The sequence below is a fragment of the Microbacterium saperdae genome, assembly GCF_006716345.1.
Classification (GTDB): domain Bacteria; phylum Actinomycetota; class Actinomycetes; order Actinomycetales; family Microbacteriaceae; genus Microbacterium; species Microbacterium saperdae.
The window spans coordinates 783,842-840,641 of sequence record NZ_VFOX01000002.1; the positions used below are offsets into that span (position 1 = coordinate 783,842).

The window sequence follows — 56,800 nt, forward strand, 5'->3', positions numbered from 1 at the left end:
CGGGACCCCTGGCCGACGACGCGCAGACGCAGCTCGGCGACTGGGCGGGCGGCTCCGGCCAGGCCGGATGGCTCGACGGTCAGCCGCGCGAGATGATCACGACCGTGCTCGACGGGCTGCAGGGGGTCGACGGCTGGACCGTCGCGCACACGCGCGGCGCCGACATCCTCACGCTCGAGGACGACCCGCAGGGGGCGCTCTTCCCCGACGGTCAGCCCCGCCCGTCGGTCGTGAAGCCCTGCGCCCCGGACGAGGCGCTGATCGCGGAGGCCGTGGCTGCCGCATCCGAGGCCGACGTCGTGGTCGCGGTCGTGGGCGACCGGATCGAGCTCGTCGGCGAAGGGCGATCCACCGCGACGCTCGAACTCATCGGCGGACAGAACGCCCTGCTCGACGCGCTCATCGCGACCGGGAAGCCCGTGGTCATCGTGCTGCTCGCCTCGAAGCCGCTCGTGCTGCCGGCACCCGCCGCGCAGGCCGCCGCCGTGATCTGGGCCGCGAGCCCGGGCATGCAGGGTGGGCGCGCGCTCGCCGAGATCATCTCGGGTGCCGTGGAGCCCTCGGGCCGGCTGCCGATCTCGTTCGCCCGCCACGTCGGTCAGCAGCCGACGTACTACAACCAGATCCGCGGACAGCATGGCGACCGCTACGCCGACCTCACCCAGGCCCCGGCCTGGGGCTTCGGCGAAGGGCGTTCGTACACGACGGTGGAGTACTCCGACCTGTCGCTGCAGCAGACGTCGCTCACCGCGGCGGACACGATCGTCGGTCAGGTGACGGTGACGAACACCGGGACCAGGCCCGTGCGCGAGACCGTGCAGGTGTACGTGCGCGACTCGGTGACGAGCGTCAGCTGGACCGACCGCGAGCTCAAGACCTACCGTCAGGTCGACCTCGCTCCCGGCGAATCGGTCGTGGTGCGTCTCGAGCTGCCGGTCGCGGACTGCACGATCGTGGACGCCGCCGGCTTCCGGATCGTCGAGCCCGGCGCCTTCGAGCTGCTCGTCGGCCCGTCATCCCGCGAGGACGTGCTGCTCTCCGCCGGGTTCGAGGTGGTGTAGCCTCGGCTCCCGCGCCGAACGTCGTTTCGTCCTCGTTGCCTAGCGGTGGGACTGCGCATCCTGGAGTGGGTGCGCAGCCCCAGCGGGGTTGTTCATGTTGGCGTCTACTCGACGACGAAGCGGTGCTCGTCGACGTGTTCGGTCGAGAGTCCGAGCCAGATCACCAACAGGGGGAGGGTTGTGAAGATCGTCACGATACCGGCGATCACCCAGATCGAGATCTGCTTCCCGCGGTCGCGCCGCAGTCTGGTGAACAGAGACGCCAGAGCGACGACCAACGGCGCTCCGAGGAAGACCCAGGTCGATGTGATCACGAGCACCACCCAGAGCGCGTAGAACCAGTCCACCACGAACGACGACTGATCCCGCTTCTTGTCCGAGCGGGCAACACGTGGTGCTTGAGCCATAAATCCAACCCCCCGAAAATGGGTGCGTAGAGGTACTTTAGCCGCCGACCTGCCACGTCGAACGGACTCCCTTGTTCGTGTACGCGTTGTGCAGGCCAACGTTGAACACGATAGGGAAGCCCTTTGCGACCATGTGCAGGTCGAATCGTTCCACGGAATCAGCCTTCGCCGACGGGCCCGGCTTGCTGCACGAGATATTGGATACGGTGGCGGCAAGCTGCCAGCCACCTTCGGCATGACAGACGTGCTTACCGGTCAGCCCGCGGTAGGTGCCGACCCACGCCTTGTCGCCATCCCAGTACGTCGTGCCGGTGTGCACCTCCTTTACAGCGACAGCCATGTAGGCGTGCGACCACTTTGCGCCCTGGACGGCACCCGCAGCAGCTTTCGCGACGAAGGATGACGTCTCAGTGGCTGTCATCCTGAGATCCGCAGCGATTTCGACAGCCTCGCCCTTGTTCACTGTGAAGCGTTCCTCCTTGATCGTTACTGTTCCGTCGCAGATCTGCTCTTGAGCGGTGGCGATCGCATCCGGTGTGGCGGACAGAGACTTCGCGATCTGAGCATCGCATCCCCCCACCGTGACATCGCCGGTAGTCACTGTTCTCGACTGAATCTGAGACGCCGGCACGGGGCCGAGCAGGTCCGGCTGATCGGCAGCATTCGCTGCGGGGGCAACCAACCCGATGGACAGGAACACACTCGCAAGCGCTGCATAGGAGTACAGCTTCTTCTTCATTGAATACCTCGTCCGTTGGTTCCGCGCGGCTCCATGCCGTCCCTGAACGCTAGTGACACTCTCCTCGCCGTGTCTGTCCCCATTGAGGGGGTGCAAGACAAGGCCCATCGATCGGCTGAACGGACCTCGAAGCAGCGATCGAGGGCGGCTGAAGCGCGCCAACCGGAGGTCTGCACGTCGTCACGCACACGCTGGATGTCGCTTTGTCTCTGCCCTGACCTCCGGACGGGGCGCCGGTGTTGTACGCACCCCCGTCGAGACCCACCCTTCCCGTCGAGACCCACTGCTGCCGACGCGCACGGCGATGGGTCTCGGCGGGGACGGTGGGTCTCGGCGTCACTCCTCGTCGCGGAGGCGGAGCGGACCGACGCCCTGGGCGCCCAGGGCGTCGTCCGGGTTCAGCAGACCGCAGGCTTTCATTGACAGGCATCCGCAGCCGATGCATCCGGTGAGCTCGCGTTCCAGACGTTCGATGCCCTCGCGGCGCTTCTCGAGCTCGCGTTTCCAGCGCCGCGAGGCGCGCTGCCAGTCGGCGTGCGTCGGCGTCTCGGTCAGGGGGACGTCGGCGAAGGCGCTCTGCACATCGGCCAGTGGGATGCCGAGGCGTTTGGCGACCGTGATGAGCGACACTCGGCGCAGCATGTGACGCGGGTAGCGGCGCTGGTTGCCCGGCGTGCGCGTGGACGCGATCAGACCCAGGTTCTCGTAGAAGTGCAGAGCGGATGCGGCGACGCCGGTGCGGCGCGTCATCTCGCCGATCGTGAGCGGCTCGTCGGCGGTGTGCGGGTGCGCCTCATCGTCTGTCGCGGACGTCATGTGCGACTCCTCACTGCTCGTCGATTTGACCTCAAGCATACTTGAGGTTTTACGGTAGAGGTATCCCGAGGAAAGCCGCCTGATGACCTATGTGATCGCTCTGCCGTGTGTCGATGTGAAGGACCGCGCCTGCATCGACGAATGTCCCGTCGACTGCATCTACGAGGGCGAACGGTCGTTGTACATCCATCCGGACGAGTGCGTCGACTGCGGCGCGTGCGAACCCGTCTGCCCGGTGGAGGCCATCTTCTACGAGGATGATCTGCCCGACGAGTGGCAGGACTACTACAAGGCGAACGTCGAGTTCTTCGAGGACATCGGCTCGCCCGGTGGCGCAGCCAAGACCGGGATGATCGCCCACGACCATCCGTTCATCGCGGCGCTCCCGCCGCAGGAAGGAGCGGAATGAGCATCCTCGACCCGCGCATCGCCATCGTCGGCGCAGGACCGGCAGGGATCTACGCCGCCGACATCCTGCTCGGCCTCGCACCGACCGCGTCCATCGACCTGTTCGAGAAGCTGCCGGCTCCCTACGGACTGGTCCGCTACGGCGTCGCGCCCGACCACCCGCGCATCCGGAAGATCACGGACGCGCTGCACGACGTCATCCGTGACCCCCGGATCCGGCTGCGCTGCAACGTCGACATCGGCACCGACATCACGATCGACGAGCTCCGCGCCGCCTACGACGGCGTGATCGTCGCGACCGGCGCCGACCTCGACGTGCGCCTCGACATCCCCGGCATCGACCTGCCCGGCTCCTTCGGCGCCGCCGACTTCGTGGCCTGGTACGACGGGCACCCCGACGTGCCGCGGGACTGGCCCCTGACGGCGGAGTCGGTCGCAGTGCTCGGTGCGGGGAACGTCGCGCTCGATGTGACGCGCATCCTCGCCGTCCACGCGCCCGCGCTCGACCACACCGACACCCCGGATCACGTGCTGGCACAGCTCGCCGCGAGCCCCTTGCGCGACGTGCACCTGTTCGCCCGCCGCGGGCCCGCCGATGTGCGCTTCTCGGCACTCGAACTGCGCGAGCTCGCCGCGCAGCACGACGTCGACGTGATCGTGGATCCGGAGGATGTCGTGCTCGACGCCCACGCAGAGCGCATGATCGCGCAGTTCTCGCAGCGCCGGATCATCGTGCGCACGCTCACCGAATGGGCCGGACGAGACCACGTCGGCACAGCCTCACGCCGCATCCACCTGCATCTCCGCCAGCGCCCGGTGCGGCTGCTCGGCTCCGACGGGGTCACCGGGATCGAGATGGAGCGCACCGCGTCCGACGAACTCGGACGCATGGTCGGTACCGGCGAACTGCTCCGCTACGACGTGGGCGCCGTGTACCGCGCTGTCGGCTACCGCTCGACGCCGGTGCCCGGCATGCCGTTCGACGACGAGGCCGGAGTCGTCCCACATGTCGAGGGTCGCGTGGTCGACGATGCCGGGATGCCGATCCCTCGGCTGTACGCGACCGGCTGGATCAAGCGGGGTCCGGTCGGGCTGATCGGCTCGACCAAGTCGGATGCCGCGCAGACGGTCGCGCACCTGGTCGAGGATCTGGAAACGGGGGAGAGCATCGCGCGCGATGACGATCCGATCGCGCACCTCACCGGTGCCGTCGACTTCGAAGGATGGCTGCGCATCGACGTCGCGGAACGTCATGCAGGTGCCGCACGCGGGCGCGAACGGACCAAACTTGTGGAGCGAGCCGAAATGCTCGCCCATGCCGCACACGAAGAGATGACGGAGATCGCTCGATGAGCACGAACCCGGTGCCGACCCCTGTCGGCGAGGCACTCAAGACCGCGTTCCGCACGCACCCCGCGGGCGTCGCCATCATCACCGCATCCACCCCTGACGGGCCCGTCGGGCTCACCGCGTCGAGCGTCGCGTCGGTGGCCGTCGACCCGGCCGCGATCGTGTTCTCGGTCACCAGAGCGACCGGCTCGGCCGGGGCCATCCTCAGCGCCGACACGTTCGTCGTGCACCTCATCGACGACGAGCACTCCACGCTCGCCCAGAGCTTCGCCACGAGCGGCGCCGACCGTTTCACCCCCGAGCAGGGATGGACCGCGCTGGGCACCGGCGAGCCGCACCTCGACACCGCCCGCGCCGCCCTGCGCTGCCGCGCGCTGCACACGATCGCGGTCGGCACCTCGACGGTCGTGATCGCCGAGGTGCTCGAGGTGATCACCGGCCCGCAGGGCCGCCCGCTCGTCTACGTCGACCGCCGCTTCCACGCACTGCCCTCTGCCGACAACATCTGAAGATCCGCACACCGAAAGGAACACGCATGTCCACTCTGTACACGCTCCCCGAGCTCCCCTACGACTTCGCAGCCCTCGAGCCGCACATCTCCGGCAAGATCATGGAGCTGCACCACTCCAAGCACCACCAGGCCTACGTCACCGGTGCCAACGCGGCGCTCGAGCAGCTCGCGGCCGCCCGCGAGTCCGGCTCCCTGGCGAACGTGAACAAGCTCGAGAAGGACCTCGCGTTCAACCTCGGCGGACACATCAACCACTCGGTGTTCTGGCAGAACCTCTCGCCCGAGGGCGGTGGGGCGCCCGAAGGCGAGCTCGCCGCAGCGCTCGCGGACGCGTTCGGATCGATCGACGCGTTCCGCGACCACTTCACCGCCACCGCTCTGGGCGTGCAGGGCTCCGGCTGGGCGGTGCTGGCCTGGGACAGCGTCGGCGCCCGCCCGGTGATCTTCCAGCTGTTCGACCAGCAGGGCAATGCACCCCTCGGTGTCATCCCGCTGCTGCAGCTCGACGTGTGGGAGCACGCCTACTACCTCGACTACCTCAATGTGCGTGCCGACTACGTCAAGGCGTTCTGGAACCTCGTGAACTGGCCCGACGTGCAGCGTCGGTTCGAGGCCGCACGCACCGCGACGCAGGGACTCATCACGGCGCTCTGATCGCGCATCGCCGATCATGCGTCGGAGGGGCCCGGGGATTCGTTCCTCGGGCCTCTTTCTGCGACCGGATGTGTCAGCGCGTTACGCCGGATCACGCGGACGGGCCCCGGTACCTCCGGGGTGACTTAGCGTGTCGGTATGACTGCTGAGCCCCGCGTGTACGTGATCCACGAGAACGCCGAATGGTTCCCGCCCTTCGCCGCGGCCTTCGAGGCCGAAGGCGTGCCGGCGCAGGAGTGGCTGCTCACGGACGGGTCGATCGACCTGTCCGCCGAGCCGCCGGCCGGGGTGTTCTGGTCGCGGCTCAGCGCCTCGGCGCACACGCGCGACCACGGCGACTCCAAGGAGTACGGCCGCGCCGTGCTGCGCTGGCTCGAGACCTCTGGTCGCACGGTCGTCAACGGCAGCGGCGTGCTCGAGCTCGAGGTGAGCAAGGCCGCGCAGCATGCGGCGCTGCAGCGTGCGGGCATCGTCGTGCCGCAGACGGTCGCCGTGTTCGGCACCACGGCCCTGAAGCAGCGTGCCAGGGACTTCTCGGCACCGTTCATCAGCAAGCACAACCAGGGCGGCAAGGGCCTCGGCGTGCGCCGTCACGACAGCCACGAGGAGTTCGACGCGTGGGTCGACGGACCGGACTTCGAGCCCTCGCCGGACGGCATCACGCTGCTGCAGGAGAACCTCTTCGCCGCCGCTCCCTTCGTCACCCGCGTCGAGTTCGCCGGCGGGGAGTTCGTGTACGCGGTGCGCGTCGACACCAGTGCCGGCAGCTTCGAGCTGTGCCCGGCCGAGGCGTGCGCGCTGCCCGGAGCCGACGGTGTCGAGCCGGAGCCGCTGTTCCGCATCCGCGAGGAGATCACGGCGGAGCACCCGCTCGTGCAGCAGTACCTCGCATTCCTGCGGGGCGCCGGGATCACGGTCGCCGGCATCGAGTTCATCGAGACCGTCGACGGACGCCTCGTGACCTACGACGTGAACACCAACACGAACTACAACCCCGATGTCGAAGCGACGGCTGCGGTCTCCGGGCCCCGCACGATCGCGCAGTACCTGGGCGGACTGCTCGTGCGCGAGCCCGTCGCGGTCTGAGGCTCGGCCGGCCCGGTGCCATAACTCCGGAAAAGTCGACAGCCAAGGTGGGAAAGGCCCCCGAATCCGAGGATTCGGGGGCCTTTCTCCGGAGTTGTGGACGCGCCGTCCTGAGTTGTGAACGCGCGGGCTGAGTTGTGAGCCCCGGCGCGGCCGAACAGACGCCCCGCCTACCGGCCGCTGCCGGTGATGACGCCTTCCTTCACGTACCGCTGCGCCGCGAGCACCAGCACGAGCGCCGGGAGGCTGGCGATCAGCGAGGCACCCATGGTGGCCGCCCAGGTGTTCAGGTTCGAGTTCGCGAGTGCGTAGATGAACACCGTGACGGGGTACATGTCGGTCTTCGTGACGAGCGTGAGCCCGAACAGCAGGTCGCCCCAGGAGAACAGGAACGTGAACACTCCCGCGGTGATGATGGCGTTGCGTGAGAGGGGCACGACGATGCGCCGCAGCGTGCCGAGCGGCCCCAGCCCGTCGAGCGTGGCGGCCTCGATCACCTCGGTGTCCAGGCGCAGCATGAACGAGCGCAGCAGGATGATCGCGAACGGGATGCCGGCCGTCGAGTTCGCGAGGATCAGCCCGAGGTAGCTGTTGAGCACGCCCCAGGTGTTGAACATCGCGTAGAACGAGTTGGCCAGCACGATGCTGGGGATCATCTGCGCCAGCAGGAGCAGCACGAGTCCGAGACTCACGGACCGCGACCGCAGCCGACTCAGCGCATAGGCACCGGGCACGGCGACGAGCAGGGTCAGCAGCACCGATCCGAGCGCGGTGATCAGGCTGACTCTGAGGCCCTCGAGCCCGCCGTCCTCGAACGCGGTGACGTAGCCCTCCAGCCCGGGGCTGCTCGGGAACCACTCGGTGTCTGTCGAGTTCGCGCCCGGCTGGAGCGATGCCGACACCATCCAGTACACGGGGAACAGGTAGACGACGAGGATGGCGACCGTGAGGACGGTCCAGAACCATCCGCGCCCTCGTCGGGAGATCTGCCTCATCGTTCCGCACGCTCCCGCCGCGCCGACAGCCAGGTGTACACGATCGCGAAGCCGAGGCTGATGACGAGCAGCAGCATGCCGTAGGCGCCGGCGTGACCGAACTCGAACAGCTGGAAGGCCGAGCGGTACGACAGCACCCCGAGCGTCATGGTGCTGTTCGCCGGACCGCCCTGCGTGAGCGCGAGCACGAGGTCGACGATGAGCAGGTTGAACACGACGCTCATGACGACCAGCACCGAGATCACCGGCCAGATGCTCGGGATGATGATGTGCAGCAGCCGCTTGCCTGCTCCGGCGCCATCGAGCGATGCAGCTTCCAGATGCTCGACCGGCACCTGCTTGAGCGCGGCGGCGAGGATGGTCGACCAATACGGCAGGCTCGCCCAGACTGCGACGATGATGACGCAGGCGAGCGCCGTCGTGGGGTCGGCCAGCCACGCGTTGGTGGGCAGCCCGAGGGTGCGGAGCACGTCGTTGATGGCGCCGTCGCCGGCGAGCAGCGACTTCCAGATGGTCGCGACGACCACGGCCGGCAGCAGCCACGGGATGAGGATCAGGGCCGGGAGCCAGCGGCTGCCGGGAAACCGCCGCGTGAAGAGCAGCGCCAGGGCGAGACCGATCACGAGCTCGGCGCTGACGGCGACGACCGTGATGGTGAGGGTGTTCACGATCGCGATGCCGGTCGCATCGGCGCGGAAGATGTCGAGGAAGTTCTGGAAGCCCACGAACGGGGCCTCGCCGGTGATGAAGGTGCCGGTCGTGAAGTCGGTCGTGCTCATGAACACGCCGTAGCCGAGCGGGAAGAGGAAGAAGATGGCGAAGAACACGATCGCGGGCACGAGGAATGCCCACAGCTCCAGGTTCCTGCGCCGCACCAGGGTCAGGCCGAAGCGGCCGGAGACAGAAGTCCCCGGCCGCTTCGGCGCCGTCGCGACGGAGGTCATCAGCCCTGGTCGGCCTTGGTCAACGCTTCCTCGGCGCTCACGCCGTTGACGGTCGCGTTCTGCAGCGCGTCGACGTACTTCTGCTGCAGAGCGTTCCACTCGGTGCCGAGCGACGCCGGGTTGAAGGCGTTCTCGACCGGGGTGACGAAGGCCTCGGCGGCCGGGACCTGCTCGACGAAGGCGTCCTGTGCCGAGGTCAGGGCGGGCACGTAGCCACCCTTGACGGCGGTGTCGATCTGGTTCTCCTCGGCGGCACGGCACTCGACGAGGGCGGCTGCGGCCTTCTCGCGCTTCTCATCGGCCTGCACGGCGACGCCGTACGCGTAGCCGAGGAGTCCGACGCTGCTCTTGTCGGCGCTGGTGCCCGCGGGGATCGGGAAGGTGCCGTACTCGAAGCCGAGGCTCGTGTCGACGAGGTTCCAGGGGCCCGAGACCGTGATCGCGGCCTTGCCGGACTTCCACTGGTCGATGCCGTCCCAGCCCCAGTTCACGAACTCCTTCGACAGGCTGCCGTCGGCGACGAGGGTCTTGTACAGGTCGATCGCGGCCACGGCGCCATCGCTGGTCACCTCGGCCGGGTCGCCGCCGGCGCTCAGCAGGAACGGCAGGAAGTACGACGACGTGGAGCCGTCGCCCGCGATGCCCGGCAGCGCGATGCCGTAGTGGTCGGCGCTCGTGGTGGCCTTGGCCGCGGCGATCAGCTCGTCGAACGTCGTGGGCAGATCGGTGATGCCCGCCTCTTCGAAGAGGGCCTTGTTGTAGAAGATCGAGTAGTCCTCGACCTGCACCGGCAGGCCGTAGAGGGCGTCGTCGTAGGTGCCGAGGTCGGCGACGGAGTCGGCCAGTCCATCGGTCTTGATGCCCAGCTTTCCCAGGTCGGCCAGCACGCCCTGTGCGGCGAGCTGCGGCAGCTGTGTGTCGGTGTTCAGCAGGGCGACGTCGGGCAGCGACTTCGAGCTCGCGGCCTGCAGCAGGCTGGTCGTGTAGTCGCCGGAGAGCGTCTGCACGTCGACAGTGATGCCGAGGTCATCCGCGCACTGCTCGAAGTACTCCTTCTGCAGCGTCTGGTACGGGTCGAAGTCGATGTTGTTCCACACGGTCAGCTCGACCCCGGAGAAGTCGGTGTCGTCGTCGGAGGAGCTCGTGGGCGTCGTCGTTCCGGCGCAGCCGGTGAAGAGGAGGGCGGTCGCGAGTCCGGCGGTGGCGGAGAGCGCCACGCGGGAGGAACGCGTGCGGAAGATGCTCATGGGTGCGTGGATCCTTAGCTCGACCGGGCTGTGACCGATCGTCGGGAGAAGGGGCGGCAGGGTGCCGTGGCATGAGTCTCCTGGACGGAGAGCCGCGCGGCCACGGTGTCGGAAACATGACGAAATGATCCGACGCACTGTGTCGTAATGAGGCGTCAGCGCCGCCGGGCACCTGCCGGGTGGTCGGCGTGCAGCAGGTCCGACCCGTCGGTGCGCAGTCGGGAGCGGAGCGTCCCGGAGTTCGGGAATCCACCGAACAGTCCGCGCTCCCGCAGCCGGGGCGCGAGCAGTGCGCTGAAATCGTCGAGGGTTCCCGGCGACAGGAACTGGTGCAGCAGGAAGCCGTCCACCCCCGACTCGTCGACGAACTCCTCGATGTTCGCGGCGACCTCGTCGGGCGTGCCGATGAAGCGGTCGTCGGAGAACGCGGTGACCGAGGCGAACCGTCGGCGCACATCGCCCGCGAGCAGCGGCGGGGCATCCTTGCGCGTCGCATCCGTCTGGGTGTGCGTGGTCGACTGCTTCGCGATCGGCTCGTCATCGGCGTACTTGCTGAAGTCCACGCCGCTCCAGCCGGCGTAGGCGGCGAGCTGCGCGTCGGCGTTGTAGTGCGACTGGTAGCCGTCGAGCTTCTCCTGTACCTCGACGCGGGTGCGCGCGAGCACGGGATTCATGCCGACGACGGCGCGGATCTGCTCGGGATCGCGACCGAGCTCGGCGGCGCGGGAGCGGATGCCGGCCAGGCCCGCCTTGATCGCCTGCGGGTCGGAATCGCCCACGAAGATCAGTTCGGCGTGCCGTGCGGCGAACTCGCGACCGCGCGGCGACCAGCCGGCCTGGATCAGGTACGGCGTGCGTTGCGGCGAGGGGATGCTGACGTGCGGGCCGGCCACGCGGAAGTGCGTGCCGACGTGGTCGATCCGGTGCACCTTGGCGGGGTCGGCGAACAGTCCGCGTTCCTTGCTGCCGACGAAGGCATCCTGCTCCCAGCTGCGCTCCCACAGGTCGTAGACGACCTCGAGGAACTCGTCGGCGCGGTCGTAGCGGCTGTCGTGCGCCATGACGTCGAGGCCGAAGTTCGCCGCGGCGCCCGGAAGGTACGAGGTGACGATGTTCCAGGCGATGCGGCCGGCGGTCAGGTGGTCGAGCGTGCTGAAGCGCCGCGCGTGCGCGAAGGGGTGCTCGTAGGTGGTCGACACCGTCGCCCCGAAGGCGATGCGCTCTGTCACGGCGGCGAGGGCCGGGATGTGCATGAGCGGATCATGTGCCGGCAGCTCGACGCCCCACTCCAGCGCGGTTGCCGCGCCACCGCGGTAGGTGTCGTACATGCCCAGCACGTCGCCGAAGAAGAACAGGTCGAACCCGGCCTCCTCCGCCCGACGGCCCAGGTCGAGCCAGTAGCGCAGATCGGTCGCGCCGAGGCGGCGGTCGTCGGGATGCGTCCACAGGCTCACCGCGCCGGAGCCGTTGCCCACGCAGGCCTGCTCGTACAGGCCGTAGAACAGGGGGCGTCGTTCGGTCATGCGAGTGCTCCGTCCACGGATGCGGTTCTCAGGGGGGCGGCGGTCCAGAGGGGGCGGCCGCCGACGATGGTGGTGAGAGCCGACGGGGCGTTCTCGACGAGCTCGGCCAGCGCGTCGCGCGGAGCGGATGCCGACACCGCGAACACCGCGAGGTCGGCACGGTGTCCGGTGGCGAGTGTGCCGCTGGGGGTGGATCCGATGTCGAGCCCGAGCGCCCTGGCACCGCCCGCAGTCGCGGCGTGCAGCAGCCGCGCGTGCAGATCGTCGCCGGTGTAGCCCTGCGCCCGCGCGAGTCGGTGCAGTTCGGCGACATCGTCGAGCACGTTCAGCGAGGGCGAGGAGGACAGCGAGTCCGTGCCGACGCCGATCGGGTTGCCCTCGCGCAGGTAATCGGCGATGGGTGGGGCGTCGAGTCCGATCACGGCGTTCGAGCGCGGACAGAGCGCGACCGACACACCACGTTCGCGCAGCAGGGCGCGGTCGTCCGCATCGACGTAGATGCCGTGCGCCAGGTGCGAGTGCGGAGTGAGCACACCGACCGTGTCGAGGTAGTGCACGACGCCTCGGCCCGAGCCGTTCCCCGAGAGCAGCTGCATGTCGGAGTGACCCAGGCCCCGCCAGCGGTCGGCCAACGGTCCGGTGCCGAAACGGGCGAACTCGTCTTCCGACGCCGACTCGGCGGCGTGGATGTGCAGGCGCACGCCGTGCTGCTCGGCGAGGTGCTGGAGGGAGCGGAACACGTCGGTGTCGAGCGAGTAGATCGCGTGCGGGGAGAGCCCGGTCGCGGGCGGTGACGGCAGCGCGGCGAGTTCGGCGAGCACGCGTTCGGGGCCGTCCTGCGCCCACGCGGAGCGCTTCCAGCCGAAGACCTCCCAGAACACGACGCCGTGCAGGCCGGCGTCGTGCACCGCGCTCCCCGCGGCGGGGTCGGTGACGATCTCGGCCACCGCGGTGGTGCCGGACTCGATCGACTGCCGCACACCGTCGGCGGCGGAGGCCGCCCAGTCGTGCTCGGTGCGGTATCCCTTCTCGAACGCGAGCGCCCAGGTCTCGAAACTGGGGTACGAGCCACGGCCGACCTCGGCCATGTCGGTGTACTGGAGGTGCGTGTGGGCGTTCACGAGCCCGGGGGCGAGCGCGCCCTCCCACTCGTGGCGCGCGGCCACCTCGTCGCCCAGCTCCGCGGTGACGTCGTCGTGCGTGCCCACGGCGATGATGCGGCCGTCGCGCACGGCGACGGCCCCGTCGGCGATCGGTTCCGCGGCGACGGGGAACACCGTACGGGCGCGGTGGAGGATGATGCTGCTCATGGCTTTCCGGTCTTCTCTGGGGTCACGCGGCGCGGGGCGTGCGGCTCGGGTCAGGGGGTGACATCGCGGGGTCGCCACGAGGTCAGGTAGTCGCGCTGCTCGGGTGAGACGTGGTCGATACCGCCCCCGAACGCCGCCAGCGCGAGCGCCGCGACGTGGTCGTCGGCGGACGCGGGCAGGATGTGCACGGCGTTCGCGAGGGTGCCGCGTCCGGCGAGCAGGTGGTCGACCGCGGCGAGCTGCACCCCGAACGACAGATCCATGACCTGGATCGGGTTGCCCTCGGCGGCGCTGACGTTGATGCAGTGCCCGTCGTCGAGGATGCGGATGCTGCGTCCGTTCGGCAGCCGCAGCACCGAGACCGCGCCGCTGCGCTCGACCTCCACGGCGCCGGACTGGTGGGCGTGGAGCAGGGAGATCTCCTGGTGTGCTCCGCCGCCGACCGCGACCGCCGCGCCTTCGGGGAGCCGGTCGAGGTGCGCGGGGGTGACGGTGTGCGCGACGCCGGTGGTCGAGATGAGCACATCGGCGTGGGTCGCGGCTTGCTCCAGCGGCTCCACAGCGAATCCGGCGAATGCGGCCTGGAGGGCCGCGACGGGGTCGACTTCGGAGACGGTCACGCGTGCACCGAGTGCAGCGGCATGCCGGGCCACTCCGCTGCCGACGCGGCCGAAGCCGACGACCACGACGTCGAGGCCGGCCCAGGAGTCGTCGAGCAGGTCGGCGACGGCCAGCACCACGGACTGCCCGGTGCCGTGCGCGTTGTCGAACAGCGACTTGGTGCGGGCGTCGTTGGCGGCGACGATCGGGATGTGCAGCTCGCCGAGCCGCTCCATCGTGCGCAGAGGGCGTACCCCGCTGGTCGTCTGCTCGGTCGCGCCCGCCATCGCGGGCAGGATGCCGGGGCGTTCGATGTGCGCGAGGCGGATGGTGGCGGCCCCGTCGTCGACGATGACCTCGGGGTGATGGTCGAGCAACGCCAGCACGTTGTCGCGGTCCTCGGCCTCGCTCGCGTTGCGGCGCGCGTAGGTGGGGATGCCGGCATGGACGAGGGCCGCGGCCACCGCATCATCCGTGTCGCGGCCCACGCACGAGACGGCGACATCGGCGCCCGCCTCGGCGAGCAGCAGCGCGACCGTCGCCGTCTTCGGCTCGAGCACGTCGGAGACGGCGATGCGGATGCCGCGCACGCGGTTGCTCGCCGCGAGCTCGGCCGCGAGCGCGGTCGTCGCGGGCATGAAGGTGCGTGCCCAGGCGATGCGCTCTGCCCCGTCACGCCACAGGGAGGAGTCGGCGATGTGTCCGGTCATGCGAGCACCAGTCCGGCGAGGAGGGCATCGGCGTCGGCGGTGTTCTCGGACTCCGCCCGCAGGAGCGACAGCGTGACGAGCAGATCGGCGATGCGCGTCGGGTGAGCGGATGCCGCGTTGCCGCTCTCGAACGGGCCGGGCGACTCCACGACCCAGGTCTGCGCGGCGATGTGCCGCACACCGGGGCGGACGCTCTCGCCCGTGGCCACCTGCAGGCCGGAGCCGTCGGGAGAGGCGTCGATCGCGACGCCCGACAGCGTGGTCGGGTCGAGGCGGGGGTGGCCTTCGCCGCTCGCGATCACCAGGTCGGCCGGGGGCCACGGGGGGAGGGCCGGGACGTGGCGGATCCCGGCGAGCTCGGCGCGCAGCCGCACGACCGCGTCGCCCACGGCGCGGACCACACGGGTTCCCCCGCGGCCGAGGGTCGTGGCGATCGTCTCGGCGACCGGGCCGTCGCCGATCACCAGAGCGGGGGCGGCGGGGAGTACCAGGTTCGTGCGTCGAGCCAGTGCGCGCACGACCTGTTCGGAGCGGGCATGGGCGTGCAGCGCGGCGAAGGCGGGAAGCGTCCGGGGGTCGATCGCCTCGGCATCCTCGACGATCCTCAGGCCCCATTCCGCGGCGACGGCCTCGGCCAGGGCGGGAGGCAGCGCCGGGAAACGCCATCCGAGCGTGCGCGGCGTGGAAGCCGGATGCGCGGCAGCCGCGACCGATGCGAGCCGCAGGCCGAGGGGCGGTGCGGCGGGCGCGCCGAGGGCGCGCGAGGGGACAGCTGTCACGGGGGTGACGCTACGCGCTCGACGCCCCGCTGGCGCGTCTGTGACGTCTCATGACGAAGGGGCGCGCGCCGCGCGCGCGCAGTGTCTAGCGTCAGGACAATGAGCAACGGCATCCCGCCCGAATCCGTCGCGCACGAGATCCGCGAGCCGGTCTACGACTGGACCGATTTCGGCTTCGACACCCGCCAGGTGCACGCCGGGGAGTTCGACGAGCCCGAGTACGGGTCGCGCATCGCGCCCATCTACCTGAGTGCGGCATTCCGCTTCGACTCGTTCGAGGAGAGCACGCGTCGGTTCAGCGGTGCGGATGACGGACAGATCTACTCCCGCAACCTCAACCCGACGAACGGCGTGGCCGAGCGGCGCATCGCCGCCCTCGAAGGAGGCACCGGCGCGGTCGTGGTGTCGTCGGGGCAGGCGGCGATCAGCGCGGCGATCCTCTCGATCACCGGCCAGGGCGAGCGCTTCGTCTCGACCGCGAGCATCTACAGCGGCACGCGCATCCTGTTCGCGCGCTCCTTCGCCCGCTTCGGCGTCGGCGTCGACTACGTGGCGGATCCGACGGACGACGCCGAGTGGGAGGCGGCGATCGGGCCGGACACCAAGGCGATCTTCACCGAGACCATCCCGAACCCCAAGAACGACGTGGTCGACATCGCGGCCGTCGCCCGCATCGCCGCGCGACACGGCCTGCCGCTCATCGTCGACAACACGATCGGCACGCCCTACCTGGTGCGACCGCTCGAGCAGGGTGCGCACATCGTGGTGCACTCCGGCACCAAGTTCCTGTCGGGTCACGGTGCCGCGATCTCGGGCATCATCGTCGACGGCGGCACCTTCGACTGGGCAGGCAGCCCCCGGTCGTATGCGGGTATCACCGAGCCGCCGGCGCCGGGCGCACCCAGCCCGCTCGAGGCCTACGGCGACCGCGCCTACGAGCAGTTCGTGCGCGGGGGCATCGTGAACGACCTCGGCCCCGCTCTCTCGCCGCTGCACGGCTTCCTGCTGCAGCAGGGCATCGAGACCCTGTCGCTGCGCATGGAACGACACGTCGAGAACTCCCGGGCGATCGCCGAGTTCCTCTCTCGGCATCCCGCGGTCGAGTACGTCGACTACGCCGGGCTGCCGGGGCATCCGCAGCACGAGATCGCGCAGCGCACCCTCGGCGGACGATCCGGATCCGTGTTCGCGGTCACCGTCCGTGGCGGACGAGCGGGAGCCGAGATCTTCATCGACAGCCTGCGGGTCTTCAGCCGCATGACGAACATCGGCGATGTGCGATCCATGGTGCTGCACCCCGCCACGACCACGCACCTGTCGTTCACGCCCGAACTGCGGGCGCAGCTCGGCATCGACGACGGCCTCGTGCGCCTCTCGGTCGGCATCGAGACCGCCGCCGATCTGATCGCGGACCTCGACAGCGCGCTCGCCGTCGTCGCCGCGCACCTCGCTCTGCCCACCGACGCCGACATCCAGGAGAACCGATGACCGCCGCACGCAGCCAGTGGACCGGGGTCGCCACCCGCGAGGAGAACGCGCACTGGCGCGAGGTCGCCCAGCGCGTGGCCGATGAGCTCGCCGTCGACGTGCGCGAGCGCGAGAAACGCGGCGACGTGCCCCGTGCCGAGTCGGCGCTGCTGCAGCGTTCGGGACTCACGACCCTCCTCGATCCGATCGAGCTCGGGGGCGGAGGCGGGCACTGGTCCTCGGCCTTCCTCGCGGTGCGCGTGATCGCCCGGGTGGATGCCGGCATCGCCCAGCTGCTCGGCTACCATTACGCCAACTCCGCCACGATCGCGCTGGTCGCAGGCTCCGCAGACCGCGATGCCTGGTACCGGCGCAGCATCGAGAACACCTGGCTCTGGGGTGACTCGGTCAACCCGGTCGACCCGACCCTCAGCCTCACGCCGGACGGCGACGGCTTCCGTCTCGACGGGGTCAAGCGCTTCTCGACCGGGTCCTCGGTCGGCGACGTCATCCTGGTGAACGCGGTCGTCGACTCCGGGCCCGACGAGGGGCGTTTCGCGTTCCTCGTGCTCCCGGCAGGACACCCGGGCGTCGAGGTGCAGGACGACTGGGACTTCCTCGGGCAGCGCCTGTCGGCCAGCAACTCCGTGCGCTTCTCGCAGGCGCCGATCGGGCCGGAGCACCTGCTCGGCTACGGGACCGACGAGTGGTTCCAAGCCCTGCTGACCCCGGCCGTGCAGCTCATGTTCGGCAATCTGTACCTGGGTATCGCCGAAGGCGCGCTGGCCCAGGCCCGCGACCTCACCAACGCCCGCCCGAACGCCTGGTTCCTGAGCGCCGCGGACCGCTACCGCGACGATCCGTTCGTGCAGCGGCTCTACGGGGAGTTCGTGGCGCAGGTGGCGGCCGTCGAGGCGCTGGCCGACCGGGTGAACGAGGAGTACGACGCGGTCGTGGCGCGCGGCGCCGAGGTCGACGAGCAGGCCCGCGGCGACATCGCGATCAGGGTCGCGCAGCTCAAGGTCGTCTCGAGCGACACCGCGGTCGACGTCGCCAACCGGGTGTTCGAGGCGACGGGGTCGAGTTCGACCGCCGCGAAGCACGCGCTCGACGCGCACTGGCGGAACGTGCGCACGCACTCGCTGCACGACCCGGTCGACTACAAGAAGCTCGAGGTCGGAGCCGACTTCCTGCTCGGTGTGCGGCAGCCGCTGTCGCTGTACACCTGAGCCGCGGGTCTCTCTGCTCCGCCGTTCCGTTCCGGCCGCTGTTCACAACTCCTCCACACTCTGGCGCGAGAGCCCGAAAAGCCCCCGACACCGAGGTTCCGGGGGCGTTTCAGAGGAGTAGTGAACGCTTACAGGTCGGAAGACTGGGCCCACAGGTTCACGGCGTCGCCGTCTTCGGCCGTGATGCGGTCGATCTCGGCCAGCTCCTCCGCCGTGAACGAGGTGTTCTGCAGCGCGGCGAGGTTCTCGTCGAGCTGCGCGGTCGACGAGGCGCCGATCAGCACCGACGTCACGTGCCGGTCGCGCAGCAGCCAGGCGATCGCGAACTGGGCGAGCGACTGTCCACGGCGCTCGGCGATCGCGTTGAGGGCGCGCACCCGCTCCAGGTTCGCCTCCGAGAGATGCTTCTCGTCGAAGGAGTAGCGGTTCGAGGCGTGCCCGGCGTTCGGGTCGTTCAGGAACTTGCTGGTCAGCAGTCCCTGCGCGAGCGGGGTGAACGCGATGAGCCCGAGGCCCAGGTCGTCGAGGGTGTCGAACAGCTCGGTCTCGACCCAGCGGTTGAGCAGGTTGTAGGCCGGCTGGTGGATGATCAGCGGGGTTCCCAGGTCGAGCGCGATCTCCTGCGCGCGCCGCGTGCGCTCAGCCGAGTACGACGAGAGGCCCACATACAGCGCCTTGCCGGAGCGGACGATCGCGTCGAGCGCTCCGATCGTCTCCTCCAGCGGGGTGTGCGGGTCGACGCGGTGCGAGTAGAAGATGTCGACGTAGTCGGTGCGCAACCGCTCGAGCGACTCGTCGAGACTGTTGAACAGGTACTTGCGCGAGCCGAAGTCGCCGTAGGGCCCGGGCCAGTGCGACCAGCCGGCCTTGGTCGACACCACGAGCTCGCTGCGATACGGCTTCAGGTCGCGGTGCAGCAGGCGTCCGAAGTTCTCCTCGGCGGAGCCGTTGGGCGGACCGTAGTTGTTCGCGAGGTCGAAGTGCGTGATGCCGTTGTCGAAGGCGTGCCGGATGATCTCGCGCTGCGTCTGGAACGGCCGGTCGTCGCCGAAGTTCCACCACAGTCCCAGCGAGATCGGTGGCAGCAGCAGGCCGGTGGTGCCGACGCGGCGATACGCCAGGTTCCGGTAGCGGTTCTCATCCGCCGCGTAGGGGCGGTGGATGTCGGGGACGGGCTTGTCGAATCGGACCTCGAACTCGGACAACGGGGGACCTCCTGAGTCAGCGGGCCGCGTGGCCCGGACTCACGTTAACGGCCCGCCTCGATCCGACGTCGGGATGTTGAGTTCTATGACGTCGGGCGACGGTGTCCTACCCGCGGTCGAGATGCACGAACAGCGTCGACAGGCCCGCCAGGGCGATGGATACGACCAGCAGTACGGCGCTGAGGCCGAGAGCGCGTCCGCGCCAGGCGCGATCCTCCTCGGTCCAGCTCGCCAGTCGGTTCGAGAGGATGCCGCAGCTGACGATCGGAGCGATGGCCACCAGGCCGATCGGGATGACGGATCCAGAGTGCCACGGCCGTGATTCGCCGGGCTCGAAGCCGATCCCGGCGAGGAGGATCAGGAACATGATCACCAGGCCGAAGCAGATGGCGACCACGCCGGTCAGGATCTGCGCGGTGAGCCAGACGCCCCAGCTGCGGAGTCCTGTCAGAGCGGCGACGACCGGCACGGCGCACCCGGCGGCGACCAGCAGCAGATAGGTCCCGAACAATGACCGCCACGTGGCGCCGCCCGTGTCGAGCTCGGGGCGGAGCAGGGGGAGGAGGTTGCCGGCAAAGAAGAACCAGTGGACCGTGAGCGCACACAGCACGAGGACGGCGAGGAGCAGGACGGTCGCGCGCGTGGCCCGCACGGACCTCGGCGTCGGCGCCACCACGAAATCCCCGCCGCGCGAGATCACCGGGCGTCGAGCTCGTGCAGCCGTGTCCAGAACAGGTGCAGGCCGTGCTCGGTCAGGGTGCTGGAGGCGCCCAGGGTCTCGAACAGCGCGCGTATCGCCTCGCGCGACAGCGGTGCCAGGCCTGCGGCGATCAGCTCGGCGTCCTCGACGGATGCCGTGCCGGCTTCAGCGCGCTGCAGCAGCGAGTCCGCGGCCGCGGCGGCGACGGCCGAGCGCGCGGCGGAGTCGGCGAGCACGCGCAGGAACTGGGGGTCATCGGCCGCACGCTCGGTGTTGCCGTGCTGCTGGCGACGCGTGCGTGCGGCGGTCTGCGTGGCACCGGTCTCGGTGACCTCGGCGATCAGCGCGGCGTGATCGAGCACCAACCCGAGCGCCCGAGCCCCGGCACCCTCGTTCCACGGTGCGCCGAGGGCTGCGGCGCGAGTGTGGGCGGGCGTGACGGAAGCGGTGTCGGCGGGCATGCGATCTCCTCGGGGCGGAGCTCCGACTGTATCGAACCGCATCCGTCATCGCCGTCATGCGCGTTAACGTGACCGCCCCGCCGCGACGACGCTGGCTACGCTGAAGGCATGACCTCCCGTCCGTTCGGCTCCCTCGATTGGGCGCGGAGAACCCCCGGCGTCCCTGACCTTCTCGACCAGATCCGCCAGGCGAGCATCGCCGATGCGCCGGAGCTGCCGAAGAGCTTCTTCACCCGCCTCGCCGCTGCCGGCTTCGGCCGCATCCGTGTGCCGGTCGCCGAGGGCGGTCTGGGCGGAGACGTGCTCGATCTGCTCGACGCGTTCGTCGCGATCGCAGCCGCGGACTCGAACCTCGCGCAGAGCTGGCGCACGCACGTGCTCGCGACCGAACGCCACGTGAAGTCGCCGGCCGGTCCCCTGCGCGACCGCTGGATCTCGCGCGTCGCCGCGGGCGCGATCATCGGCGGCGGATGGACCGAGGCCGACGGCTCCGGCCCGGACGTCTTCACCACGCGCCTGTCCACCGCGAGCGGGTCGCCCACGCTCACGGGCCGCAAGTTCTACTCGACCGGCAGCCGCTACGCCGACTGGCTGGAGTACAGCGCGGTCGACGATGACGGCGACCTCGTGATCGCCGCCCTGCGCACGGACGCCCCCGGTGTGACCCTGCTCGACGACTGGACCGGGTTCGGCCAGCGCGCCACCGCCAGCGGCGCCACGGTGCTCGACGGCGCTCCGGTCGACCCCGACGACATCGCCCCGTTCGACACGCAGCACCTCGGCACCCCGGGATGGCAGCAGCTGATGCTGCTCGGCGTGCTGGTCGGCATCGGCGAGGCCACCCGCGCCGCCGCAGAAGAGCTCGTCTCGCTGATCGACCGCGCGCACGGCGGCTCGCCGATCCTGGTGCTCGAGGGCTACGGCCGTATCAGCGCACTCGTCGCTTCTGCCCGCGCCTCGCTCGGCGAGATCGGACGCCTCACCGAGATCGCGCACCAGGCGATCATCGCGGGAGCGGACGACGCGGAGGAACTCGCGGATGACGCCGTGAACGCGGTCTTCCAGGCCCAGGCCGTGATGGTGGAGCAGATCATCGAGGCGGCGGATCGCCTGATGGCGCTGCCCGCGCAGCTGGAGGACGTCGCCGAGACGCAGGAGCTCCGCAGCGCCCTGCGCCTCGACCGCTTCTGGCGCAACGCCCAGACACTCTCCACGCACAACCCGGTGCTGCACCGGCTGCGCGCGATCGCCGACCGCGAGATCTACGCGATCGACCGCATCGCCGAGCCCGCCGACCGCGAGGTCGCCGTCGCGCAGGCCATCGCCGACGGCATCCGTCCGCTGACCGTCGTGCGTCTCGACGCCGCGCTCGTGGCCCGGCTGACCGCCGACCGTGCCGACCTCGACCGGGTGAGCGCGGCGTTCCGCGACCGCGAGCCCGTGCTGCTCCAGCTCGACGAGCGCCCCGGCGCCCGCTTCGACGCGGCCGTGGCGATCGCGACCCTGCTGCATCGCCTGCCGACCGCGTGGTTCGCGATCGGCACCTCCGACCTCGGCGACACCGGACACCCGTACAACCTCGCCCGGCGTATCGCCTCGCTGGAGCAGCTGTCGGCCGGACGGACCGCCTGGGTGCTCGACGACGGCACCACGGAAGACGACGACGAGCGCGACCGCATCCGCGTGGTCCAGCAGCTCCTGCGCAGCTGGCCGCAGGAGAGCATCGCCGCGGATGCCGGCGCCCCGCACTTCGCGCAGACCGAGTCGATCCGTCGCATCGGTGCCGACGGCGCCTACCCCACCGCGGGCCCGCTGAACGTGCCGAGCAGCCCGCAGCACCTGCCGGTGTTCGTGTCGTCGCGCCGCTTCGGGGACGTGCACCGCTATGTGGATCTGCTCGTGCGCCAGGACGGCGCGTGGGTGCTCCCGCACGCGGATGCCGCCGGCCATGCCCTCGCGCACGCGCAGCAGGTCTCCGACATCGACGCCCTGCTCCGGATCGCCGCGAGCCTCCCGGCTGCGGAGGCGGTCGCACCGCAGACCCTGCGCGAACGACTGCGGCTGCCCGCACCGGCCCTGTACGAATTGCCGGGAGCGTCGGCGAGGTTCGAGCGCGGCGGAGAGACGGAAGCATCATGACCACCGACGATCGACTGCTCACGGTCAACATCAACGTGCTCGGGGTCGGGCAGCGTCCGGCCGCCTGGCGTGCCCCCGACATCCGTCCCGACGCGATCGTCGACCTCGCGCACTGGCAGGAGGTCGCCCGCATCGCCGAGCGCGGCCTGGTCGACGCGATCTTCCTCGCCGACCGACCCGCGATCACCGACCCCCGCAGCCGCCCGGTGCAGTACCTCGACCCGGGCGTGCTGGTGCCGGCGATGGCCGCGGTCACAGATCACCTCGGTTTCGTCGCGACCGCCTCGACCACGCTCAACGAGCCCGTCGAACTGGCCCGCCGGCTCTGGGCGCTGCACACCGCGACCGGCGGACGCTTCGCCTGGAACGCCGTGACGAGCTGGGACCCGGAGGCCGTCCGCAACTTCGGCATCTCGGAGCTCCCGGCGCGCGAGGTGCGCTACGCCCGCGCCGAGGAGTTCGTCACGGTCGTCAAGCGCCTGTGGGAGACCGCCGGGACGGAGGCGATCGTCGCGCACGACGGCTCGTTCTCGGTGCGCGCCGGGCTCGAGATGGAACGTCTGGTCGCCGACCGCCCGGCGATCGTGCAGGCCGGAGGATCGGAACCGGGCTGGCGCCTCGCCGGACTCGTCGCCGACGGGGTCTACTCGGTCGACCACGACCCGGCCTCTGCCGCCGAACACCGCCAGAAGATCCGCGGCTATGCGGTCGACGCAGGTCGCTCGGCCGAGGATGTGCGGGTGTTCCCCGGACTGGCGGTCGTGATCGGCAGCACCGAGCAGGAGGCCTGGGACCGCTTCGACCACTGGGAGCACCTGGCGCCCGCGACCTACAGCCTCAACGAGCTGTCCAAGGCGCTCGGTGCCGACTTCTCGGGCCTCGACCTCGACGCCCCCGTGCCCGAGCAGCTGCTGATCGATGCCGAGCAGCAGGACGCCGGATGGTCGACCGCGTACCGCCGGGTGCTGGTCGAACGCATCCGCGCCGATCGTCCGACCGTGCGCCGCCTGCTGCGCGACTTCGGCGGCTACGGCCAGCGCTTCCTCGCCGGCACGCCGGAGCAGATCGCCGACACCATGGAGGACTGGTTCCGCAGCGGCTCCGCGGACGGCTTCAACATCATGCTCGACCTGTTCCCCTCCGGCCTCACGGACTTCGTGGATCAGGTCGTGCCCGAGCTGCAGCGCCGCGGCATCTTCCGCCGCGAGTACCGCGACGGCGGCATCCTGGAGCGCTTCCGGCGGCCATAGGCCATCCGTCGCGAAGGAGATCTCGCGATACGAAGGAGTGTTTGGCTGCAGCGGGCCTGCGTATCGTGCGTTCTCCTTCGGAACGGGCGCTCAGACCTGGTCGAGCCGGCCGGAGCCGGAGAACGCGGGGGCGCCGACCGCGAACGGCACCGACGGTCCGAGCCCGAACACCGCGCGGGCGCCCCCGGTACTCGCTTCCGCCGCACCGCCATCCGAACCCCACATCGGCACGGCTGCCGCGTCGAGGACGATATCCACGCGTGCACCCGCCACTCCCGACGACGCCAGCAGCACGGTCACGGGCTTGTCGTGCACGTCCACCGGCAGCGTCAACGGCCCCCCGATCATCGGATGCTCGGAGTCGCTGATGCGCACGATGCGGCTGTCGTCGACGTACACGCCGGCCTCGGCGTCGCCGATGATCGTGTCGAGCGGCCAACTCTCCCAGAGCTGCGAGATCAGCGACAGCTCTTCGGCCGCACGCCCGGCGAGTCCGACGCGGCGACCGTGCAGGTTCGAGAGTGTGGCGGCGACGCGGGCCAGGTTCACCGGATGCTGCCGCGCCGCAATGATCGGCACCACCACGACACGGCGGGTGATCGCGAGCAACGCCGCCGCGGCCGCGGTGCGGTCGGGCGACACACCGTCGAGGTCGCCGAGCAGCAGCACGTCGGCGGCGGCATCCAGCTCGGCGCCCAGGGCGGAGCGCGACGCGCGCCCGGCACCGGAGCGCAGGGCGAAGGCGGCGAGGGTCGCGTCGTCGACACGCAGCAGACGGGTCATCGGCGGGCATCCCTCATCCAGGCCGTGAACGGTTGATCCGGGTGATCGACCAGCAGCCCGCGGGCGCGCAGCACGGGGGTCACGTGCTCGGCGAACTCCCGCAGCCCCCACGGGTTCGTGTCGAACAGCAGGTTGAAGCCGTCTGCAGCTCCGGCATCCACCCAGTCGGTCATGATGTCGACCAGCTTCTCGGGCGTGCCCACGAAGAGCTGGTGTCCGAACCCGGCGAAGTACCGCAGCAGTTCGCGCACCGTGAGGTTGCCGGCGGCGCCGTAGGAGGCGATCGCCTGGCGGAACCCGACGGGCGCAGCCGAGGGGTCTCCCGACAGCCGGGCGATCTCCTCTTCCGCGGGCGCGTCGAGGTCGAGGCGGGCGTCGTCGATGCCGAACATCGCCGTGAAGCGCTTGAGCACGTAGCCTTCGGGGCTGCGGTCGTGGATCACCTGGAAGCGGCGCTCCGCCTCCTCCTCGGTCGAGCCGACGACCAGATGGATGCCCGGCAGCACGAGCGGTGCGGGGCGTCCGAGTTCGGCGGATCGGCGTCGCAGGTCGGCGGCGTTCGCGGCGGCCGTCTCGCGGACGGTCTCGGCGGCGAACACGGCCTCGGCGCTCGCGGCCGCGAGCTGGCGTCCGCGCGGCGATCCTCCGGCCTGCACGACCAGGGGAGCGACGTCCGGCAGCAGCGCGCGGATCGCGGGGTCGACCCCGAGCTCGGCGCGGGCGATCGATTCGCCGAAGAGCGGGCCGTCGTGCACATAGTCGGTGTCGTCGCGGACCGCCGCGAGGAACGCGCTGTACGCGTCGACGAACTCCTCGGCGCGGGCGTAGCGCTCTTCGCGCCCGGGGTCGGCGGTGTAGCCGAAGTCGGTGAGCGCGGTGCCGGTGACACCCGTGACGACGTTCCATCCGAAGCGCGCGCCGCTGAACGCGCCGACCGACAGCAGGCGCCGTGCGAGCTCGACGGGGTCGTTGGTACTGGTCGACACGGTCGAGATGATGCCGAGGTGCTCGGTCTCGGCGGCGACCGTGGCCAGCGCCGAGAGCGGTTCGACGAGACGGTTCGGACGGATGGCCGGGTTCGACGCGAGACCGGGGGAGTCGGCGAGGAAGATCGCGTGCATCCCGGCGTCTTCGGCCGTGCGGGCCGCGTCGCGCCAGAAGTCCGCGTCGAGCACCCGGAGCGGATCCTCGCCCGGTGCCCGCCATGCGCCGGCATCCGTGCCGTAGTCGTAGACGTTCGCACCGAGCACGAGCGGACGGCTCATCGGGTCACTTTCCCGGCGTCGATGCGTCCGGTGCCGACGTACCAGATCTCCGGCAGATCGTTCCCGAGCAGTGCGCGCTCACCGAGAGACCGCGCCTTGAGATGCACCGGATTGTGGTTGCTGAGCGTGCGCGCGTTGCGCCAGTGCCGGTCGAGCGCGAGACGCCCGTCGACCAGTGAGCCGCCGCCCAGGTCGAACACGCTCTGCGCGGCCTGCAGCACCAGCGAGGGCACGATCACCTGCGCACGCGTCACCGCCAGATGCCCGTCGCCGGTCTGCGCCTCGAGCGGACGCTCCAGATCCGCGCCGAGCAGCACGGCCGCGGCTCGCACCGAGGCGACGACGGCCTGCACCAGCCCGTCGAGTGTGCCGATGCGCTCCTGCAGCTGCGGGTCCTCGGCGGGCACCGCGGTCGAGGCGTGGCTGAAGGTGCGGGTGCGTGAGCGCAGCCAGGCGATCGCGTCGTCGCGGGTGCGCAATGCGATGCCGGCCAGGGTCGCCAGGTGAGTGAGCTGGAGCACGGCGTCGAGGTTGCCCAGACGATCCGCACGCGAGCCCTCACCCACGCGCACGCGGGCAGGGTCGACCGCGACATCCGTGAACTCGACGGTGCCGGAGGTCGTCAGTCGTTGCCCGATGCCGTCCCAGTCGTCGTGGAGTACGACGCCATCGGCATCCGCAGCCACCAGCGCGACCAGATGCCGGCCTTCCTCGTCGGAGACCAGCACCGAGATCCAGTCCGCGTAGCCGGTGCCGGTGGCGTAGGCCTTGCGGCCGTTCACGCGCAGCACGCCGTCGGCATCCGTCCGCAGCGTCGTGCCGACCGTCCCGATCGCCCCTTCGCCCTCGGTGGTCGCTCCGGCGTAGATCCGGCCGGCGGCGATCTCGGTGGCGGCGGCATCCGTCTCACCGCGTGCGATCGCGCGGGCGGCGCGGTCGCTGGTCGTGAAATGCGTGCGCAGGCTCTGGGTGACGTTCGAGTCGGCGCGTGCCAGGAGGATCTGCAGGTCGACGAGCTGCGCATAGCTGAGACCCGCGCCGCCGACCGACACGGGCAGCCGTGCAGCCGTGAGCCCGAGGGCGGCGAGCTCGCGCACCTCGGCGCGGAGGCCCTGCTCGGGGTCGCCATCGTGATCCCGCGTCGCAGCCGCCGCCGCGATGCGGGCGATGACCTCGTCGATCTCACCGACGGTGGGCAGCGTGACGCCCACGTCGGCGACCGAGGTGAACGCGAGCAGATCCTCCGGCATCCGTCAGCCCTTCTCGCCCGACGGACCCGAGTTCGGCCACGCGGCTGGCGCCGTGCGCCCTGCCGGGTCGAGCGCGGGACGCGTGCGGCCGTAGGCCAGTGCGTGCACGAAGCGGCGGCGGAACTCGGCCAGGTCGAACGACGTGATCGCGCGCGTCGACGGGCCCTCCGGCGTGCCCCAGACCAACGGCAGTCCGTCGCTCGTGAGCGCGACGCGGGTGGCCAGCGAACCGGCGGCCGGCGTGAAGTCCACGGGCCCCTCGATCCAGCCCGTGACGATCTCGGGACGGTGCAGGATCACCGACGACAGCCCGTCGTGGGCGGCCGAGATCCGGCGTCCCCACTTGTACTGGTAGAAGTCGTTGTACGCGTCGAGGATCGTGCCGGCGAACTGCGCCGCGGGCAGATCAGAGCCCAGGAGCGTCGCGGTGACGTGCTCCTCGAGCAGCGCCTGCGATGTCACGTTCACGCCGACCATGATCACGTTGCCGCGGTTCACGGCCCCGAACACGCGCTCGGCCGCCGCACGGTCGTTGTGGGTGTTCGCATCGGTGACGGTCGGAGTGCCCGGCGCCGGGTACGGACCGGCGCCGCCCATGATGACGACGGACCGGAACTTGAGGAACAGCTCCGGATCCTTCTCGAGCGCGAGAGCGATGTTCGTCAGCGGGCCCAACGGGTGCAGGTCGATCTGGCCGGGGTGCTCGTTCGCGATGCGCACCAGGTAGTCGGCGGCCGACTCGGCCTCGAGCGTCGGCTCCGGACGCACCAGGCCGCGGTCGCCGAGACCGTCGTGTCCGTGCACGAACCAGGCGATCGAGGCGTCGCCGTCGAGCGGGGCATCGGCCCCGCCGTAGATCGGGATGCCGGTGGCATCGGCCACATCGAGCACGTAGGCCACGTTGCGGGCGGAGTCCTCGACGGAGCAGTTGCCGTAGATGGTGGTGATGCCGACGATCTCGACGTCGGGCTGGGCCAGGAGGTAGAGCAGGGAGTGCGCGTCATCGATGCCGGTGTCGGTGTCGACGACGATCCACTGCTTCTCGGGGGCGAAAGCGGGAGCTGACATGCGCAGGTCTCGCGGCTCAGTGCTGGTGCTCGTGCGCGGGCTCGGCCAGCTTGAACGCCAGGCGTCCATGCGCGAAGCCACCACCGGCGCGGATCGCGGTCGCGACCCAGGCGGCTTCGGCGAGCTCGGCCTCATCGGCGCCCGCGGCGACGGCCTTCTGGGAGTGCGCGTCGATGCAGTACACGCACTGGGTGGTGATGCCCACGGCCAGAGCGATCAGTTCCCGGTACTTCAGCGGGATCGCACGCTTCTCATCCGAGGCGAAGACCGCGCTGTCGAACGCGGCGAACGCGGCGAGGATGTCGGGGGTGTGCTCCTTGTAGACCTTCGTGTAGGTCTTGTCGGCTTCGCTGTCGAAGTACGCGCTCATGCTCTGCTCTCTGCTCTCTGCTCTCGGGCGGGTGCTCCTCCCGAGGTGTCGCGTGCGCGCGGGCGCGCGGGCTCACCGAGGGAAGAGGGTCTACCGCGACGCTAGAACCCCGGGCATCCGGGCGCATCTCAGAGCGCAACATGGGGTCATGCGGGGAAACCCCGCCCGCGCGGAGGCCTCCACAACTCCGGAGATTCGACAGGTCAACGGAGATCGAGAGCTGCATACGGCCACCGGCCGCGCGTTTCTCCGGAGTTGTGGAGGACCAGCGCGTACGAACGTGCTCTGAAGCGGCGTCTCAGACGCGGGTCGACGGCAGGCGCGAGGTGGTGCCGCGCACGTTGAGCTCGTACGGCAGGGCCGAGGGGATGCGCACGGCATCCGGCGCGGTGAGCTTGGCGAGCACGGCATCGGCTGCCCGTTCGCCCTGGCCGAGCGGGAACTGGTCGACAGTGGTGAGGCGGAAGAACTCGCCCAGCTCGTGGCCGTCGATGCCGACGATCGACAGGTCCTCCGGCACGCGGAAGCCCAGGTCGCGGGCGGCGAGCAGCGCGCCGATCGCCATCTCGTCCGATGCGGCGAACACGGCGGTCGGTCGCGGTCCGGGGCGTCCGAGCAGCTGCTTGGCCGCGCGGTATCCGCCTTCGACCGTGAAGTCGGCCGGCTCCAGGAACGCCGAGTTCAGGGGGATGCCGGCCGTCGCCAGCGCCCGCTCGAAGCCCAGGCGGCGGTTGGTGGGGATGTGGAAGTCGAGGTCGAACTCGGGGTTCGCCCCGATGTGCGCGATGTCGGTGTGCCCGAGGCTGATCAGGTGCTCGGTCGCGAGCTGGGCCACCGCGACGTCGTCGACCGTCAGGGTGTCGAGCTTCGGGTTCGGCCCGCCGATCGCGATGACCGGGAGCCCGAGGTCGAGCAGGTACTGCGTCTCGTCCTCGTCGAGCTCGATCGACACCGCGATCACGGCATCCACCCGCTGGCGACGCAGGAAGGTGTCGAACACGTGTCGACGCACGTCCTTGTCGGCCGTGATGTTGTACAGCGTGATGTCGTAGCCCTCGCGCATCAGCGCGGCGGAGACGCCGGAGAGCACGGTGCTGAAGAACCAGCGGTCGAGGAACGGCACGACCACGCCGATGTTCCGCGTGCGCCCCGAGGCGAGGCTCGACGCGCGCGAAGACACGACATAGCCGAGCGCGTCGGCGGCTGCCTGCACGCGCTGGCGCGCGGCCTCCGACACGTGACCGCGACCGCTGAGGGCGCGTGAGACGGTGGCGGTGGAGACCCCTGCCATGCGGGCGACTTCATCGATGCTCGCCATGTGTTCCTCTGTCGATTCCCTTCCGGTCGCGGATTCCGTCGGCTGCCGAGCGAGCAGCGACAGGATCCGCGACCGGAGCGGGAAGCGGTGTCAGGCCTGGGTGTACCAGACGGCGGTGTCGACCGGGAGGGAGGAGCCCTCGAACGGCTGGCTCTTCAGCACGATCGATGCTCCGGCGGGGAGCTCGAGCGGGGCGCTGCCGAGGTTCGCGACGACGTGCACGTCACCGCGGCGGAAGGCCACGGCGTCATCCCCGGCCTCTTCCCAGACCAGCGAGCCGGAGCCGAAGCCGTGTGCTCGGCGAGCGGCCAGCAGCTCCTTGTAGAGCGACAGGGTCGACGTGGGGTCGGCCTCTTCGACATCGCGGGCGTAGGTCGCCCACTCCGCCGGCTGCGGCAGCCACGACAGATTCGTGGTGTTGAAGCCGAACGCCGGAGCATCCGCCTCCCAGGGCAGCGGGACGCGGCATCCGTCGCGACCGTAGCGCTCGTGCTGGGTGCGGAACCAGGTCGGGTCCTGACGGAACTCGTCGGGGATCTCCATCGCCTCGGGCAGGCCGAGCTCCTCGCCCTGGTACAGGTACGCGGATCCGGGCAGCGCCAGCATCAGCGTGGTCGCCGCGCGGGCGCGGGCCAGACCGATCGCGGTGTCGGGCTTGTGCGGGGTCTTCGGGCCGATGCCCTCGCCCTGCGGGTTGTCGGCGGTGAGCGCGAGGCGCGAGGCGTGCCGCACGACGTCGTGGTTCGAGAGCACCCAGGTGCTGGGCGCTCCGACGCCGCCGAACTCCTCGAGCGATTCGCGGATGACGTCGCCGAGGTCCTTCGCGTGCCACGACGTCATCAGGTACGGGAAGTTGAAGGTCTGGTGCATCTCGTCCGGACGCACCCAGAGGGCGGTCTGCTTCAGCGTCGGCATCCAGGCCTCGCCGCACAGGGCGCGGTCACCGTCGTACTCGGCGAGCACCTTGTGCCAGTCGCGGTAGATGTCGTGCACGCCATCCTGGCCCCAGTACGGGACGTTCGCCTCGCCGCCGCCCATGGAGTCGGCGTCGCTCGGGGGCGTGTAGTCGGGCAGGCCCTCGGCCTTGATCATGCCGTGGGCGACGTCGACGCGGAAGCCGTCGACACCGCGGTCGAGCCAGAAGCGCAGGATGGAGCGGAACTCCTCGCGCACCTCTTCGTTGTTCCAGTCGAAGTCGGGCTGCGTGGGGTCGAAGATGTGCAGGTACCACTGGCCGGGCGTGCCGTCGGCCTCGGTGATGCGCTGCCACATGCCGCCGCCGAACACGGACTCCCAGTTGTTCGGGGGGAGTTCGCCGTTCTCGCCCTTGCCGTCGCGGAAGATGTAGCGCGCGCGCTCCGGGCTGCCGGGGGCGGCCTTGAGTGCCTGCTGGAACCAGACGTGCTGGTCGGACGAGTGGTTCGGGACCAGGTCCACCACGACGCGGATGCCGCGGGCGTGCGCCTGCGCCAGCATCTCGTCGAAGTCGGCCAGCGTGCCGAACAGCGGGTCGACGTCGCGGTAGTCGGCCACGTCGTAGCCCGCGTCGCGCTGCGGGCTCGTCATGAACGGGCTCAGCCAGATGGCGTCGACGCCGAGCTCCTGCAGGGAGTCCAGACGGCTGGTGATGCCCGGCAGATCGCCGATGCCGTCGCCGGACGCGTCCGCGAAGGAACGGGGGTAGATCTGGTAGATGACGGCGCTGCGCCACCACTCGGAACCGGGGGCTGCGATCTGCTCAAGCTGTGCCATGGGAACAGATTAGTGCAAACGCTTACATGGTTGCCAGGGCGGGGATCGAATCGGTTCGATTTTCTTGTGGCGATGGCGAGCGTTGCGGCATTCTCAGGCGGTCAGGATCCCCCGAGAGGGGGGTGGGAAACGGGTCTCCTGCTGCACGGAGGCGAGCAGCTGCGACTCGATCGCATCGAGCGCGATCCTGACCGCTCCCATCGCGACCGACTCGTCGCCCAGAGTCGACAGCACGACGCGCGGTGCCTGCGGCTGCAGGCGGTCGATGTGGGCGCGGACCGCGTCGAGGATGACGTCTCCCCCGCGGGAGATGCCGCCGCCGAGCACGATCAGCTCCGGATCGACCGCGAGCGACATCGCCACGACGCCGGTGGCGATGCTGCCCGCGAATCCGTCGAGGGCGGCGAGCGCCTGCGGGTGCCCTTCGCGGGCCGCGAGGAACATGGCTTCGCGCGTCGGTTCGACGCCGCTGCCGGCGAGCGCCGCGACGTGGCTCGGGGCATCGGCCCAGCCCAGCTGGGGGAGTGCGCCGACCAGACCGGACCCGCCGCTGTGGCCGCGGTACAGGGAGCCGGCGAGCAGCATTCCCGCACTGGTCCGGTTGCCGGACAGGATGTAGACGACATCCTGCGCATCCTGTGCGCTGCCGCGCCAGTGCTCGGCGATGGTGCCGAGATTGTTGTCGCTCTCCACGCGCACCGGAATGCCCCACCGCGACGACAGCGTCGTCGCGAGGTCGAGGCCGAGCCACCCGGGGAGGCCGTTCCCGCCGTACCGGGTGACGGTGCCGGCGGCGTCGATCACGCCGGGGGAGCCGACGCCGGCGCACCAGACCGCATCGGCATCCACGCCGGCCAGGGCGAGGCACTCCTCCACGACAGCGGTCGCGAGGTCGAGGCGGTCGGTGGCGCTCGCGTCCTCGTCGACGGACACCTTGTGGGACGCGCGGAGTTCTCCGTCGAGGTCGGCGACCGTGCCGAGGATCTTGTGCACGCCGATGTCGACACCCACGACGTACCCGGACTCGGCGGCGAAGCGGTAGCTCCGCGCCGGGCGTCCGGGGCGGGCGCTGGCCGGCGCATCGGCCGGGGTGATCCAGCCGAGTTCGCCGAGATCGCGGATGACGTCCTCGACGGCGGTGCGGGAGATCCCCAGGTGGTCGGCCAAGGTCGACGTCGTCTGATGACCGTCGCGGATGCCGAGGAGCGCAGCGTGCGTGTTCATGCGTCTCAGCAGCGACCGGTCGCCGGAGCGTGATGTCGTCGTCATGGTCTCCCGAACGTAGAGGAGCGGATTTTCACGTCAAGTTTGGTTAGTCATCGTAGCGCGCGTCCGCGCCGATTCCCTCTCGATGGATCCGCGCGGAATCTCGTGCTTGACAGCGATCTGCGCTGTCGTTTAATTTTAATGCCAACTTGGATTATTATATCGCCAGATGTCATCCAGGCGTGCCGAGGTCGTCACTGCTCGCGCACGATCGCCGTACCCCCTCGCACCCGAGCAAAAGGAATCAGCAGACAATGAACCGTCAGCGAATGACTGTGAGCGCCGTCGCCGCCGTCTCCGTCCTCTCCCTCAGCCTGGCAGGCTGCGCCTCCGGCGCCGGCCCCGCCGCAGAAGGCGGAGAGAGCACCATCAACTACGTGATCTGGGACGCGAACGCCCTGGAGCCCTACAAGGACGTGATCGCCGCGTTCAACGAGGAACACCCCGAGATCACGGTCAACATCCAGGCACTGCCCTGGGACCAGTACTGGACCAAGCTGCAGACCCAGGCGTCGAGCAAGACGCTTCCTGATGTGTTCTGGATCAACGAGCCGAACGCGGGTCTGTACGCGACCAACGGCGCGCTCGCCGCGATCGACACCGCCCAGGGATTCGACCCGGCGAACTTCCCTGACGCGTCCATCCAGAGCTACACCTTCGACGACGAGCTCTACGCGGCCCCCACCGGCTACTCGACGATGGGTGTCTGGTACAACACCGACCTCTTCGACCGCGCGGGCGTCGACTACCCGGCCGAGGGGTGGACGCAGCAGGACTTCGTCGCCGCGGCCACGGCCATCAGCGATGCGCTGGGCTCCGAGGGCGTCTTCGGCGCCGCCGCCGCCCCGTGGACCGGTCAGGAGACCTCCTACAACACCATCTACCAGTCGGGTGGCGAGGTCATCTCCGCAGACGGCACCACCTCCGGATACGACGACCCCGGCACGATCGCCGGCGTCAAGCTCTGGGTCGACCTGGCCCAGGCAGGCGTCTCCCCGTCGGTCGCGCAGATCACCGACACCCCGATCCCGCAGTACTTCACCTCGGGCAAGCTCGCCATGATGTGGTCGGGCCCGTGGAACGCGAACTCGCTGAAGGACAGCGAGATCGCCGACACCGTCGCGGTGGCCCCGCTGCCGACCGGTGAGTCCGACCTCGTCACCACGATCCAGGGCGGCGCGGATGCGGTCTCCGCCTACTCGGAGAACAAGGAGGCCGCGCAGACGTTCCAGGCCTTCCTCGGCTCGAAGAAGGCGCAGGAGCTCTACGGGGCTGCCGGGCTCGGCATCCCCGCCTACAACGGCGTCGCCTCGAGCTTCACGGATGCCTTCCCCCAGTGGGACCTGTCGCTGTTCAGTGACCAGGCGGAGCACGCGGCTCCGTACCCGGTGTCGCTCAACACGGCGGCCTGGAACACGCTCGAGAACGAGTACCTCTCCAAGGCGTGGAGTGGGGAGCTCACCGTCGAGGAGGCCTGCACGCAGCTGGCCGCCGCGATGAACGAGGTGCTCGCCGCCGAGAAGAAGTGATGACCACCACCACAGCGAGTCGCGGGCGGGTGGTGGCTCCGGTCACCGCCCGCCCCGTGCGGCGCACGCGCAAGTACGACGGCGTCTGGCCGTGGATCTTCCTGGTGCCGATCCTGGTGCCCTTGGCGATCTTCTTCATCTGGCCGCTCCTGCGCACGTTCTACTACAGCTTCACCACCTGGGGCTTCTTCGGCGACGTGAGCTGGACCGGGGTCGACAACTACGTCCGCCTGTTCAGCGATCCCGACTTCGCCCTCGCCCTCGGCAACACCGCCATCTACACCGCCATCGTGATGCTCAACGTGCCGATCGCCGTGTATCTCGCGGCGCTCATCAACCGGCCGGGGCTCCGGTTCAAGGGCCTCTACCGCACGCTCTACTTCCTGCCGGTCGTCACCATGCCGGTCGCGGTGGCGATCGTGTGGCGGATGCTCTACAGCGGCGACTTCGGCCTCATCAACGCCTTCCTCGGTCTCTTCGGCATCCCCGGACCGTACTGGCTGTCGACGCCGGGGCTCTCCCTCGTGGCCGTCGCCATCGTCGGCATCTGGCTGTCTCTCGGCTTCAACATCATCGTGTTCAGTGCGGGGCTCTCCAGCATCCCGCCCGACCTGTACGAGGCCGCCTCGATCGACGGGGCGAGCCCCGGGCGTCAGTTCCGCAACATCACGCTTCCCCTGCTCACTCCGACGATCTTCTTCATCAGCGTGCTGACGCTGATCGGAGGATTCCAGGTGTTCGACCTGATCTTCGTGATGCTCGGCACCGGCCCCAACGCCGCCCGGTCGCAGACCCTCGTCTACTTCTTCTACAACGAGGGCTTCCTGCAGAACGACAAGGGCTACGCGACGGCGATCGGAGTCGTGATCATCGTCATGATCGCCGTCCTCACCGCCATCCAGTTCCGCCTCCAGAAGAAGTGGGTGCACTATGAGTGACCGCACCGCGCAGAAGCGCCGGGGACAGCGCACCGGTCGGCACCTCGGAGCGCACGCCGTGCTGCTGGTCGGCGGCGTCGTGATGGTGTCGCCGTTCATCTACCAGCTGCTGGCCACGTTCATGACGAACGGTCAGATCACGTCGGTGCCGCCGACGCTCTGGCCGACGCAGTGGAACCTCGACAACTACATCGGCGTCTTCACCCAGGTGCCGTTCCTGCGCCAGATGCTGAACACCGTCATCATCACCGTGCTGACGACCGTGGCGACGCTCATCCTGTGCGCGCTCGGGGGATACGCGTTCGCCCGCATGCGCTTCTTCGCGAAGGGGCCGTTGTTCGCGGTCGTGCTGTCGATGCTGATGGTGCCGGGCACGCTGCTGCTCATCCCCCAGTACCAGACCGTGCAGAGCCTCGGCTGGCTCAACTCCTTCGCCGGCATCGTCGTGCCGGGACTCGTGAACGCGTTCGGGATCTTCATGATGCGCCAGTTCTTCCTCGGACTGCCCAAGGAGCTCGAGGAGGCGGCGCGGCTCGACGGGGCGAACCCCGGCCAGGTGTTCTGGCAGGTCATGCTCCCGCTGGCCCGTCCTGGGCTGAGCGCCCTCGCGATCCTCACCGCCCTCGCGTCCTGGTCGTCGCTGCTGTGGCCGCTCGTGATCGTCAACAGTCAGGACATGATGCCGCTCGCCGTCGGGCTGGCCTCCTTCACGGGAGAGCACGGCTCGGAGTACCCCTCCATGCTCGCCGCGGCGCTCATGGCGATGCTGCCGATCATGATCCTGTTCCTCGTGATGCAGCGCCAGGTCATCGAGGGCATCGCCTTCTCGGGTCTCAAAGGCTGAGACCCTCCCCTTCGAAAGGACAGCTCGATGAAGAGACGTACGTTCCTCGGTGTCATGACGGCACCCCTGCTGATCGCGCTCGTCGACGGCAATGCCCGACCAGCATCCGCCTTCGCGGGCACCGGCAGCTCGGTGCATCCGCTCACGACGACGTCGGGGCGACCGGCGTTCCGCGTGGGGACCCATCGCGGGGCACCGTGCCTCTTCGTCGACGACGCCCCGCGCTTCCCGATGTACCTGTTCGAGCAGGAGGTCTCCGTCGCCGACGGCCAGACCTTCAGCGACGCCGGTGTCGAGTTCTACTCGTTCATCGAGAAGGACACCTTCCTCGACCTCGGATGGACCGGCGCAGGTGTGCAGGAGTTCACGATCATCGACCGTGTGATGCAGACGTTCGAGGACCGTGTGCCGAATGGCTACGCGATGCCGCGCGTACACCTGTGGGCCCCCAAATGGTGGCTCGACACCCACCCCGACGACCTGGTCGACTACGCGATCGACCCCGGAACGGCCGAGGTCCCCCGCGACGCCTCCTTCGCCTCTGCGACCTGGCGCACGGAGGCGGGTGCCAAGCTCCGCACGATGGTGCGGCACATCCTGGACGGACCGCAGGGCGACCGGACCATGGGCATCACGATCGCCGGCGGACTCTACGGCGAGTGGCTCTGCTACAACGCGGAGTACCTGCCCGACACGAGCGAGGCCATGCGCGCCGCCTGGATCGGGCATCTCAAATCGAAATACGCGAACAGCGTCGCGCAGCTCCGCGCCGCGTGGGGCGATCCCACCGTCACCTTCGACACCGTGGTGATCCCCGGCACGGGGGAGCGACGGGAGACGGCGAACGGGCTGTTCCGCGATCCGGCCGCGTCCCGCCGCGTGCTGGACTACTACGAGAGTCATCACCGTGTCGTGGTGGAGGCCATCGATCACTTCGCCTCGATCGTCAAGGACGAGAGCGACGGCACGCTGCTCACCTCGGTCCTCTACGGCTACACCCCCGATCAGGGGTACATGCCGCAGGAGCAGCACCACCGCGCCGTGGCCGCACTGCACCGGCTCGACTCCGTCGATCTGGTCACCTCGCCGCACTCCTACTATCGCCGTGCTCCCGGTGATGACGGCGCCTACCGCACCTACACCGAGAGCCTCGCGCTGCACGGCAAGCTCTTCATCGACGAGGCCGACGACCGCACGCACCTCGCGCAGAGCCCCATCCTGTTCATCTACGCGACCACCATGGCCGAATCCCTCGGCATCATCCGTCGCGCTTTCGGACAGGCCGTGACTCACGGAACCGGCATGTGGTACATGGATCACTCCTCGGGACTCTGGTACGCCGATCCTGCATTCGGTGCGGAGTTCGCGAAGCTCAAGCACTGGGGCGACTACTCGATGAACGTCTCGCGCGCCCGGTCCTCGGAGGTCGCCGTGATCAGCGTGCCGACCGCCGAGCTCGTGCTCGGCGGTGAGACCGACACGACGGCCAAGCTCTACGAAGGCCCTTCGCTCGGCAGCCGCCAGGGCATCGGCGAGCTGAGCCGCGCGGGAGCACCCTTCGACCGCTTCACCATCGACGACCTCGTCGACGGGCTGGTCCCCACGCACTACAAGGTCTACGTGTTCCCCGACGCCTTCCGGCTGAACGCCGCCCAGCGGGCAGCGATCACCGCGCTCAAGTCCGGTGGCCGCACGCTCGTCTGGGGCTGGGCGCCCGGATACGCGGGAGACACCGGGCTCTCGAAGGCCGACGTCGAGACGCTGACCGGGTTCAGTCTCACGCAGGTCAACGCTCCCACGGCGTCACCGCCCGACCCGAGCACGCCCCTGAACAGCGAGGACTTCGAATCCGGCACCTTCGCGAGCACCGGATACTCCGCCGGCGCGGGCGGAGCCTCCGGGTCGATCATCACCACGGCAGGCCAGGTGATCGGCGGGACGCGATCGGTCAAGGGCAGCGCCCCCACCACGACCGACTGGCACGAGTACCTCTACACGAAGCCCGCGTCGATCGTGCTCGAGGCCAACGCTACGTATCGGGTGAAGTTCCGCGGGCGCACGATCACCGCGCCTGGCGCCGGTGCCTACTTCTACTTCGTCGCCCGCACCGGCAGCGGGGGAGTCCCGCAGGACGTCGGCTCGAACCAGTGGAGCGACGCACCGGGGGCGATCTACACGAAGGAGTTCGAGTTCACGCTCAAGAACTACAGCGACTACTACCTGATCTGGGGCATCCACGACGGGGGAGAGGTCGTGGTCGACGACATCACCATCACGAAGGTCAAGAACGCCGGGCTCGCGCCGATGAGCTACCAACTCGACACGACGGCGTTCCCCGGTGTCACCGAGACCTTCGGTGGCGAGATCGCCCTCGAACCGCTCTTCCTGCCCACCGGGAGCGGATACACGACGCTGGCCCGCTCCACCGAGAGCACGCCGCGCCCCGTGATCGCGAAGAAGGCGCTGAGCGGGTGGACCTCGGTGCTCGCCAGTACGCCCCCCATCCCGTCGCCCGTGCTGCGGAAGCTGTACGGCGAGGCCGGGGTGCACGTCTACACGAGCGGGGACGACAACCTCGAGGCCAACGCCTCCTGGATCAGCCTGCACGCGAAGACCGCGGGGACGAAGACCGTGACCGTGCCGGCAGCGGGGCCTCTCTACGACACGGGAGCGGGAGCCCTGCTCGGGCTTTCGGTGACGACCGCGACCTTCACGATGGCGAAGGGGGACACCGTGCTGCTCACGCGCAGCAACCCGCTCGTGCACGGCGGCGTGCTCTTCGGGTTCGAGACGGGGTCGTTCGCGACGAGCCACTTCACCGGCGGATTCGGGGGTACATACGGAACCATCACGAGCGTGCCTGCCCAGATCATCTCCGGGACGCGTTCCGCCTACGGCGCGGCGCCGACGACGACGGACTGGTACGAGTTCCTGTACTCCGACCCCGCGACGATCGCGCTCGCCGCCAACGCGTCGTACACCGTCGAGTTCGCCACCAAGACCGGCGCCGTCCCCGGGAGCGGCGGCAACTTCTACTTCCTCGCCCGCTCCCAGGCGACGGGAGCCCCGAGCGATCGGGGCGTGACCGAATGGACGGACCCGGTCGGCACCGTGCGGAAGAGATCCGTCACGTTCACGACCGGCAACCACACCGACTACCGCCTCATCTGGGGCCTGCACAATGGAGGGGCGCTCTCTGTCGATGACATCCTCATCTCGCGCAATGACTGACCACCGGCACCACCCCGTGCCGATCCTGATCGAGACCGACCTCTGCGACGACGTCGACGACGCCGGGGCGCTCGCGGTGGCGCACGCCCTGGCCGACGAGGACCGCGTGCGGATCCTCGGCATCGGGATCAACACCTCGGGGCATTGGAGCCACAGCGCGGCCCGGGTGCTGAACGGCTACTACGGGCGCCCCGAGCTGCCCGTCGGCATCCTGCATCCGACCACGGATGCGATCGGGCCGGAGGACTATGCGCGGGCGATCAGCAGGATGCATCCGTCCGCCGCCACTCCCGATCGCATGCCGCCCGCCGTCGACGTGCTGCGCGCGGCACTGGCTGATGCGGATGACGGTTCGGTCACCCTCGTCTCGATCGGGTATTTCGGGAATCTGGTCGCACTGCTGGACTCCCCCGCGGATGCCTCGGCCCCGCTCGCCGGTCGGGAGCTGGTGCGCGCCAAGGTCGCCAGGACGGTCGTGATGGGCGGAGTCTTCGGGCGACGAGCCCGGCCGGAGCGCGGTGCGGAACCGGTCTCCGAGACGAACTTCGTCCACGATGTCGGGCAGACCGCGAGGTTCCTCGGGGAGTGGCCGGGGTCGATCGACTTCGTGGGGTGGGAGACCGCCGCCGACGTGATCACCGGGCGCACGCTGCCGCTGACCCAGGGCGATGACAGCCCCGTCGCGATCGCCTACGCGCTGCACAGCGGCAAGGGCACAGGACGCCCGAGCTGGGATCTGCTCGCCGTGATGCTCAGCGCATCCGAGCTCGAGGGTCATATCGCCTGGAGCGAGCCGGGCACCGTCGCCGTCGATGACATCGCGCGAACACTCTGGACGGCATCCGCCGACGGGGACCACCGCTATGCGAAGGTCGTCTCATCGGCGGAGCAGGTCGCCGACATCATCGACGACCATCTGGGGCGTCCGCCGCGCCAGCCGGTCGGAAGCATCTCCGCGAGCGTGAGCGAGGTCGAGGCATGGTCCTGAGGATCGGAGTGGCGGGCGCGGGATCCCGCGCCGAACTCGCCACGTACATCCCGCGATTCGGTGCGGAGATCGTCGTGGTCGCCGACCCCGCGCCACGGGGAGAGGATCGGGCCAGGGAACTGTTCGGGCCATCGGTCGCGGTCGTCCCCGACCATCGTGCGCTCGCCGCGTTCGATCTCGACGCGGTGTTCGTGCTGACTCCCGATCACACCCACGCCGAGGTCGCCGTCGACCTGCTCGAGGCCGGGATCCCCGTGTATCTCGAGAAGCCGATCGCGACGCGGATCGACGACGCCGACCGCATCCTCGATGCCGCGTATCGCACCCGCACGCGTCTCGCGATCGGCCACAACATGCGGCACATGCCGATGGTCCGACTGCTGAAGGACCTGATCGACCGGGGGACGATCGGCGAGGTCAAGACGATCTGGTGCCGGCACTTCATCGGCCACGGCGGGGACTTCTACTTCAAGGACTGGCACGCCGAGAGCGAGAAGACGACCGGACTGCTGCTCCAGAAGGGCGCGCACGACATCGACGTGATCCACTGGCTCGCAGGGGCGCCCAGCAGGGACGTCGTCGCGATGGGGGACCTCATGGTCTACGGCGGGATCGAGGACCGTCGCGACAACTCCGACCGGATGATGGGAACGCTCGCCAGCTACGACAACTGGCCCCCGCTCGCGCAGAAGGAACTCAACCCGGTGATCGACATCGAGGACGTCTCGCTCATGACGATGCGGCTCGACAACGGCGTGCTCGCCACGTATCAGCAGTGCGCGTTCGCGCCCGACTACTGGCGCAACTACACCGTCATCGGCACCGAAGGGCGGCTGGAGAACTTCGGCGACTCCGACGGAGGGATCGTGCGCCTGTGGAACCGGCGGTCGGAGTACAACGGGCAGGGCGACGCGGACTTCGAGATCCCTCTCGGCGAGGGCACCCACGGCGGGGCGGATGTGGCGATCGTCGAGGAGTTCCTCGGCTTTCTCCGCGGGGACAGAACTCTCGAGACCTCGCCGGTCGCCGCACGGGACAGCGTCGCGGCCGGGATCGCGGCGACCACGTCGATCCGGAGCGGTGCGGCACCTCAACGGGTGGTCGAGCTCGATCCGGCGATCCGCACGTACTTCGACGGCGGCCAGCTCGACGCGGCGGTGCGCACGGGGCGCGGATGAAGCCCGGAATCGAGCGGTCTCAGGAGTAGTCTGACCGCATCGATTCGAGGAGGAATCATGGTTCCCGAGATCAACTACTGGGCCGTTCTGCTGGCCACCGCGTCGAGCATGATCGTCGGCTCGATCTGGTACACGCCGAAGGTGTTCGGGACGCGGTGGTCGAAGCTCGCGAACGTCGACATGGACCGCCCCGCCGCGAGCGCGACGATGGCCATCATCACGACCGTGATCGTGAGCTTCATCACGGCATGGGTGCTCGCCGGAGCATCCGCCATCGCCTGGCACTTCTACGGCGGATCCTTCTTCTGGGGCGCGATCGTCACGGCGGTCACGCTGTGGGCGGGCTTCACGGCCGCGCGATTCATCACGCACGACGCCTTCGAAGGACGCCCCACCGCACTCACGACTCTCAACATCGCGCACGAGCTCGTCACGGTCGTCGTCATGGGCGTGCTGATCGGGGTGTGGCCGCCGGCATTGATGGGCTGAGCGAGTTCCGAAAAATCTCATAAAGGAGCGGAAACAGGGGTTCACAGGGCTTCCCTGATCGCCTGCGACGTGACAAACTCTCCCCGCGGCCTTCTGGCTGCCTGCGTGCATGGATCGCGCGCGGTTCAGACCGGGAGGGTCTTCATGTCGTATTCGTCGCGCCGATCGGCGCCGTGGATGCTCGCAGCCGCGCTCGCGGCGGGCCTCCTGGTGGCGGGCGCGGTCCCGGCCGCATCAGGATCCGCTGTCCCGGATGCCACCGCCGATCCGGAACTCTCCGTCTCGTTGGCCTACGAGTTCCTGGATGCCCGCGTCGACGAGTTCTGTGACGGTGACGGGCACTGCCTCCCGCGCAGCTACCAGGGCGGATTCTTCACCACTCCGACCTGGGACTTCACGCCCTCCTTCGTCTACGACGATGCGCTGGTCGTGATCGCGTACACGGCGAGAGGCCTCCCCGACGACATCCGCCGCGCCAGGGCGATCGGCGACACCCTGCTCTTCGTGCAGGCGAACGATCCGATCGGCGACGGCCGCACCCGCGCGTCCTACGAGCCGCACGGCATCCGGCAGGGCCGGGTGGAGATCACGGGACCGGGAACCTTCACCGGGAATCAGGCGTGGGTGGGGATGGCGCTCGCGCGGCTGTTCCACGCGACCGGCGATCAGAAGTACCTCGACGGTGCGGTCGAGGTCGCGCAGTGGATTCAGGCGAACACGGCCGACACCGTGCGCGTCCCCTACGGGTACACCGGCGGGCAGCTCGAGGACGGCACCTCGCTCGTGTGGAAGTCCACGGAGCACAACACCGACATCGCCGGCTTCTTCTCGCAGCTGGCCGCACTCACCGGTGACACGGTGTGGGCGGATCGTGCCGCTGTCGCCGCGAACTTCGTGACGGCGATGCAGGCCGCAGACGGGCACGTCGACACCGGCACGCTGCTGGACGGATCCACCGTCAACACCTACCCGGTACCCCTCGACGCGCAGACGTGGAGCTACCTCGGTACCGGCGACGCCCGTTACGGCGCCGCCCTCGACTGGACCCTCGCGCACCTCATCGCCACGGACGGCCCGTACAGCGGTCCGTCGATCAGCGGCACCGATGTGTCGAAGGTCTGGTTCGAAGGCAGCGGCCACCTGGCCTTGTCGCTGAAGCTGCGCGGCGGTCCGGGCGACGCGGCCCGTGCGGAGTCGCTGCTTTCCGGCATCCGTCTGGCGCAGCGCGATGCCCTGAACGGCGATGGCAAAGGCATCGTCGCGACCTCGACGGACGGCCTGGACTCCGGATTCGGCGATCTCTACTACGCCAGCCTGCACACCGGGACGACCGCGTGGTACCTGCTCGCGGCGGCCGGGGACAACCCCTTCCGCCTGCCGACCGACTGACCGGCAGCGGTCCGGCCACCCTTTCGGGCCGAGGGGTTACGCGGCGACGCGGGCGACGGCGGCGATCGCGCTCACGAAGAAGCCGATGCCGTCGATACCGGAACGCATCGCGACCGCCGTGTCGGGGCCGAAGCCGGGCTCGACCGCGTGCTCGGGGTGCGGCATGAGGCCCACGACGTTGCCGTCCTCGTTCGTGAGTCCCGCGATGTCGCGCAGTGAGCCGTTCGGGTTCACGCCCGCGTAGCGGAAGGCCACGAGACCCTCGCCTTCGAGGCGATCGAGCGTCTCGTCGTCGGCGATGTAGCCGCCGTCGCCGTTCTTCAGCGGGATCACGATCTCCTGGCCGGTGCGGAACGTGTTCGTCCACGCGGTGTCGGAGTTCGCGACGGTGAGCTTCTGGTCGCGGCGCACGAAGTGTTGGTGGTCGTTGCGGATCAGGCCGCCGGGCAGCAGGTGCGCCTCGACGAGCATCTGGAAGCCGTTGCAGATGCCGAGCACGGGCATGCCCTTCGCCGCGGCATCCTTGACCTCGCTCATGATCGGCGACAGCGCGGCGATCGCACCGGCACGCAGGTAGTCGCCGTAGCTGAAGCCGCCGGGGAGCACCAGTGCGTCGACGCCTTCGAGGTCGTGCGAGCCGTGCCACAGGGCGACCGGCTCCGCGCCCGCGATGCGTACGGCGCGCTGGGCGTCGCGGTCGTCGAGCGAACCCGGGAAGGTGACGACGCCGATGCGTGCGGTCATTCGACGACCTCGATGCCGACGACATCCTCGATCACGGAGTTGGAGAGCACCTCGTCGGCGACGCGCTTCGCCTCGGCGAGCAGCTCGTCGGTGACCTCGCCCTCGACGGTGAGCTCGAAGCGCTTGCCGATGCGGACATCGGTGAAGCCCTCGACGCCGAGACGCGTGAACGCTCCGGAGACGGCCTTCCCCTGCGGGTCGAGCAGTTCGGGCTTGGGCATGACGTCGACGACGATGGTGGGCATGAAAGGCTCCGGAAGTCGCGGGAAGGCTGGCGCCCTCAGTCTACCGGCCCGCGCCGGGCGCGTTATTCCGCGTGGAAGACGGTGTGCAAGTCGCCGATCAGGTCCCGACCGCCGAGGCCGTCGATCTCGAACAGCACGGAGATGCCGATGACGTGGCTGCCGAGTTCCTCGACGAGCTGGCGTCCTGCGGCGAGCGTGCCACCGGTGGCGAGGACATCATCGATCAGCAGGACGCGGGATCCGGCGGGCAGATCGTCGTGCATCTCGATCGTGGCGGTGCCGTACTCGAGTGCGTAGTCGACGGATGCCGCGGGGCGGGGGAGCTTGCCCGCCTTGCGGATCGGGATGAGCCCGACTCCCGCGGCGATGGCAGCGGCGCCGGCGAGGATGAACCCGCGTGCCTCGATGCCGGCGACCACGTCGAACTGACCGGCGAACGGTTCCAGGATCGCCTCGGTCGTGGCCTTCAGCGCCTCGGCGTCCGCGAGCAGCGGCGTGATGTCGCGGAACACGATGCCGGGCTCGGGGTAGTCCGGGATGCTCCGGATCAGGGAGGCGGCGCGGGTGAGGGCAGGGGAGAGTTCGGCTTCGGGCACCGGGCAAGATTACCCGCGTTCCCTGCATCCCGACGATCCGCGGAGCCGGTGACGATTCGCGGAGAGATCTCCGGGATTCCTCCGCCGAACGTCGACGTGTCCGCGAATCGTCCGCCACGGCACTCGCTTGACATTCGTGGGAGCGCTCCCATAGAGTGACTGCTCAGTTCGTGGGAGCGCTCCCACGAATCCCCGAAAGCACCATCACCGCACGAAAACCCGCACAAAGGAGTGACTTGTGAACACACGTGCCCGCCGCCGGATCCTGACGATTGCCGCCGCGGCATCCGTATCCGCCCTCGCCCTGGCCGGCTGCTCTGCCAACGCCGGAGACGCCGAAGAGCCCAGCGCCGATGAAGACGTCACGCTGACCGTGACCACCTTCGGCACCTTCGGCTACGAAGACCTGTACAAGGAGTACGAGAAGCTCCACCCGAACGTGACGATCGAGGCGACCAACATCGACACGGGCGGCAACGCCCGCACCGACGCGTTCACCAAGATCGCCGCCGGTTCCGGCCTCAGCGACGTCGTCGCGATCGAGGAAGGCTGGCTCGGCGCGATCATGGACGTGTCCGACACCTTCGTCGACCTGCGCGACTACGGCATCGAGGACCGCAAGGACGACTGGGTCGACTGGAAGTACGGTCAGGCGACGGATGCCGAGGGTCGCGTGATCGGCTACGGCACCGACATCGGTCCCTCGGGCATCTGCTACAACGGTGCCGCGTTCGAAGCGGCCGGCCTGCCGAGCGATCGCGAGTCCGTGGCCGAGCTGCTCAACGGCGACTGGGAGAACTACTTCTCCGTCGGCGCCGACTACACCGCCAAGACCGGCAAGGCCTGGTACGACCACTCCGGCTTCGTCTGGAACGCCATGGTCAACCAGCTCGATGAGGGCTACTACACCGCGGACGGCGAGCTGAACGTCGAGGGCAACGACGAGCTCAAGGCGCGCTTCGAGCAGCTGGGCGCCGCGACCGAGGGCGGCCAGTCCGCCGCGCAGACCGCGTGGGACTGGAACGGCGGCAAGTCGTTCGTCGACGGCACCTTCGCCACCTTCGTGTGCCCGGGCTGGATGCTCGGCGTCGTGCAGGGTCAGGTCGAAGCCGGCGGCGGCGACGCGTCCACCGGGTGGGACTTCGCCGACGTCTTCCCGGGCGGAGCAGCCAACTGGGGTGGCGCATTCCTGTCGATCCCCGAGTCCTCGGAGCACAAGAAGGCAGCCGCTGAGCTCGCCGACTGGCTGACGCAGCCCGACCAGCAGGTCAAGCAGTCCGCTGCTGCGGGCAACTTCCCGTCCACGATCAAGGCGCAGGAGACGCTGGCCGCAGATGCGACGCCGAACGCGTTCTTCAACGACGCTCCCACCGGAGCGATCCTCGCCGAGCGTGCCAAGGGCGTCGTTGCGCAGTTCAAGGGTGCGGATGACTCGGTCATCCAGGAGAACGTCTTCGGTCCGGCTCTGAGCAGCCTCGACCGCGGCGAGACCGACACCAAGGGCGCCTGGGATCAGGCCATCCAGCTGCTGAACGACCTGGTCGGCTGACACCCTCCCCTCGACAGGCTCGGCGATCCGCCACGGGCTCCGCCCGGAGCAGGATGGCCGAGCCTGTCGAGACCTCCGCACGGTGTCGCGCCCCTCGGCGGGCTCGGATGCCATTCGCTGCACGACCCACGCAAGGACCCCCCATGACTCTCACGGCTCCGCCCGCGGAACGCCGGGATGCGGCATCCGACCAGGTGCCGGATGCCCCGGCGAAGCGCCCCTGGCGTCACCGGCTGTCCCGGTTCGACCAGAACGCCTCCCCGTACTTCTACATCTCGCCCTTCTTCCTCCTGTTCGGTCTGGTGGGCCTGTTCCCACTGCTGTACACGGTCTACGTGGCCGTGCACGACTGGGATCTGCTCAAGGGCGAGGGTGACTTCGTGGGCGTGGGGAACTTCGTCGAGATCCTCGGCGACGCCATGTTCTGGAACTCGATCGGCAACACGCTGAGCATCTTCCTGCTCTCCGCGATCCCGCAGCTGGCCGTCGCCCTCGTGATCGCCTACCTGCTGGACCGGGGCCTGCGGGCGCCGACGTTCTGGCGCATGAGCGTGCTCATCCCGTTCGTGGTCACCCCCGTCGCCGTGGCGATCATCTTCTCCAGCATCTTCAACGAGGCGGACGGCCTCGCCAACAACCTCCTGAACCTCATCGGCATCGCCGATCAGGAGTGGAAGCACAACACCGCCCTGTCGCACATCGCGATCGCGGTCATGGTGAACTTCCGCTGGACGGGCTACAACGCCCTGATCCTCCTCGCCGCCATGCAGGCGGTGCCGCGCGACCTCTACGAATCCGCCGCCCTCGACGGTGCGGGTGCGGGGCGCCGCTTCTTCTCGATCACGATCCCCACGATCCGTCCCACCCTGATCTTCGTGATCATCACGGCGACGATCGGCGGTCTGCAGATCTTCGCGGAGCCCCGCCTGTTCGACGTCTCGACCGCGGGCGGCATCGGCGGCAGCGACCGGCAGTTCCAGACCACGGTGCTGTTCCTGTGGGAGCTGGCGTTCTTCCGCCGCAACCTCGGGGAAGCCTCGGCGGTCGCCATCCTGCTGTTCCTGCTGATCGTCGGGATCGGCGTGATCAACTTCCTGATCTCGCGCCGCATCTCCACCGGCGACGCCCCGAAGAACCGCGCCGCGCGCCGCCGCGCCCGCACCTCCACCCAGAAGGACGCACGATGACCGCCACCCAGGCACTGAGCGTGCCCGAGAAGATCCGCCGCCGTCGGAGCATGTCCGTCGGCACGGCCGGAATCGGCAGTCGGCCCGGATTCCTCACCTACGGCCTGCTCGCGGCCTTCATCATCGGCAGCGTCTATCCGCTGTGGTGGTCGGTCGTGGTGGCGAGCGGCACGAACGCGACGCGCGGTGAGACCCTGCCGCTGATCCCCGGTGGCAACTTCTTCGCGAACGCCGCGAAGGTGTTCGACGCGATCCCGTTCTGGTTGGCGCTGGGCAACTCGTTCCTCATCTCGGCGATCATCACGATCTCGGTCGTCACCTTCTCGACGCTCGCCGGCTACGCCTTCGCGAAGCTCAAGTTCAAGGGACGCGAGGGGCTCATGGTCTTCGTGATCGCGACCATGGCGATCCCCACGCAGCTGGGCATCATCCCGCTGTTCATGCTGATGCGCGAGCTCGGCTGGACCGGGTCGATCGGCGCCGTGATCGTGCCGACGCTCGTCACCGCGTTCGGTGTGTTCTTCATGCGGCAGTACCTGGTCGACGTCATCCCCGACGAGCTGATCGAGGCGGCACGGATGGACGGCGCGAACCAGTTCCGCACCTTCCTCACGGTCGGCATCCCGGCGGCCCGGCCCGCCATGGCGATCCTCGGACTCTTCACCTTCATGACCGCGTGGACGGACTACCTCTGGCCGCTCATCGTGCTCTCCCCGCAGAATCCGACGCTGCAGACCGCGCTCAGCCAGTTGCAGTCCGGCTACTACGTCGACTACTCGATCGTGCTCGCCGGCGCGGTGCTCGCGACCCTTCCGCTTCTCGTGCTCTTCGTGGTCGCGGGTCGGCAGCTGGTCAGTGGCATCATGGCGGGCGCGGTGAAAGGATGACCTTCATGACCCGCCCCTTCCCCGAGAACTTCCTCTTCGGTGCCGCGACCGCCGCCTACCAGATCGAGGGTGCGGCCTTCGAGGACGGCCGCACCGCATCGATCTGGGACGCGTTCTCGCGCGTTCCCGGCGCGGTGATCGGGGGAGACAACGGCGACATCGCGTGCGACCACTACCACCGGTATGCGGATGACGTCGCGCTGATGACCCGGCTCGGACTGCAGACGTATCGTTTCTCGACGTCCTGGTCGCGGGTGCGTCCGGACGGCGGTGCGGTGAACCCGGCGGGCGTCGACTTCTACGAACGGCTGGTCGACTCGCTGCTCGAGGCCGACATCCTGCCCTGGCTCACGCTGTACCACTGGGACATGCCGCAGGCGCTGCAGGAGAAGGGCGGCTGGACGAACCGCGACACGGTCGACCGCTTCCTCGAGTACGCGGGCACCATGCACGACGCCCTCGGCGACCGGGTGAACGTGTGGACCACGTTGAACGAGCCGTGGTGCTCGTCCTTCCTCTCCTACACGGGCGGCGAGCATGCGCCGGGGCACACGAGCGTCGCCGAGGGGCTCCTCGCCTCGCACCACCTGCTGCTCGCACACGGCGAGACGGTGCGCGAGCTGCGTCGTCGTGACTCCTCGCTCGATCTGGGGATCACCCTGAATCACACGGTCGCGGATGCCGCGGACCCGCAGAACGCCGGAGACCTCGATGCCGTGCGCCGGATCGACGGACAGTTCAACCGCTGGTTCCTCGACCCGATCTACCGCGGTGCCTACCCGGCCGACATCGTGGAGGACATCAGGGCGGTCGATGCGGATGCCGTCGCGCAGTTCGAGGCCGCGATCCACGAGGGCGACCTCGAGACCATCTCGCAGCACATCGACACGCAGGGCGTGAACTACTACCACGGCGACTTCCTGTCGGGCACGGCGCCCGTCGAGGCAGCCGTCGAGAGTGTGCCGGACACCGAGCGCAAGGTGCGCAGCCCGTACCCGTCGTTCGAGAACATCCACAACGTCGAGCGCGGTCTGCCCCGCACGGCGCAGAACTGGGAGGTGCAGCCCGAGGGGCTGACCCGCCTGCTCCAGCGGGTGTGGACCGAGTACGCCGAGCCGGCCGGCACCGTGCTGTACATGACCGAGAACGGCGCGGCCTACGACGACGTCGCGGTGGTGGAGGAGAGCGAGACGCGGGTGCACGATGCCGAGCGCACCGAGTTCCTGCGCCTGCACCTCGGTGCGGTGCTGGATGCCGCGGAGGCCGGCGTCGACGTGCGCGGCTACTTCTACTGGTCGATGTTCGACAACTACGAGTGGGCCTGGGGCTACGACAAGCGCTTCGGCATCGTGCGGGTCGACTACGACACACAGGAGCGGAGCGTGAAGGACTCGGGCCGGGAGTACGCTCGCATCATCGCCGCACGCAGCCTCTGAGCTGGGGCGGCTCGGGTTCGGAGCATCCGGCCCGCTGTCGGATCAGAGGGAGAACTGTGTCGTCACGAGCGACCATCGAAGAGGTGGCTTCTGCTGCCGGGGTGTCCCGGTCGACCGTGTCGCGTGTGGTCAACGGCTCGACGGCCGTGAGTCCGGAGGCGCTGATCGCGGTGCGCACTGCGATCGAGCGGCTCAGCTACGTGCCGAACAGGGCAGCGCGCTCGCTCGCGTCGAACCAGACGCAGGCGATCGCCCTGATCATCCCGGAGGACACCACGCGCGTCTTCGGCGACCCGTTCTTCGCGGCCATCATCGCCGGAATCACGGGCGTCCTGCGCAACTCCGACTACCTGCTGAACCTGCTCATCGCGAGCGACGACCCCGGCGACAAGATGACGAGCTTCGTGCGCAACGGGGGCGTCGACGGCGCGCTGATCGTGTCGCATCACACGAGCGACGCCTACATCGAGCGGATCGCCGACGCGATCCCGGTGGTCTACGGCGGGCGCCGGCGTGAGGGTGACTACGTCGTCGACGTCGACAACGTCCTGGGGGCGAGGGCGGCGACCAGACGCTTGATCGACATCGGTCGCACCCGTATCGCGACGATCTCGGGCACGCCCACGATGCTGTCGTCGATGGACCGCATGCAGGGTTTCCGCGGTGCCCTCGCGGATGCCGGGCTCACCCCGTTCGCCGAGGAAGCCGGCGACTACAGCGAGTCGAGCGGGGCGGATGCCGCCCGCCGCATCCTGGCCGCAGGACGGCCGGATGCGATCTTCGTCGCGAGCGACCTGATGGCTCGCGGCGCATTGACCGTGCTCCGTGCGGCGGGAGTGCGTGTCCCGGAAGACATCGCCCTGGTCGGATTCGACGACTCCTCTGTCGCCACCGCGACCGACCCGCAGCTCACCACGATGCGCCAGCCCATGTATGCGCAGGGTGAGGCCATGGCGACCGTGCTCCTGTCGCGCCTGGCCGGCGGCGAACCGCCGCACACGACGATCCTGCCGACCGAGCTGGTGGTGCGCGCCACCGCGTGACGCCGTCTCGGCGTGCCTGTGCGCGACGTGACACGGGGGCGGTCCTGTCGCCCCTCCGGACAGGACCGCCCCCGTGCGTCTGTGGCCGGGGCACCGCCGACGTATCGAAGCGGTGGCCTTCCGGACCGACGGGAACGTCGTCATGCCCCCCGGCATGACGTAGATTCTTAGGCTGAAGAAACGTTCAGTCATTAATCTATAGGGCAGGCGATCAAACCGGTAGTCGGCCGGCGCCTGGACGAGGAGGTGATCGTGGCACGCTCCGAAGAGCAGAACCGCCTTGCCCGTGAGCGGGCGCGCGAGCTGATCCTGGAATCCGCGATCGAGCTGTTCGCCGAGCGCGGCGTCTCCGGGGCCAGCATCGCCGAGATCACCCAGCGCGCCGGCGTCGCCCAGGGCCTCGTCAACTATCACTTCGGCGGCAAGGAACAGCTGATCGTCGCCGTGATCGACGGGTGGTTCGATGCGCTGTTCGGACTGCCGTCCGTCGACGGAACGGCCGATGAACGCCTGGCAGGACTGATCGACACCGTCATCATGGCCACCGGGTACGCCCTGCCGCTCCAGCGCGCGGTGCTGGCGATGCAGCTGCAGCCGTCGACGCACCGACTTTTCGCCGAGGCCGAGGAGCGCTACGGCGACCGTGCGCTGGTCGCCGAGGAGTCCGTGCGCGACATGTTCCGCGAGCGGGGTGCGGCTGATCCCGAGGTCGAGGAGATCATGCTCCGCAGCACGCTCGAGGGCATCCTCGTGAAGTTCGCGGTCTATGGCGACACGTTCCCGCTCGAGGAAGCCCGTCGCTGGATGTACCGGATCTACGCGCTCCCCGCACCGGCCGGGCCTCTTCCGCTCGAGGCGCCTCCGCGCGCGGGAGCGATCCGGCTGCGGGCGATGGGTGCGGTGCGCGAACCGCTGGTCTGAGGGGCGCGGGCGACGCGCCTCTGCCACCCCGGGCGGACACGAAGTTCGGCCTTGTGCGACTTCTGTGGCCTCCTGGGCGGCGGATGGCCGAAGAAGCTGCATTCTTCCGAGATCTCTGCGCGGGGGTGATGACGGATGCCGCAGACGGAGAGATCCCGGATGCCTCGGGTGAGGCATCCGGGATCTCCGGGTACTGCGGGGTGCCGATCAGGCGGGGTCGCCGCCGAGCGGGCCGACCGCCGTGAGCGGCTTCGGGTCGTCGGCGCCGGTCTTGCGTGCGCGGGCGATCAGGTTGCCCAGGTGGTAGATGAGCAGCGCCGCGACGGTGCCCAGCACGATGCCGCCGAAGGCGAAGTCGCCGAGCTGCATCGAGAAGCCGGCGATGCCGATGACCAGCGAGACCGCGGCGGTGTACTGGTTCACCGGGCGAGAGAAGTCCACCTTGCTGTCGACCCAGATCTTGATGCCGATGATGCCGATGAGGCCGTAGAGCGCGGTGGTCGCGCCGCCGAGCACTCCGGCGGGGATCGAGTTGAACACCTCGCCGACCTTCGGGGAGAACGCGAGCAGGATCGCGAAGAGCCCGGCCACCCAGTAGACGGCGGTGGAGTACACGCGGGTCGCCGCCATGACGCCGATGTTCTCGCCGTAGGTGGTGGTGCCGGATCCGCCGAATCCTCCGGCGATGGTGGTGGCGACGCCGTCCGCGATGAGCGCGCGGCCGGTGTGCTTGTTGATCGCGGGATCTTCGGTCATGGTGGCGACACCGCGCACGTGCCCCACGTTCTCCGCGACGAGCACGAGAACGACGGGCAGGAACATCGCGATCGTCGACCAGGTGCCGGGGGCGATGAAGTCGGGCAGCTGGAAGTGCGGCAGTCCGATCCAGGGGGCTTCGGCGATGAGCTCGGAAGGTGTCTTGCCGCCACGCAGGGCGTTGGGTACCTCGAAGGATCCGGTGAACGCGGCGTAAATGAAGCCGACGGCGACACCGAGGAAGATCGAGATCCGACCGAGGAAGCCACGGAAGAGCACGGCGAAGAGGATGATCGCGACGAGGGTGATCGTGGCGGTGATCGGGTCGAGCTGGAAGTTGTTCCACGCGGTCGGTGCGAGGTTGAAGCCGATCAGCGCGACGATCGCACCGGCGACGACCGGGGGCATCAGCGCGTCGACCCAGCGGAGCCCGGCGAACTGCACGACCAGGCCGACCACGGTGAGCAGGATGCCGACCGCGACCACGCCGGCGAGGGCGGATCCGGTGCCGCCCGCGGCGACGGCGGCGGTGATGGGGGCGATGAACGCGAACGAGGAGCCGAGGTAGCTGGGGAGCTGATTCCTCGTGATGAGCAGGAAGAGCAGCGTGCCGACACCGCTGAACAGCAGCGTGGTCGAGACGGGGAAACCGGTGAGCGTCGGCACCAGGAACGTGGCGCCGAACATCGCGATCACGTGCTGCAGACCGATCGCGATCGTGGCGGGCCAGTTCAGGTGCTCATCGGGACGGACGACGGCGCCGGGTTCGACGGTGCGGCCGTCTCCGTGCAGTTTCCACAGGGCCATGCGGGCTCCTCAGGTTCGGGGGATGTCGGGAGTGCTGGAGCAACCCTATCGATTCCTGAGTGTTCCCTGGGTGCCCTTCGTCTCGTCGCTGCGCTCCTCGCTCAGGGTGCGGGGAGCGAGACGAAGCGCGTCAGGCCCCGAGGCGCGTGATCAGTTCGCGGTAGCGATCGGCGGTGCGGCCCACGATGTCGTCGGGGAGCAGCGGGGGTTCGCCCTGCTTGTCCCAGTTCGCGGCGAGCCAGTCGCGCACGATCTGCTTGTCGAAGCTCGCCATCCGCTCCTTCGGGGTCGTGCCCGTCTTCCAGGCTTCGGCATCCCAGTAGCGGGAGGAGTCACTCGTGAGCACCTCGTCGGCCAGGCGCAGGACGCCGTCCGCATCCGTGCCGAACTCGAACTTGGTGTCTGCGAGGATCAGCCCCTTCTCCTCGGCGATCGCGGCGGCGCGGGAGTAGATCGAGAGCGACGCCTCGCGCAGCTCGTTCGCCCGCTCGGCGCCGACCAGTTCGACGGCCTTCTCGAACGTGATGTTCTCGTCGTGCTCACCCATCGGAGCCTTGTACGCGGGGGTGAAGAGCGGCTCGGGAAGGCGGTCGCCGTTCTGCAGGCCGGCGGGCAGCGGGATGCCGCACACGGTGCCGCTCTCGGTGTACTCGGCCCAGCCTGTTCCCGTGATGTAGCCGCGCACGACGCACTCGATCGGCAGCATCTCCAGCGACTGCGCCAGCATGGCGCGGTCGGCGACGGCATCCGGGATATCGCCTTCTGCGAGGTGGTTGGGCACGTCGTCGAGCTGTGCGAACCACCAGCGGCTCAGGCTCGTGAGCAGGGCGCCCTTCTCGGGGATGCCCGGGGAGAGCACGAAGTCGAAGGCGCTGACCCGGTCGCTCGCCACGACGAGGATGCGGGTGTCCGCCGGGTCCTCTGAGGCATACAGATCGCGGACCTTGCCCGAGTAGATGTGCCGCCAGCCGGGGATGCTCTGTGCCGTGCCTTCTGAAGGTGTGCTCACCCGCCCATTATCCCGGTGATCCGGACCGGTCCGTGGCTCCGTGTCGCCGTCGACCGGAATGGCGCGAGGGATGTGTTGACCGCGGTGGCGCGGGAGGCGTATAGTCCACGTGGACTAATTGGGATGGAGTAGGTGATGAAGGATCCGGTGGACACGTTGACGCCCATGGGGGTGATGGTGCTGGCGCTGCTGCGCGAGAGCGACATGCACCCCTACGAGATGGTGCGCCTGCTGCGCGCGCGCCACGACGACCGGCTCCTCACCATCACCAACGGCACGCTCTATCACACCGTCTCGCGGCTGCAGAAGTCCGGGCTTCTCGACGAGGTGGGCATCGACCGCGACGGCAACCGCCCCGAGCGCACGACCTACACGTTGACGGATGCCGGGCGCTGCGCCGTGATCGCCTGGGTGCAGCGCGAACTGCCCAGGGTCGACCATCCCACCGACTTCCGCATCGCCCTCGCGGAGGCGCACAACCTCGAACGAGACGATGTGATCCCGCTGCTCGGCGAACGCCGCATCGCCCTGGTCGAGGAGCACGCACTGCATCGCGACGGCCTCGTCAAGGCCAGGGCCAAGGGCGTCCCCGCCCAGGTCCTCGTCGAGATCGAGCGCCAGGAGGTCCTCCTCGACGCCGAGCTGCGCTGGCTCGACTCCCTGCTCACCCGCCTCGACGCCGACAGCCTCCCCTGGGGGCCCTCGGCGTTCACGGACTCAGACCGCTATCTCGCTCAGCGAAAGGCTGCACAGCAATGACCGATTCACGCCAGAAGTCTGGCCCCGACACCGGCCCGTTCGCCGCAGGGCACGCGCCCAAGAGCCCGTGGCCCGCGCTCTGGGCGCTCGTCATCGGCTTCTTCATGATCCTCGTCGACACCACGATCGTCTCGGTCGCGAACCCCGCGATCAAGGCCGCGCTCGACCCGAACACCAACAACCTCGACAACGTCGTGTGGGTGACCAGTGCCTATCTGCTGACCTACGCCGTGCCGCTGCTGATCACCGGTCGTCTCGGCGACCGCTTCGGACCGAAGAACATCTACCTGATCGGTCTCGCGATCTTCACCGCGGCCTCGCTGTGGTGTGGTCTGTCCAGCTCCCTCGAGGGACTGATCGCGGCCCGCGCGGTGCAGGGACTCGGCGCGGCGTTCATGACGCCGCAGACCATGGCCGTCATCACCCGCACGTTCCCGCCGAACCGACGCGGCGCGGCCATGGGCCTGTGGGGTGCCACCGCCGGTGTCGCGACACTGGTCGGCCCGCTGCTCGGCGGCGTGCTGGTCGACGGCCTCGGTTGGGAGTGGATCTTCTTCGTCAACCTGCCGGTCGGCGTGATCGCTTTCATCGCCGCGTGGATCCTGGTGCCGAAGCTCAAGACGCACCCGCACCGCTTCGACATCCTCGGCGTCGTTCTCAGTGCCGTCGCGATCTTCCTGGTGGTGTTCGGCCTGCAGGAGGGCGAGAAGTACGACTGGGGCGTCATCTGGGGACCGATCTCGGTCTGGGGTCTGATCATCGCCGGCATCGTCGTGCTCGCGCTGTTCGTCCTGCAGCAGTGGAAGACCAAGAGCGAGGCGCTCGTGCCGCTCGAGCTCTTCCGTGATCGCAACTTCTCGGGTGCCAACATCGCGATCGCGACGGTCGGCTTCGCGGTGACGAGCATGTCGCTGCCGCTGATGTTCTTCCTGCAGATCGCCCGCGGGCTCACCCCGACCGAGGCCGCCCTGCTGATGATCCCGATGGCGGTGTTCTCGGGTGTCCTGGCGCCGCTCGCCGGCAAGATCCTCGACCGCACGGACCCGCGTCTGATCCTCATCCCCGGGCTGCTCTTCTTCGCCGCGGCGCTGGTCTGGTACTCGGCTCTGGTGAACATGGACACCGAGATCTGGATGTTCCTGTTCCCGTCCGCGCTCCTCGGGATCGGCAGCGCCGGCATGTGGGGACCGCTCGCGACCACCGCGACCCGGATGCTCCCGATGCGTCAGGCCGGTGCCGGTGCCGGCATCTACAACACCACCCGTACGATCGGCTCGGTCGTCGGCTCCGCCGCGATCGCGACCTTCATGCAGGCGCGACTCGAGGCGAACCTTCCGGGGATGGGCGACGCCACGGGATCCATCAGCTCGGGCGGCACGCTTCCGGCTCCCGTCGCCGAGGGGTTCGCCGCGGCGATGTCCCAGGCCATCCTGCTGCCGGCCAGCGTCATCGTGATCGGACTGATCGCGTCGCTGTTCCTGCGCGGCGCCCCGCAGAAGCGCCCCGCCGCGGCCGCCGACGCTCCGACGCCGGTATCCACTCCCGCTCCCGCCGAGTGAGCACGACGGCTCCGCCCCCTGCGCCTCCGGGCGTCGGGGGCGGAGCCGTCTCC

At 69.2% G+C, this 56,800-nt stretch carries 52 protein-coding genes (1 of these 52 only partly in view); 26 read left to right on the forward strand and 26 right to left on the reverse strand.

Annotation, left to right across the window (positions count from 1 at the left end):
• Window positions 1-1,061, forward strand: the 3' portion of a protein-coding gene (locus FB560_RS18380) for an exo-beta-d-1,3/1,6-glucosidase (RefSeq protein WP_141874152.1). The gene continues 1,186 nt to the left of window position 1, outside the view; 1,061 of the gene's 2,247 nt are visible here — the last part of the coding sequence; the start codon falls outside the window, past its left edge; its stop codon occupies window positions 1,059-1,061.
• Window positions 1,062-1,165: 104 nt separating this feature from the next.
• On the opposite strand, the gene FB560_RS18385 is transcribed toward FB560_RS18380, so the two are convergent.
• The 3 genes from FB560_RS18385 to soxR all read right to left on the reverse strand — a co-directional run bounded on the left by FB560_RS18385 (window position 1,166) and on the right by soxR (window position 3,023).
• Window positions 1,166-1,468, reverse strand: coding sequence for a hypothetical protein (locus FB560_RS18385; protein WP_141874153.1), 303 nt, complete (start codon window positions 1,466-1,468; stop codon window positions 1,166-1,168).
• Between the two features lie 37 nt (window positions 1,469-1,505).
• Window positions 1,506-2,207: a hypothetical protein gene (locus FB560_RS18390; RefSeq protein WP_141874154.1), complete on the reverse strand. Its 702-nt coding sequence runs from the start codon at window positions 2,205-2,207 to the stop codon at window positions 1,506-1,508.
• Between the two features lie 336 nt (window positions 2,208-2,543).
• Window positions 2,544-3,023: a redox-sensitive transcriptional activator SoxR gene (gene soxR / locus FB560_RS18395; protein WP_141874155.1), complete on the reverse strand. Its 480-nt coding sequence runs from the start codon at window positions 3,021-3,023 to the stop codon at window positions 2,544-2,546.
• An 82-nt stretch (window positions 3,024-3,105) separates the two neighbouring features.
• Between soxR and fdxA the strand changes: the two genes are divergently transcribed.
• The 5 genes from fdxA to FB560_RS18420 all read left to right on the forward strand — a co-directional run bounded on the left by fdxA (window position 3,106) and on the right by FB560_RS18420 (window position 7,032).
• Window positions 3,106-3,432 carry a ferredoxin gene (gene fdxA / locus FB560_RS18400; protein ID WP_141874156.1) on the forward strand — a complete coding sequence of 109 codons (327 nt, stop codon included), beginning with the start codon at window positions 3,106-3,108 and terminating at the stop codon, window positions 3,430-3,432.
• Window positions 3,429-4,784 carry an FAD-dependent oxidoreductase gene (locus FB560_RS18405; protein WP_141874157.1) on the forward strand — a complete coding sequence of 452 codons (1,356 nt, stop codon included), beginning with the start codon at window positions 3,429-3,431 and terminating at the stop codon, window positions 4,782-4,784. Before fdxA ends, FB560_RS18405 begins: the two co-directional genes overlap by 4 nt.
• A complete protein-coding gene (locus FB560_RS18410; RefSeq protein WP_141874158.1) occupies window positions 4,781-5,290 on the forward strand; it encodes a flavin reductase family protein in 510 nt (169 codons plus the stop codon). The genes FB560_RS18405 and FB560_RS18410 overlap by 4 nt, the downstream gene beginning before the upstream one ends.
• A 26-nt stretch (window positions 5,291-5,316) precedes the next feature.
• Window positions 5,317-5,946, forward strand: coding sequence for a superoxide dismutase (locus FB560_RS18415; protein WP_141874159.1), 630 nt, complete (start codon window positions 5,317-5,319; stop codon window positions 5,944-5,946).
• Window positions 5,947-6,084: 138 nt separating this feature from the next.
• Window positions 6,085-7,032: an ATP-grasp domain-containing protein gene (locus tag FB560_RS18420; protein ID WP_141874160.1), complete on the forward strand. Its 948-nt coding sequence runs from the start codon at window positions 6,085-6,087 to the stop codon at window positions 7,030-7,032.
• A 170-nt stretch (window positions 7,033-7,202) separates the two neighbouring features.
• Here FB560_RS18420 and FB560_RS18425 read toward each other — a convergent pair whose 3' ends face one another.
• The 7 genes from FB560_RS18425 to FB560_RS20760 all read right to left on the reverse strand — a co-directional run bounded on the left by FB560_RS18425 (window position 7,203) and on the right by FB560_RS20760 (window position 15,140).
• Entirely contained in the window at window positions 7,203-8,027 is an 825-nt protein-coding gene (locus FB560_RS18425; RefSeq protein ID WP_141874161.1) for a carbohydrate ABC transporter permease, read from the reverse strand.
• The gene (locus FB560_RS18430) at window positions 8,024-8,971 is read right to left on the reverse strand and encodes a carbohydrate ABC transporter permease (RefSeq protein ID WP_141874162.1); all 948 of its coding nucleotides are present in this window, start codon (window positions 8,969-8,971) and stop codon (window positions 8,024-8,026) included. Before FB560_RS18430 ends, FB560_RS18425 begins: the two co-directional genes overlap by 4 nt.
• Complete coding sequence (locus FB560_RS18435) at window positions 8,971-10,218, reverse strand: sugar ABC transporter substrate-binding protein (protein WP_141874163.1); 1,248 nt, start codon at window positions 10,216-10,218, stop codon at window positions 8,971-8,973. The genes FB560_RS18430 and FB560_RS18435 overlap by 1 nt, the downstream gene beginning before the upstream one ends.
• A gap of 155 nt (window positions 10,219-10,373) precedes the next feature.
• The gene (locus tag FB560_RS18440; protein WP_141874164.1) at window positions 10,374-11,741 is read right to left on the reverse strand and encodes an NtaA/DmoA family FMN-dependent monooxygenase; all 1,368 of its coding nucleotides are present in this window, start codon (window positions 11,739-11,741) and stop codon (window positions 10,374-10,376) included.
• Entirely contained in the window at window positions 11,738-13,051 is a 1,314-nt protein-coding gene (locus FB560_RS18445; RefSeq protein ID WP_141874165.1) for an amidohydrolase family protein, read from the reverse strand. The genes FB560_RS18440 and FB560_RS18445 overlap by 4 nt, the downstream gene beginning before the upstream one ends.
• Window positions 13,052-13,101: 50 nt before the next feature.
• The gene (locus FB560_RS18450) at window positions 13,102-14,361 is read right to left on the reverse strand and encodes an adenosylhomocysteinase (RefSeq protein WP_170198209.1); all 1,260 of its coding nucleotides are present in this window, start codon (window positions 14,359-14,361) and stop codon (window positions 13,102-13,104) included.
• Window positions 14,358-15,140: a hypothetical protein gene (locus tag FB560_RS20760; RefSeq protein WP_170198210.1), complete on the reverse strand. Its 783-nt coding sequence runs from the start codon at window positions 15,138-15,140 to the stop codon at window positions 14,358-14,360. Before FB560_RS20760 ends, FB560_RS18450 begins: the two co-directional genes overlap by 4 nt.
• Before the next feature lie 99 nt (window positions 15,141-15,239).
• On the opposite strand from FB560_RS20760, the gene FB560_RS18455 reads away from it, so the two are divergent.
• Window positions 15,240-16,628, forward strand: coding sequence for an O-acetylhomoserine aminocarboxypropyltransferase/cysteine synthase family protein (locus FB560_RS18455; RefSeq protein WP_141874167.1), 1,389 nt, complete (start codon window positions 15,240-15,242; stop codon window positions 16,626-16,628).
• Entirely contained in the window at window positions 16,625-17,836 is a 1,212-nt protein-coding gene (locus FB560_RS18460; protein ID WP_141874168.1) for an acyl-CoA dehydrogenase family protein, read from the forward strand. Before FB560_RS18455 ends, FB560_RS18460 begins: the two co-directional genes overlap by 4 nt.
• 128 nt (window positions 17,837-17,964) lie before the next feature.
• Here FB560_RS18460 and mgrA read toward each other — a convergent pair whose 3' ends face one another.
• The 3 genes from mgrA to FB560_RS18475 form a co-directional block, all read right to left on the reverse strand.
• Window positions 17,965-19,041: an L-glyceraldehyde 3-phosphate reductase gene (mgrA, locus tag FB560_RS18465; RefSeq protein ID WP_141874169.1), complete on the reverse strand. Its 1,077-nt coding sequence runs from the start codon at window positions 19,039-19,041 to the stop codon at window positions 17,965-17,967.
• Window positions 19,042-19,147: 106 nt separating this feature from the next.
• The gene (locus FB560_RS18470; RefSeq protein WP_141874170.1) at window positions 19,148-19,693 is read right to left on the reverse strand and encodes a hypothetical protein; all 546 of its coding nucleotides are present in this window, start codon (window positions 19,691-19,693) and stop codon (window positions 19,148-19,150) included.
• A 44-nt stretch (window positions 19,694-19,737) separates the two neighbouring features.
• A complete protein-coding gene (locus FB560_RS18475; protein WP_170198211.1) occupies window positions 19,738-20,202 on the reverse strand; it encodes an acyl-CoA dehydrogenase family protein in 465 nt (154 codons plus the stop codon).
• Between the two features lie 108 nt (window positions 20,203-20,310).
• Between FB560_RS18475 and FB560_RS18480 the strand changes: the two genes are divergently transcribed.
• Together FB560_RS18480 and FB560_RS18485 are read left to right on the forward strand one after the other, a co-directional pair.
• Window positions 20,311-22,341: a hypothetical protein gene (locus tag FB560_RS18480; RefSeq protein ID WP_141874172.1), complete on the forward strand. Its 2,031-nt coding sequence runs from the start codon at window positions 20,311-20,313 to the stop codon at window positions 22,339-22,341.
• On the forward strand, window positions 22,338-23,591 hold the full coding sequence (locus tag FB560_RS18485) for an NtaA/DmoA family FMN-dependent monooxygenase (protein WP_141874173.1): 1,254 nt from the start codon (window positions 22,338-22,340) through the stop codon (window positions 23,589-23,591). Before FB560_RS18480 ends, FB560_RS18485 begins: the two co-directional genes overlap by 4 nt.
• Before the next feature lie 90 nt (window positions 23,592-23,681).
• On the opposite strand, the gene FB560_RS18490 is transcribed toward FB560_RS18485, so the two are convergent.
• The 8 genes from FB560_RS18490 to FB560_RS18525 form a co-directional block, all read right to left on the reverse strand.
• Complete coding sequence (locus FB560_RS18490) at window positions 23,682-24,374, reverse strand: LLM class oxidoreductase (protein ID WP_141874174.1); 693 nt, start codon at window positions 24,372-24,374, stop codon at window positions 23,682-23,684.
• Window positions 24,371-25,639 carry an LLM class flavin-dependent oxidoreductase gene (locus tag FB560_RS18495; RefSeq protein WP_141874175.1) on the reverse strand — a complete coding sequence of 423 codons (1,269 nt, stop codon included), beginning with the start codon at window positions 25,637-25,639 and terminating at the stop codon, window positions 24,371-24,373. The genes FB560_RS18490 and FB560_RS18495 overlap by 4 nt, the downstream gene beginning before the upstream one ends.
• A complete protein-coding gene (locus FB560_RS18500) occupies window positions 25,636-26,889 on the reverse strand; it encodes an acyl-CoA dehydrogenase family protein (RefSeq protein WP_141874176.1) in 1,254 nt (417 codons plus the stop codon). Before FB560_RS18500 ends, FB560_RS18495 begins: the two co-directional genes overlap by 4 nt.
• A 3-nt stretch (window positions 26,890-26,892) precedes the next feature.
• Complete coding sequence (locus FB560_RS18505) at window positions 26,893-27,957, reverse strand: nucleoside hydrolase (RefSeq protein WP_170198212.1); 1,065 nt, start codon at window positions 27,955-27,957, stop codon at window positions 26,893-26,895.
• A 16-nt stretch (window positions 27,958-27,973) separates the two neighbouring features.
• Window positions 27,974-28,327, reverse strand: coding sequence for a carboxymuconolactone decarboxylase family protein (locus FB560_RS18510; RefSeq protein WP_141874178.1), 354 nt, complete (start codon window positions 28,325-28,327; stop codon window positions 27,974-27,976).
• 298 nt (window positions 28,328-28,625) lie between these two features.
• Window positions 28,626-29,645, reverse strand: coding sequence for a LacI family DNA-binding transcriptional regulator (locus FB560_RS18515; RefSeq protein ID WP_141874179.1), 1,020 nt, complete (start codon window positions 29,643-29,645; stop codon window positions 28,626-28,628).
• A gap of 90 nt (window positions 29,646-29,735) precedes the next feature.
• A complete protein-coding gene (locus FB560_RS18520; protein WP_141874180.1) occupies window positions 29,736-31,397 on the reverse strand; it encodes a glycoside hydrolase family 13 protein in 1,662 nt (553 codons plus the stop codon).
• 93 nt (window positions 31,398-31,490) lie between these two features.
• Complete coding sequence (locus FB560_RS18525; protein WP_141874181.1) at window positions 31,491-32,666, reverse strand: ROK family protein; 1,176 nt, start codon at window positions 32,664-32,666, stop codon at window positions 31,491-31,493.
• Window positions 32,667-32,932: 266 nt separating this feature from the next.
• Here FB560_RS18525 and FB560_RS18530 point away from each other — a divergent pair, with 266 nt between their 5' ends.
• The 8 genes from FB560_RS18530 (at window position 32,933) to FB560_RS18565 (ending at window position 43,249) form a co-directional block, all read left to right on the forward strand.
• Window positions 32,933-34,192, forward strand: coding sequence for an ABC transporter substrate-binding protein (locus FB560_RS18530; protein ID WP_170198213.1), 1,260 nt, complete (start codon window positions 32,933-32,935; stop codon window positions 34,190-34,192).
• A complete protein-coding gene (locus FB560_RS18535; RefSeq protein ID WP_141874183.1) occupies window positions 34,192-35,130 on the forward strand; it encodes a carbohydrate ABC transporter permease in 939 nt (312 codons plus the stop codon). The genes FB560_RS18530 and FB560_RS18535 overlap by 1 nt, the downstream gene beginning before the upstream one ends.
• Window positions 35,123-35,974: a carbohydrate ABC transporter permease gene (locus tag FB560_RS18540; protein WP_141874184.1), complete on the forward strand. Its 852-nt coding sequence runs from the start codon at window positions 35,123-35,125 to the stop codon at window positions 35,972-35,974. Before FB560_RS18535 ends, FB560_RS18540 begins: the two co-directional genes overlap by 8 nt.
• Before the next feature lie 27 nt (window positions 35,975-36,001).
• On the forward strand, window positions 36,002-39,205 hold the full coding sequence (locus tag FB560_RS18545; RefSeq protein ID WP_141874185.1) for a hypothetical protein: 3,204 nt from the start codon (window positions 36,002-36,004) through the stop codon (window positions 39,203-39,205).
• Window positions 39,198-40,193 (forward strand): nucleoside hydrolase, encoded by a 996-nt coding sequence (locus tag FB560_RS18550; protein WP_170198214.1) that lies wholly within the window; start codon window positions 39,198-39,200, stop codon window positions 40,191-40,193. Before FB560_RS18545 ends, FB560_RS18550 begins: the two co-directional genes overlap by 8 nt.
• Window positions 40,184-41,371, forward strand: a complete 1,188-nt coding sequence (locus FB560_RS18555) for a Gfo/Idh/MocA family protein (RefSeq protein ID WP_141874187.1) — start codon at window positions 40,184-40,186, stop codon at window positions 41,369-41,371. Before FB560_RS18550 ends, FB560_RS18555 begins: the two co-directional genes overlap by 10 nt.
• 57 nt (window positions 41,372-41,428) lie before the next feature.
• Window positions 41,429-41,860 (forward strand): DUF1761 domain-containing protein, encoded by a 432-nt coding sequence (locus FB560_RS18560; RefSeq protein WP_141874188.1) that lies wholly within the window; start codon window positions 41,429-41,431, stop codon window positions 41,858-41,860.
• Window positions 41,861-42,004: 144 nt separating this feature from the next.
• Window positions 42,005-43,249 carry a glycoside hydrolase family protein gene (locus FB560_RS18565; RefSeq protein ID WP_141874189.1) on the forward strand — a complete coding sequence of 415 codons (1,245 nt, stop codon included), beginning with the start codon at window positions 42,005-42,007 and terminating at the stop codon, window positions 43,247-43,249.
• Window positions 43,250-43,285: 36 nt separating this feature from the next.
• Here FB560_RS18565 and purQ read toward each other — a convergent pair whose 3' ends face one another.
• The 3 genes from purQ to FB560_RS18580 all read right to left on the reverse strand — a co-directional run bounded on the left by purQ (window position 43,286) and on the right by FB560_RS18580 (window position 44,834).
• Complete coding sequence (gene purQ / locus FB560_RS18570) at window positions 43,286-43,993, reverse strand: phosphoribosylformylglycinamidine synthase subunit PurQ (protein WP_141874190.1); 708 nt, start codon at window positions 43,991-43,993, stop codon at window positions 43,286-43,288.
• On the reverse strand, window positions 43,990-44,238 hold the full coding sequence (gene purS, locus FB560_RS18575) for a phosphoribosylformylglycinamidine synthase subunit PurS (RefSeq protein WP_141874191.1): 249 nt from the start codon (window positions 44,236-44,238) through the stop codon (window positions 43,990-43,992). The genes purQ and purS overlap by 4 nt, the downstream gene beginning before the upstream one ends.
• Window positions 44,239-44,300: 62 nt before the next feature.
• Window positions 44,301-44,834: an adenine phosphoribosyltransferase gene (locus FB560_RS18580; RefSeq protein WP_141874192.1), complete on the reverse strand. Its 534-nt coding sequence runs from the start codon at window positions 44,832-44,834 to the stop codon at window positions 44,301-44,303.
• Between the two features lie 238 nt (window positions 44,835-45,072).
• Between FB560_RS18580 and FB560_RS18585 the strand changes: the two genes are divergently transcribed.
• The 6 genes from FB560_RS18585 (at window position 45,073) to FB560_RS18610 (ending at window position 51,857) form a co-directional block, all read left to right on the forward strand.
• Window positions 45,073-46,383 carry an ABC transporter substrate-binding protein gene (locus FB560_RS18585; RefSeq protein ID WP_141874193.1) on the forward strand — a complete coding sequence of 437 codons (1,311 nt, stop codon included), beginning with the start codon at window positions 45,073-45,075 and terminating at the stop codon, window positions 46,381-46,383.
• 143 nt (window positions 46,384-46,526) lie between these two features.
• Window positions 46,527-47,570, forward strand: coding sequence for a carbohydrate ABC transporter permease (locus tag FB560_RS18590; protein WP_141874194.1), 1,044 nt, complete (start codon window positions 46,527-46,529; stop codon window positions 47,568-47,570).
• On the forward strand, window positions 47,567-48,457 hold the full coding sequence (locus FB560_RS18595) for a carbohydrate ABC transporter permease (RefSeq protein ID WP_141874195.1): 891 nt from the start codon (window positions 47,567-47,569) through the stop codon (window positions 48,455-48,457). The genes FB560_RS18590 and FB560_RS18595 overlap by 4 nt, the downstream gene beginning before the upstream one ends.
• Before the next feature lie 5 nt (window positions 48,458-48,462).
• Window positions 48,463-49,893 carry a GH1 family beta-glucosidase gene (locus FB560_RS18600; RefSeq protein WP_188895040.1) on the forward strand — a complete coding sequence of 477 codons (1,431 nt, stop codon included), beginning with the start codon at window positions 48,463-48,465 and terminating at the stop codon, window positions 49,891-49,893.
• A gap of 56 nt (window positions 49,894-49,949) precedes the next feature.
• The gene (locus FB560_RS18605; RefSeq protein WP_141874197.1) at window positions 49,950-50,936 is read left to right on the forward strand and encodes a LacI family DNA-binding transcriptional regulator; all 987 of its coding nucleotides are present in this window, start codon (window positions 49,950-49,952) and stop codon (window positions 50,934-50,936) included.
• A 252-nt stretch (window positions 50,937-51,188) separates the two neighbouring features.
• A complete protein-coding gene (locus tag FB560_RS18610; RefSeq protein WP_141874198.1) occupies window positions 51,189-51,857 on the forward strand; it encodes a TetR/AcrR family transcriptional regulator in 669 nt (222 codons plus the stop codon).
• A gap of 207 nt (window positions 51,858-52,064) precedes the next feature.
• Here FB560_RS18610 and FB560_RS18615 read toward each other — a convergent pair whose 3' ends face one another.
• Window positions 52,065-53,420 carry a uracil-xanthine permease family protein gene (locus FB560_RS18615; protein WP_141874199.1) on the reverse strand — a complete coding sequence of 452 codons (1,356 nt, stop codon included), beginning with the start codon at window positions 53,418-53,420 and terminating at the stop codon, window positions 52,065-52,067.
• Between the two features lie 130 nt (window positions 53,421-53,550).
• Window positions 53,551-54,429 carry a phosphoribosylaminoimidazolesuccinocarboxamide synthase gene (locus tag FB560_RS18620; RefSeq protein ID WP_141874200.1) on the reverse strand — a complete coding sequence of 293 codons (879 nt, stop codon included), beginning with the start codon at window positions 54,427-54,429 and terminating at the stop codon, window positions 53,551-53,553.
• A 135-nt stretch (window positions 54,430-54,564) separates the two neighbouring features.
• Between FB560_RS18620 and FB560_RS18625 the strand changes: the two genes are divergently transcribed.
• Together FB560_RS18625 and FB560_RS18630 are read left to right on the forward strand one after the other, a co-directional pair.
• Window positions 54,565-55,188, forward strand: coding sequence for a PadR family transcriptional regulator (locus FB560_RS18625; protein ID WP_141874201.1), 624 nt, complete (start codon window positions 54,565-54,567; stop codon window positions 55,186-55,188).
• Entirely contained in the window at window positions 55,185-56,747 is a 1,563-nt protein-coding gene (locus FB560_RS18630) for a DHA2 family efflux MFS transporter permease subunit (RefSeq protein WP_141874202.1), read from the forward strand. The genes FB560_RS18625 and FB560_RS18630 overlap by 4 nt, the downstream gene beginning before the upstream one ends.
• The last annotated feature ends 53 nt before the right edge of the window (window positions 56,748-56,800 follow it).

Bases quoted from the DNA above. Each gene is read 5' to 3' on its own strand.
- FB560_RS18490 (WP_141874174.1), bottom strand. From the start codon at position 24,374: ATGACCCGTCTGCTGCGTGTCGACGACGCGACCCTCGCCGCCTTCGCC.
- FB560_RS18415 (WP_141874159.1), top strand. From the start codon at position 5,317: ATGTCCACTCTGTACACGCTCCCCGAGCTCCCCTACGACTTCGCAGCC.
- FB560_RS18615 (WP_141874199.1), bottom strand. From the start codon at position 53,420: ATGGCCCTGTGGAAACTGCACGGAGACGGCCGCACCGTCGAACCCGGC.
- FB560_RS18455 (WP_141874167.1), top strand. From the start codon at position 15,240: ATGAGCAACGGCATCCCGCCCGAATCCGTCGCGCACGAGATCCGCGAG.
- FB560_RS18550 (WP_170198214.1), top strand. From the start codon at position 39,198: ATGACTGACCACCGGCACCACCCCGTGCCGATCCTGATCGAGACCGAC.
- FB560_RS18460 (WP_141874168.1), top strand. From the start codon at position 16,625: ATGACCGCCGCACGCAGCCAGTGGACCGGGGTCGCCACCCGCGAGGAG.
- FB560_RS18480 (WP_141874172.1), top strand. From the start codon at position 20,311: ATGACCTCCCGTCCGTTCGGCTCCCTCGATTGGGCGCGGAGAACCCCC.
- FB560_RS18630 (WP_141874202.1), top strand. From the start codon at position 55,185: ATGACCGATTCACGCCAGAAGTCTGGCCCCGACACCGGCCCGTTCGCC.
- FB560_RS18555 (WP_141874187.1), top strand. From the start codon at position 40,184: ATGGTCCTGAGGATCGGAGTGGCGGGCGCGGGATCCCGCGCCGAACTC.
- FB560_RS18535 (WP_141874183.1), top strand. From the start codon at position 34,192: ATGACCACCACCACAGCGAGTCGCGGGCGGGTGGTGGCTCCGGTCACC.
- FB560_RS18445 (WP_141874165.1), bottom strand. From the start codon at position 13,051: ATGAGCAGCATCATCCTCCACCGCGCCCGTACGGTGTTCCCCGTCGCC.
- FB560_RS18510 (WP_141874178.1), bottom strand. From the start codon at position 28,327: ATGAGCGCGTACTTCGACAGCGAAGCCGACAAGACCTACACGAAGGTC.
- FB560_RS18600 (WP_188895040.1), top strand. From the start codon at position 48,463: ATGACCCGCCCCTTCCCCGAGAACTTCCTCTTCGGTGCCGCGACCGCC.
- FB560_RS18420 (WP_141874160.1), top strand. From the start codon at position 6,085: ATGACTGCTGAGCCCCGCGTGTACGTGATCCACGAGAACGCCGAATGG.
- purS (WP_141874191.1), bottom strand. From the start codon at position 44,238: ATGCCCACCATCGTCGTCGACGTCATGCCCAAGCCCGAACTGCTCGAC.
- FB560_RS18430 (WP_141874162.1), bottom strand. From the start codon at position 8,971: ATGACCTCCGTCGCGACGGCGCCGAAGCGGCCGGGGACTTCTGTCTCC.
- FB560_RS18595 (WP_141874195.1), top strand. From the start codon at position 47,567: ATGACCGCCACCCAGGCACTGAGCGTGCCCGAGAAGATCCGCCGCCGT.
- FB560_RS18565 (WP_141874189.1), top strand. From the start codon at position 42,005: ATGTCGTATTCGTCGCGCCGATCGGCGCCGTGGATGCTCGCAGCCGCG.
- FB560_RS18450 (WP_170198209.1), bottom strand. From the start codon at position 14,361: ATGACCGGACACATCGCCGACTCCTCCCTGTGGCGTGACGGGGCAGAG.
- FB560_RS18500 (WP_141874176.1), bottom strand. From the start codon at position 26,889: ATGCCGGAGGATCTGCTCGCGTTCACCTCGGTCGCCGACGTGGGCGTC.
- FB560_RS18545 (WP_141874185.1), top strand. From the start codon at position 36,002: ATGAAGAGACGTACGTTCCTCGGTGTCATGACGGCACCCCTGCTGATC.
- FB560_RS18440 (WP_141874164.1), bottom strand. From the start codon at position 11,741: ATGACCGAACGACGCCCCCTGTTCTACGGCCTGTACGAGCAGGCCTGC.
- FB560_RS18590 (WP_141874194.1), top strand. From the start codon at position 46,527: ATGACTCTCACGGCTCCGCCCGCGGAACGCCGGGATGCGGCATCCGAC.
- FB560_RS18520 (WP_141874180.1), bottom strand. From the start codon at position 31,397: ATGGCACAGCTTGAGCAGATCGCAGCCCCCGGTTCCGAGTGGTGGCGC.
- FB560_RS18485 (WP_141874173.1), top strand. From the start codon at position 22,338: ATGACCACCGACGATCGACTGCTCACGGTCAACATCAACGTGCTCGGG.
- purQ (WP_141874190.1), bottom strand. From the start codon at position 43,993: ATGACCGCACGCATCGGCGTCGTCACCTTCCCGGGTTCGCTCGACGAC.
- FB560_RS18525 (WP_141874181.1), bottom strand. From the start codon at position 32,666: ATGACGACGACATCACGCTCCGGCGACCGGTCGCTGCTGAGACGCATG.
- FB560_RS18495 (WP_141874175.1), bottom strand. From the start codon at position 25,639: ATGAGCCGTCCGCTCGTGCTCGGTGCGAACGTCTACGACTACGGCACG.
- FB560_RS18560 (WP_141874188.1), top strand. From the start codon at position 41,429: ATGGTTCCCGAGATCAACTACTGGGCCGTTCTGCTGGCCACCGCGTCG.
- FB560_RS18385 (WP_141874153.1), bottom strand. From the start codon at position 1,468: ATGGCTCAAGCACCACGTGTTGCCCGCTCGGACAAGAAGCGGGATCAG.
- soxR (WP_141874155.1), bottom strand. From the start codon at position 3,023: ATGACGTCCGCGACAGACGATGAGGCGCACCCGCACACCGCCGACGAG.
- FB560_RS18410 (WP_141874158.1), top strand. From the start codon at position 4,781: ATGAGCACGAACCCGGTGCCGACCCCTGTCGGCGAGGCACTCAAGACC.
- FB560_RS18405 (WP_141874157.1), top strand. From the start codon at position 3,429: ATGAGCATCCTCGACCCGCGCATCGCCATCGTCGGCGCAGGACCGGCA.
- FB560_RS18515 (WP_141874179.1), bottom strand. From the start codon at position 29,645: ATGGCGAGCATCGATGAAGTCGCCCGCATGGCAGGGGTCTCCACCGCC.
- FB560_RS18425 (WP_141874161.1), bottom strand. From the start codon at position 8,027: ATGAGGCAGATCTCCCGACGAGGGCGCGGATGGTTCTGGACCGTCCTC.
- FB560_RS18540 (WP_141874184.1), top strand. From the start codon at position 35,123: ATGAGTGACCGCACCGCGCAGAAGCGCCGGGGACAGCGCACCGGTCGG.
- FB560_RS18475 (WP_170198211.1), bottom strand. From the start codon at position 20,202: ATGCCCGCCGACACCGCTTCCGTCACGCCCGCCCACACTCGCGCCGCA.
- fdxA (WP_141874156.1), top strand. From the start codon at position 3,106: ATGACCTATGTGATCGCTCTGCCGTGTGTCGATGTGAAGGACCGCGCC.
- FB560_RS18435 (WP_141874163.1), bottom strand. From the start codon at position 10,218: ATGAGCATCTTCCGCACGCGTTCCTCCCGCGTGGCGCTCTCCGCCACC.
- FB560_RS18530 (WP_170198213.1), top strand. From the start codon at position 32,933: ATGACTGTGAGCGCCGTCGCCGCCGTCTCCGTCCTCTCCCTCAGCCTG.
- FB560_RS18505 (WP_170198212.1), bottom strand. From the start codon at position 27,957: ATGTCAGCTCCCGCTTTCGCCCCCGAGAAGCAGTGGATCGTCGTCGAC.
- FB560_RS18625 (WP_141874201.1), top strand. From the start codon at position 54,565: ATGAAGGATCCGGTGGACACGTTGACGCCCATGGGGGTGATGGTGCTG.
- FB560_RS18390 (WP_141874154.1), bottom strand. From the start codon at position 2,207: ATGAAGAAGAAGCTGTACTCCTATGCAGCGCTTGCGAGTGTGTTCCTG.